General features: G+C 70.2%; 51 protein-coding genes, 1 pseudogene and 2 riboswitches (2 of these 54 only partly in view). Of the genes and pseudogenes, 30 read left to right on the top strand and 22 right to left on the bottom strand.

Going from position 1 to position 56,583, the window contains the following annotated elements; genetic code table 11:
- The 3 genes from A9977_RS19875 to A9977_RS19885 form a co-directional block, all read right to left on the bottom strand.
- On the bottom strand, positions 1–88 hold the start of the coding sequence (locus A9977_RS19875) for a 4-carboxy-4-hydroxy-2-oxoadipate aldolase/oxaloacetate decarboxylase (RefSeq protein ID WP_183026605.1). The gene continues 560 nt to the left of window position 1, outside the view; 88 of the gene's 648 nt are visible here — the first part of the coding sequence; it begins with the start codon at positions 86–88; its stop codon lies off the left edge, out of view.
- Positions 89–90: 2 nt separating this feature from the next.
- Positions 91–1,074 carry a tripartite tricarboxylate transporter substrate binding protein gene (locus tag A9977_RS19880; protein WP_183026606.1) on the bottom strand — a complete coding sequence of 328 codons (984 nt, stop codon included), beginning with the start codon at positions 1,072–1,074 and terminating at the stop codon, positions 91–93.
- A gap of 63 nt (positions 1,075–1,137) precedes the next feature.
- A complete protein-coding gene (locus A9977_RS19885) occupies positions 1,138–1,794 on the bottom strand; it encodes an RraA family protein (protein ID WP_183026607.1) in 657 nt (218 codons plus the stop codon).
- An 88-nt stretch (positions 1,795–1,882) separates the two neighbouring features.
- Between A9977_RS19885 and A9977_RS19890 the strand changes: the two genes are divergently transcribed.
- The 3 genes and pseudogenes from A9977_RS19890 to A9977_RS19900 all read left to right on the top strand — a co-directional run bounded on the left by A9977_RS19890 (position 1,883) and on the right by A9977_RS19900 (position 7,403).
- Entirely contained in the window at positions 1,883–2,860 is a 978-nt protein-coding gene (locus A9977_RS19890; protein WP_183026608.1) for a LysR family transcriptional regulator, read from the top strand.
- A gap of 239 nt (positions 2,861–3,099) precedes the next feature.
- Positions 3,100–4,320: pseudogene (locus A9977_RS19895) on the top strand (NAD(P)/FAD-dependent oxidoreductase); the annotation flags it as partial.
- Between the two features lie 269 nt (positions 4,321–4,589).
- Positions 4,590–7,403 (top strand): nitrate reductase, encoded by a 2,814-nt coding sequence (locus A9977_RS19900; RefSeq protein WP_183026610.1) that lies wholly within the window; start codon positions 4,590–4,592, stop codon positions 7,401–7,403.
- Here A9977_RS19900 and A9977_RS19905 read toward each other — a convergent pair.
- Positions 7,397–9,673 (bottom strand): DUF6351 family protein, encoded by a 2,277-nt coding sequence (locus A9977_RS19905; protein ID WP_183026611.1) that lies wholly within the window; start codon positions 9,671–9,673, stop codon positions 7,397–7,399. The two genes, A9977_RS19900 and A9977_RS19905, sit on opposite strands and share 7 nt — an antisense overlap.
- 205 nt (positions 9,674–9,878) lie before the next feature.
- Between A9977_RS19905 and A9977_RS19910 the strand changes: the two genes are divergently transcribed.
- From A9977_RS19910 to A9977_RS19960, 11 genes are all read left to right on the top strand, one after another.
- Positions 9,879–10,964, top strand: coding sequence for a PAS domain-containing sensor histidine kinase (locus A9977_RS19910; RefSeq protein WP_183026612.1), 1,086 nt, complete (start codon positions 9,879–9,881; stop codon positions 10,962–10,964).
- The gene (locus A9977_RS19915) at positions 10,961–11,596 is read left to right on the top strand and encodes a response regulator transcription factor (protein WP_183026613.1); all 636 of its coding nucleotides are present in this window, start codon (positions 10,961–10,963) and stop codon (positions 11,594–11,596) included. Before A9977_RS19910 ends, A9977_RS19915 begins: the two co-directional genes overlap by 4 nt.
- 142 nt (positions 11,597–11,738) lie before the next feature.
- Entirely contained in the window at positions 11,739–14,171 is a 2,433-nt protein-coding gene (locus A9977_RS19920; RefSeq protein WP_183026614.1) for a DUF6351 family protein, read from the top strand.
- 112 nt (positions 14,172–14,283) lie between these two features.
- Positions 14,284–15,189, top strand: a complete 906-nt coding sequence (ybiB, locus tag A9977_RS19925; protein WP_183026615.1) for a DNA-binding protein YbiB — start codon at positions 14,284–14,286, stop codon at positions 15,187–15,189.
- Positions 15,186–15,980, top strand: a complete 795-nt coding sequence (gene cobA / locus A9977_RS19930) for a uroporphyrinogen-III C-methyltransferase (RefSeq protein ID WP_183026616.1) — start codon at positions 15,186–15,188, stop codon at positions 15,978–15,980. The genes ybiB and cobA overlap by 4 nt, the downstream gene beginning before the upstream one ends.
- A gap of 69 nt (positions 15,981–16,049) precedes the next feature.
- Positions 16,050–17,180 carry a sterol desaturase family protein gene (locus tag A9977_RS19935; protein WP_183026617.1) on the top strand — a complete coding sequence of 377 codons (1,131 nt, stop codon included), beginning with the start codon at positions 16,050–16,052 and terminating at the stop codon, positions 17,178–17,180.
- Between the two features lie 4 nt (positions 17,181–17,184).
- Positions 17,185–17,967 carry a YaeF family permuted papain-like enzyme gene (locus A9977_RS19940; RefSeq protein WP_183026618.1) on the top strand — a complete coding sequence of 261 codons (783 nt, stop codon included), beginning with the start codon at positions 17,185–17,187 and terminating at the stop codon, positions 17,965–17,967.
- A complete protein-coding gene (locus A9977_RS19945; RefSeq protein WP_220811937.1) occupies positions 17,964–19,172 on the top strand; it encodes an NAD(P)/FAD-dependent oxidoreductase in 1,209 nt (402 codons plus the stop codon). Before A9977_RS19940 ends, A9977_RS19945 begins: the two co-directional genes overlap by 4 nt.
- 146 nt (positions 19,173–19,318) lie before the next feature.
- A complete protein-coding gene (gene rpsU / locus A9977_RS19950; protein ID WP_007833691.1) occupies positions 19,319–19,531 on the top strand; it encodes a 30S ribosomal protein S21 in 213 nt (70 codons plus the stop codon).
- Between the two features lie 108 nt (positions 19,532–19,639).
- Entirely contained in the window at positions 19,640–20,089 is a 450-nt protein-coding gene (locus A9977_RS19955) for a GatB/YqeY domain-containing protein (protein WP_183026619.1), read from the top strand.
- Between the two features lie 2 nt (positions 20,090–20,091).
- On the top strand, positions 20,092–20,559 hold the full coding sequence (locus A9977_RS19960) for an NUDIX domain-containing protein (RefSeq protein ID WP_183026620.1): 468 nt from the start codon (positions 20,092–20,094) through the stop codon (positions 20,557–20,559).
- A 6-nt stretch (positions 20,560–20,565) separates the two neighbouring features.
- Here A9977_RS19960 and A9977_RS19965 read toward each other — a convergent pair whose 3' ends face one another.
- A complete protein-coding gene (locus tag A9977_RS19965) occupies positions 20,566–21,324 on the bottom strand; it encodes a sulfite exporter TauE/SafE family protein (protein ID WP_183026621.1) in 759 nt (252 codons plus the stop codon).
- A 91-nt stretch (positions 21,325–21,415) separates the two neighbouring features.
- Between A9977_RS19965 and A9977_RS19970 the strand changes: the two genes are divergently transcribed.
- Positions 21,416–22,318, top strand: a complete 903-nt coding sequence (locus tag A9977_RS19970) for a LysR family transcriptional regulator (RefSeq protein ID WP_183026622.1) — start codon at positions 21,416–21,418, stop codon at positions 22,316–22,318.
- On the opposite strand, the gene A9977_RS19975 is transcribed toward A9977_RS19970, so the two are convergent.
- The 5 genes from A9977_RS19975 to pmbA all read right to left on the bottom strand — a co-directional run bounded on the left by A9977_RS19975 (position 22,308) and on the right by pmbA (position 27,947).
- Positions 22,308–23,303 carry an SDR family oxidoreductase gene (locus A9977_RS19975; RefSeq protein ID WP_183026623.1) on the bottom strand — a complete coding sequence of 332 codons (996 nt, stop codon included), beginning with the start codon at positions 23,301–23,303 and terminating at the stop codon, positions 22,308–22,310. The two genes, A9977_RS19970 and A9977_RS19975, sit on opposite strands and share 11 nt — an antisense overlap.
- Positions 23,300–24,202, bottom strand: coding sequence for a bile acid:sodium symporter family protein (locus tag A9977_RS19980; RefSeq protein WP_183026624.1), 903 nt, complete (start codon positions 24,200–24,202; stop codon positions 23,300–23,302). Before A9977_RS19980 ends, A9977_RS19975 begins: the two co-directional genes overlap by 4 nt.
- 7 nt (positions 24,203–24,209) lie before the next feature.
- Positions 24,210–25,538 (bottom strand): NAD(P)/FAD-dependent oxidoreductase, encoded by a 1,329-nt coding sequence (locus tag A9977_RS19985; RefSeq protein ID WP_183026625.1) that lies wholly within the window; start codon positions 25,536–25,538, stop codon positions 24,210–24,212.
- Positions 25,538–26,365, bottom strand: coding sequence for an SDR family oxidoreductase (locus A9977_RS19990; protein ID WP_183026626.1), 828 nt, complete (start codon positions 26,363–26,365; stop codon positions 25,538–25,540). Before A9977_RS19990 ends, A9977_RS19985 begins: the two co-directional genes overlap by 1 nt.
- Before the next feature lie 211 nt (positions 26,366–26,576).
- Positions 26,577–27,947 carry a metalloprotease PmbA gene (pmbA, locus tag A9977_RS19995; RefSeq protein WP_183026627.1) on the bottom strand — a complete coding sequence of 457 codons (1,371 nt, stop codon included), beginning with the start codon at positions 27,945–27,947 and terminating at the stop codon, positions 26,577–26,579.
- Positions 27,948–28,016: 69 nt separating this feature from the next.
- Here pmbA and yjgA point away from each other — a divergent pair, with 69 nt between their 5' ends.
- The 5 genes from yjgA to A9977_RS20020 all read left to right on the top strand — a co-directional run bounded on the left by yjgA (position 28,017) and on the right by A9977_RS20020 (position 32,316).
- Positions 28,017–28,673, top strand: a complete 657-nt coding sequence (gene yjgA / locus A9977_RS20000) for a ribosome biogenesis factor YjgA (protein WP_183026628.1) — start codon at positions 28,017–28,019, stop codon at positions 28,671–28,673.
- On the top strand, positions 28,670–29,275 hold the full coding sequence (mog, locus tag A9977_RS20005) for a molybdopterin adenylyltransferase (protein WP_183026629.1): 606 nt from the start codon (positions 28,670–28,672) through the stop codon (positions 29,273–29,275). Before yjgA ends, mog begins: the two co-directional genes overlap by 4 nt.
- Positions 29,276–29,417: 142 nt before the next feature.
- Positions 29,418–30,389: a TRAP transporter substrate-binding protein gene (locus A9977_RS20010; protein ID WP_183026630.1), complete on the top strand. Its 972-nt coding sequence runs from the start codon at positions 29,418–29,420 to the stop codon at positions 30,387–30,389.
- 87 nt (positions 30,390–30,476) lie between these two features.
- Positions 30,477–30,971, top strand: a complete 495-nt coding sequence (locus A9977_RS20015) for a TRAP transporter small permease (protein ID WP_183026631.1) — start codon at positions 30,477–30,479, stop codon at positions 30,969–30,971.
- Between the two features lie 67 nt (positions 30,972–31,038).
- A complete protein-coding gene (locus A9977_RS20020; RefSeq protein WP_183026632.1) occupies positions 31,039–32,316 on the top strand; it encodes a TRAP transporter large permease in 1,278 nt (425 codons plus the stop codon).
- On the opposite strand, the gene A9977_RS20025 is transcribed toward A9977_RS20020, so the two are convergent.
- The gene (locus A9977_RS20025) at positions 32,304–33,101 is read right to left on the bottom strand and encodes a helix-turn-helix domain-containing protein (RefSeq protein WP_183026633.1); all 798 of its coding nucleotides are present in this window, start codon (positions 33,099–33,101) and stop codon (positions 32,304–32,306) included. The two genes, A9977_RS20020 and A9977_RS20025, sit on opposite strands and share 13 nt — an antisense overlap.
- A gap of 95 nt (positions 33,102–33,196) precedes the next feature.
- On the opposite strand from A9977_RS20025, the gene A9977_RS20030 reads away from it, so the two are divergent.
- The 6 genes from A9977_RS20030 to A9977_RS20055 all read left to right on the top strand — a co-directional run bounded on the left by A9977_RS20030 (position 33,197) and on the right by A9977_RS20055 (position 40,764).
- Positions 33,197–34,381 carry an MFS transporter gene (locus A9977_RS20030; RefSeq protein ID WP_183026634.1) on the top strand — a complete coding sequence of 395 codons (1,185 nt, stop codon included), beginning with the start codon at positions 33,197–33,199 and terminating at the stop codon, positions 34,379–34,381.
- Positions 34,382–34,466: 85 nt separating this feature from the next.
- On the top strand, positions 34,467–34,970 hold the full coding sequence (locus A9977_RS20035) for a hypothetical protein (protein WP_183026635.1): 504 nt from the start codon (positions 34,467–34,469) through the stop codon (positions 34,968–34,970).
- Between the two features lie 38 nt (positions 34,971–35,008).
- Positions 35,009–35,085: riboswitch (glycine riboswitch) on the top strand.
- A 20-nt stretch (positions 35,086–35,105) separates the two neighbouring features.
- A riboswitch (glycine riboswitch) is annotated at positions 35,106–35,218 on the top strand.
- 118 nt (positions 35,219–35,336) lie between these two features.
- A complete protein-coding gene (gcvT, locus tag A9977_RS20040; RefSeq protein ID WP_405054694.1) occupies positions 35,337–36,431 on the top strand; it encodes a glycine cleavage system aminomethyltransferase GcvT in 1,095 nt (364 codons plus the stop codon).
- A gap of 63 nt (positions 36,432–36,494) precedes the next feature.
- The gene (gene gcvH / locus A9977_RS20045) at positions 36,495–36,866 is read left to right on the top strand and encodes a glycine cleavage system protein GcvH (protein WP_183026637.1); all 372 of its coding nucleotides are present in this window, start codon (positions 36,495–36,497) and stop codon (positions 36,864–36,866) included.
- Positions 36,867–37,033: 167 nt separating this feature from the next.
- Positions 37,034–39,934: an aminomethyl-transferring glycine dehydrogenase gene (gene gcvP / locus A9977_RS20050; RefSeq protein WP_183026638.1), complete on the top strand. Its 2,901-nt coding sequence runs from the start codon at positions 37,034–37,036 to the stop codon at positions 39,932–39,934.
- Positions 39,935–39,978: 44 nt separating this feature from the next.
- Complete coding sequence (locus tag A9977_RS20055) at positions 39,979–40,764, top strand: SDR family oxidoreductase (protein ID WP_183026639.1); 786 nt, start codon at positions 39,979–39,981, stop codon at positions 40,762–40,764.
- A 3-nt stretch (positions 40,765–40,767) separates the two neighbouring features.
- On the opposite strand, the gene A9977_RS20060 is transcribed toward A9977_RS20055, so the two are convergent.
- Together A9977_RS20060 and A9977_RS20065 are read right to left on the bottom strand one after the other, a co-directional pair.
- Positions 40,768–42,336 carry a TerC family protein gene (locus A9977_RS20060; RefSeq protein ID WP_183026773.1) on the bottom strand — a complete coding sequence of 523 codons (1,569 nt, stop codon included), beginning with the start codon at positions 42,334–42,336 and terminating at the stop codon, positions 40,768–40,770.
- Positions 42,337–42,629: 293 nt separating this feature from the next.
- Positions 42,630–43,520: a DUF3014 domain-containing protein gene (locus A9977_RS20065; RefSeq protein WP_183026640.1), complete on the bottom strand. Its 891-nt coding sequence runs from the start codon at positions 43,518–43,520 to the stop codon at positions 42,630–42,632.
- A 218-nt stretch (positions 43,521–43,738) separates the two neighbouring features.
- Between A9977_RS20065 and A9977_RS20070 the strand changes: the two genes are divergently transcribed.
- The 4 genes from A9977_RS20070 (at position 43,739) to A9977_RS20085 (ending at position 47,660) form a co-directional block, all read left to right on the top strand.
- Positions 43,739–45,157: a PLP-dependent aminotransferase family protein gene (locus A9977_RS20070; RefSeq protein WP_183026641.1), complete on the top strand. Its 1,419-nt coding sequence runs from the start codon at positions 43,739–43,741 to the stop codon at positions 45,155–45,157.
- 104 nt (positions 45,158–45,261) lie between these two features.
- On the top strand, positions 45,262–45,729 hold the full coding sequence (locus A9977_RS20075; protein WP_183026642.1) for a carboxymuconolactone decarboxylase family protein: 468 nt from the start codon (positions 45,262–45,264) through the stop codon (positions 45,727–45,729).
- 78 nt (positions 45,730–45,807) lie between these two features.
- The gene (locus tag A9977_RS20080) at positions 45,808–46,446 is read left to right on the top strand and encodes a flavin reductase family protein (protein ID WP_183026643.1); all 639 of its coding nucleotides are present in this window, start codon (positions 45,808–45,810) and stop codon (positions 46,444–46,446) included.
- A gap of 35 nt (positions 46,447–46,481) precedes the next feature.
- The gene (locus tag A9977_RS20085) at positions 46,482–47,660 is read left to right on the top strand and encodes a YgcG family protein (protein ID WP_183026644.1); all 1,179 of its coding nucleotides are present in this window, start codon (positions 46,482–46,484) and stop codon (positions 47,658–47,660) included.
- A gap of 15 nt (positions 47,661–47,675) precedes the next feature.
- On the opposite strand, the gene A9977_RS20090 is transcribed toward A9977_RS20085, so the two are convergent.
- The 9 genes from A9977_RS20090 to A9977_RS20130 form a co-directional block, all read right to left on the bottom strand.
- Positions 47,676–48,902, bottom strand: coding sequence for a DUF1501 domain-containing protein (locus tag A9977_RS20090; protein ID WP_183026645.1), 1,227 nt, complete (start codon positions 48,900–48,902; stop codon positions 47,676–47,678).
- Positions 48,903–48,913: 11 nt separating this feature from the next.
- Positions 48,914–50,467 carry a DUF1800 domain-containing protein gene (locus A9977_RS20095; protein ID WP_183026646.1) on the bottom strand — a complete coding sequence of 518 codons (1,554 nt, stop codon included), beginning with the start codon at positions 50,465–50,467 and terminating at the stop codon, positions 48,914–48,916.
- An 84-nt stretch (positions 50,468–50,551) separates the two neighbouring features.
- Positions 50,552–51,229, bottom strand: a complete 678-nt coding sequence (locus A9977_RS20100; RefSeq protein WP_183026647.1) for a DsbA family oxidoreductase — start codon at positions 51,227–51,229, stop codon at positions 50,552–50,554.
- Between the two features lie 96 nt (positions 51,230–51,325).
- On the bottom strand, positions 51,326–52,624 hold the full coding sequence (locus A9977_RS20105) for a UDP-N-acetylglucosamine 1-carboxyvinyltransferase (protein ID WP_183026648.1): 1,299 nt from the start codon (positions 52,622–52,624) through the stop codon (positions 51,326–51,328).
- 31 nt (positions 52,625–52,655) lie between these two features.
- Positions 52,656–53,420, bottom strand: a complete 765-nt coding sequence (locus A9977_RS20110) for an alpha/beta fold hydrolase (RefSeq protein ID WP_183026649.1) — start codon at positions 53,418–53,420, stop codon at positions 52,656–52,658.
- A complete protein-coding gene (locus tag A9977_RS20115; RefSeq protein ID WP_310936171.1) occupies positions 53,417–54,652 on the bottom strand; it encodes an MFS transporter in 1,236 nt (411 codons plus the stop codon). The genes A9977_RS20110 and A9977_RS20115 overlap by 4 nt, the downstream gene beginning before the upstream one ends.
- Complete coding sequence (locus A9977_RS20120) at positions 54,649–55,086, bottom strand: carboxymuconolactone decarboxylase family protein (RefSeq protein ID WP_183026650.1); 438 nt, start codon at positions 55,084–55,086, stop codon at positions 54,649–54,651. The genes A9977_RS20115 and A9977_RS20120 overlap by 4 nt, the downstream gene beginning before the upstream one ends.
- A complete protein-coding gene (gene pcaB, locus A9977_RS20125) occupies positions 55,083–56,312 on the bottom strand; it encodes a 3-carboxy-cis,cis-muconate cycloisomerase (protein WP_183026651.1) in 1,230 nt (409 codons plus the stop codon). Before pcaB ends, A9977_RS20120 begins: the two co-directional genes overlap by 4 nt.
- A gap of 53 nt (positions 56,313–56,365) precedes the next feature.
- Positions 56,366–56,583, bottom strand: the 3' end of a protein-coding gene (locus A9977_RS20130; RefSeq protein WP_183026652.1) for a rhomboid family intramembrane serine protease. It continues 376 nt past the right edge of the window; the window shows 218 of its 594 coding nt (coding positions 377–594); the start codon falls outside the window, past its right edge; it ends in the stop codon at positions 56,366–56,368.

Consider the following 56,583-nt stretch of genomic DNA (forward strand, 5'->3'; position numbering starts at 1 on the left):
CGCCCTTGGCGCCCTGCGCCTCGTACACCGTGGCGGCCCCCAGGCGGCGCAGTGCGTCGAGCTGGGCTTGCGTGCATGTCGTGTCCATCTTCAATCCACCTTTGCGCCGGAACGCTTGACCACCGTCGTCCAGTAAGGGACTTCCTTCTGGATGAATCCGTTGAATGCCTCGACGCTGCCGCTGACGTCGGTCGAGCCCATGTCCTTGAGCTTCTTCGCCACCGCGGGCGCGCGCAGGGCCTGGTTCAGCGCCTCGTTGAGTTGCTTGACCACCGGCGCGGGTGTCTTCGACGGCACCAGCACGCCATACCAGTTCTCGATCACGAAGTCGTCGAAACCCGCCTCCTTCATGGTCGGCACTTCGGGCAATCCGTCGACCCGTTTGGCCGCCGTGGTCGCCAGCACGTGCACCCGGCCGCCGGACAGGTGCGGCCCGAGGGCCGTGGTGGTCTCGAAGGCCATCGCGACCTGGCCCGACAGCACGTCCGTCATCGCCGGTCCCTGCCCCCGGTAGGGCACGTGCAGCAGGTCCAGCTGTCGATCGATCTTGAGCAGTTCACCCGCCAGATGCTGCGGGCTGCCCGCGCCGCCCGATGCATAGGCGTACTTGCCGGGCGCGGCCTTCACCAGCTTCACCAGCGCCCCCAGGTCCCGGGCCGGCACGCTCGCGCTGTTGACGTAGAGCAGCAGCGGCACCGAGGCCACCGCACCCACCCCCACCAGCGCCTTGACCGGGTCCAGGCGCAGCTCGTAGAGGTTGCGGTTGATGACCACGCCCGTGTTGTTGCCCAGCAGCGCGGTGCAGCCGTCGGGCTGCGCGCGGGCCACGAACTCGGTGCCGATGTTGCTGCTGGCCCCGCCCCGGTTGTCGACGATCACGGTCGCGCCCAGCGCCGCCGCCATGCCGGGCGCGACGAGGCGGGCCAGGATGTCGGTGGTGCCGCCGGGCGGGTAAGGCGACACGAGGGTGAGGGTCTTGCACGGGAAGGGCGCGCCGGCCGCGTGGGCGCTGGCGACCAGGGTGAGCGCCGCGGCGGCATGGGCGAGGCGGAAGGCGAACTTGCGAACGGTCATGGTGTTTTGTCTCTGGAATGGATGTCGATCGGCCCGCCCCGCGCCGCAGGGTCGGGCGCGCGCTCAGTGGCCGGGCCGCTGCAGCGTGTGGTAGCCGAACTGCTGGCGCGCCTCCCGCAGGGGCACGCCGTCCAGTGCCGCGTCCAGGATGCGTTGCTCCCGTTCCCGCGTGTGCAGCGCCTTGGCCAGCACCGCTTCCACACGCGAGGCCGGAACCACGACCACGCCGTCGGCATCGCCGCAGACCAGGTCGCCGGGCATCACACGCACGTCGCCCAGGGACACCGGACCGTTGACCGCCTCCACCTGCACCCGGTCCTTGCCGGTGCGCATGAAGGAGGCCGAGGCGTAGAGCGCATAGCCGGCCGCGTCGGCTTCGGCGATGTCGCGGCAGGCACCGTGGACGACGGTGCCGCCCACGCCGCGCCGGGCCGCCACCTGGCTCAGGATGCCGCCCCAGACCGTGCAGTCCGGGCGGCCGCCGTTGTCTACCACGACCACCGCGCCCGGCGGCACATCGTCGATGAAGTCGCCCACGGTGCCTGGGACGTCGCGCGAGATCGGCACCAGCCGGACCGTGAAGGCCGGCCCCATCAGTTTCTTGGCGCCGGCCACATGGCGGATGCCCAGGGCGCTGCCCGGGAGCCGCAGCGCATCGAGCGCATCGGAGATTTCGGCGGTGGTGAGCGAACGGGCCGCGTCGTCGAGGGACGCTGGCATGGAGAGGACGTGTTCTTGCATGCCGATGAGTCTAGAACGGCATAAATCCAGAACAAAGCAGCGAATTTTGGCTATATGCTCAATAAAAATGAACTTACGACAACTCCAGTATTTCTGCGAAATGGCCCAGGGCGGCTCCGCCGTCCAGGCGGCCCAGCGCCTCTTCGTGGCCCCGACCGCCATCAGCATGAGCGTGTCCCAGCTCGAGTCGGACCTGGGCGGCCAGCTGTTCGACCGCAGCACGCGCCCGATGCCGCTCACGCCGCTGGGCAAGTTCCTGCTGCCGCGCGCGCAGGAGCTGCTGGCCCAGACACGCCGCCTCGAAGGCGACGCCCGCCGCGTGGCCTCGGCCCGGCAGGGCTGGCTGGGCGTGGGCTTCACCCGTTCGGTGATGCTCTCGGTGTTGCCGGTGGCGGTGCGCCGCTTTCGCGAGGCCTATCCCGATGTGCGGCTGGAGATGGTCGAACTGCTGGCGGAACACCAGCCCGCCCAGATGGAAAGCGGCAAGGTGCACCTGGGCATCGCCCGCTTCATCGAGCCGGTCCCGCCGCCGCCGGGCTTCAGCACCTGCACGCTGTTCGAGGAGCCCCTGCTCGCGGCCCTGCCCCTCGGCATCCGGGCCGATGCGAGCGCCCCCCTGACCCTGGCCGAACTGGCGCGCTACCCCTTCATCAGCTATCCCCGGGACCCCAAGACCCGCTACGCGGCCCAGGTGCTGGCCGCGGCCGAACAGCGGGGCGCGCCGCTGACGGTGCAGCACGAGGCGATGGAGATCCATACCGCGCTGGGGCTGGTTGCGGCAGGGCTGGGCGTCACGCTGGTCGGTGCATCGGTGGCGCCGAACGCACGCAAGGACGTGGAATTCCACGCCGTCGAGGATCTGGACGCCACCACGACCGTGGTGACCGTCATGCCGGACGTGGGCAGGCATGCGTTCGTGGACCCCTTCGTCGCGCTGCTGCAGGAGGCCACGGTCCAATTGGGACTCGCACCGTCCCACGGCCTTGCGCCAGCGCCGACCGCCGTGCCCGCAGCACGGCCGCCCGCCAAGCGCCGCCGTCCCTGAGCTGGACGCACCAAGCACGCGCGCGAGCGCACCAGCGCAAGGCACTTCGACCGGCCGGGCGCGCGCTGCCGGAGGCGCTGGCTGGCACAGGCCTTGCGTGATATTCCGTGACGATCCGCCTGCGGCAATGACGCCGCGGGGATCCACAGGACAAAGGCGTCCGCATGACCCTCCAGCCGCAGGCTGCACGGGTGGTGCGGACGCTTTTTCGTTTCCAGGACAGGCCACGGAGATCCACCATGGACATGCGCGTGAAGCAGAAGAGACAGAAGCTGGTGCTGGTCGGCAACGGCATGGCCGGCGTGCGCACGCTCGAGGAGCTGATCGGGATCGATCCGTCGCTCTACGACATCACGGTCTTCGGCGCCGAGCCGCATCCCAACTACAACCGCATCATGCTGTCGCCGGTGCTCGCGGGCGAACAGACGCTGGACGAGATCGTGCTCAACCCCTGGTCGTGGTACGCGGCGAACGGCATCACCGTGCACCCGGGCCGCAAGGTGGTCGCGATCGACCGCGTGAAGCGCATCGTGCGCGCCGACGACGGCACCGAAGCCGAATACGACCGCCTGCTGCTGTGCACCGGCTCCCACCCCTTCATGCTGCCGGTGCCGGGCAAGGACCTGGCGGGCGTGATCGCCTACCGCGACATCGCCGACACGCAGGCCATGATCGACACCGCCAAGACCCACACGCACGCGGTCGTGATCGGCGGCGGCCTGCTGGGGCTCGAGGCTGCCAACGGCCTGATGCTGCGCGGCATGCGGGTGACGGTGGTGCATGTGCACGGCTGGCTCATGGACCGCCAGCTCGACGAGGCGGCGGCCGGCCTGCTGCGCCGCTCGCTGGAGGCGCGCGGACTGAACTTCAGGCTCAACGCCCACACGCAGGAACTGGTGGGCGACGCCGACGGCCGCGTGACGGCCGTGCGCTTCAAGGACGGCACCGAGGCCCCCGCCGACCTGGTGGTGATGGCCGTGGGCATCCGCCCCAACGTGCAGTTGGCCGAGTCGGCGCGCCTGCATTGCGAGCGCGGCATCGTCGTGACCGACACGCTGCAGACCGTGACCGATGCGCGCATCTATGCGGTGGGCGAATGCGCGGCCCACCGCGGTGTCGCCTACGGCCTGGTCGCGCCGCTGTTCGAGCAGGCACGCGTGGCCGCCAACCACCTGGCCCGGATGGGCTACGGCCGCTACCTGGGCTCGCTCGTCTCGACCAAACTCAAGGTGACCGGCATCGAACTGTTCAGCGCGGGCGACTTCATGGGCGGCGAAGGCACTGAGGCGATCGTGCTGAGCGACCCCCTTGGCGGCGTCTACAAGAAGCTGGTGATCAAGGACGACAGACTGGTCGGCGCCTGCCTCTACGGCGACACGGCGGACGGCGGCTGGTACCTGCGGCTGCTGCGCGAAGCGAGCGATGTGCAGGGCATCCGGGACCGGTTGATGTTTGGGGAAGTGCATGGCTGAAGCTGCCGCGTCTTTTCCCTCGGGATACGGGAGCCACACATCGCCCGAGCCCGGCAGGGGGTGCGGGTCGGGCGATCCCCTCTGCGCCGCTGAGGCGCGCAGCCTTTCGCGGATCAGGGCTCGCGATTGTCTGAGCGCAGCGAGTTCGAGCGAGACCCCGCGAAAGGCGAGCACCGCAAGGAAGCCCGAAGGGCCGGCGCAGTGGGGTCGAACGGCCCGTGCTCCCTGCCGGGCGGACGTCGCAGGGAGCGCCAGCCATGGCTGAAACCCGATCCACCTGCCCCTACTGCGGCGTCGGCTGCGGCGTGGTCATCGAATCCGAGGGCGCCCAGATCACCGGCGTGCGCGGCGACCCGGACCATCCGGCCAACTTCGGGCGGCTCTGCACCAAGGGTGCGACGCTGCATCTCACCGCGACCGCCGAGGTCACGATGCAGACGCGGCTGCTGCACCCCATGCGGCGCGCCGGACGCGGTGCCACACCCGCGAAGATCACGTGGCACGACGCGCTGACGCAGGCCGTCGACACCTTCGCGCAGGTGATCCGCGACCACGGCCCCGACGCGGTCGGTTTCTACCTCTCGGGCCAGCTGCTGACCGAGGACTACTACGTCTTCAACAAGCTGGCCAAGGGCCTGATCGGCACCAACAACATCGACACCAACTCGCGCCTGTGCATGAGCAGCGCGGTCGCGGGCTACAAGAAGACGCTGGGCGCCGACGCGCCGCCCGCCTGCTACGAGGACTTCGACGCGGCGCAATGCCTGTTCATCGTGGGCAGCAACACGGCCTGGGCCCACCCGATCGCGTTCCGCCGCATCGAGGACGCGAAGCGCGCCAACCCGGCGCTGAAGATCGTGGTGGTCGACCCGCGCCGCACCGACACCTGCGAGATCGCCGACCTGCACCTCGCGATCCGGCCCGGCACCGACGTGATGCTGTTCCACGGCCTGCTGCACCTGATGCTGCGTGAGGGCTGGACGCAGCCCGGCTACATCGCCGCCCACACCAGCGGCTTCGAGGCCCTGGCACAGACCGTGCGCGACTGCACGCCCGAGCGCGTCGCGCAGACCTGCGGCATCGACCCCAGCGACCTGCTGGAAACCGCGCGCCTGTTCGCCACCTCGGCCGCGACGCTGAGCCTCTACTGCCAGGGCCTCAACCAGTCGTCCGCGGGCACGGCCAAGAACGCGGCGCTGATCAACCTGCACCTGGCCACGGCGCAGATCGGCCGGCCCGGTGCCGGCCCCTTCTCGCTCACGGGTCAACCCAACGCGATGGGCGGCCGCGAGGTGGGCGGCATGGCCAACCTGCTGGGGGCGCACCGCGACCTGGCGAACCCGGCGCACCGCGCGGAGGTCGCCGCACTGTGGGGCGTGCCGGACATCCCGTCGGTGCCGGGCAAAACCGCGGTCGAGATGTTCCAGGCCGCGGCCGACGGCGAGATCCGCGCGCTGTGGATCGCCTGCACCAACCCCGCGCAATCGATGCCCGACCAAGCCACCGTGCGCCGCGCGCTCGAGCGCTGCGAGTTCGTCATCGTGCAGGAAACCTTCGCCACCACCGCGACCTGCGCCTTCGCCGACCTGCTGCTGCCGGCCACCACCTGGGGCGAGAAGCTCGGCACCGTGACCAACAGCGAGCGCCGGATCTCGCGCGTGCGCCCGGCCGTGTCGGCCCCCGGCGCGACGCGGCACGACTGGTCGGCCGCGGCCGACTTCGCGCAGCGGCTCGAGGCGCGGCTGCCGGTGCGCGGCCGCCGCACCCTGTTCCCCTATGCGCTCGACAGCGCTACGGGCGCGGAGGCGATCTGGAACGAGCATCGCGAGAGCACACGCGGCCGCGACCTCGACATCACGGGCCTGAGCTGGGCGATGCTCGATGCCAACGGCCCGCAGCAATGGCCGCTGCCGCAAGGCCGTTCGACGGGCCGCGCGCGCCTCTACGAAGACGGCGTGTTCGCCACGCCCGATGGCCGCGCCCGCTTCTTCGACGCGGCCTACCGACCTGTCGCCGAAGCCCCCGATGCGGCTTTCCCCTTCTCGCTCAACACCGGGCGGCTGCGCGACCAGTGGCACGGCATGAGCCGCACCGGCACCCTGGGGCGGCTGTACGGCCATGCGCCCGAGCCCGCGGTGCAGATGCATCCCCAGGACATGGCGCGCCGCCACATCGGCGACGGCGAGCTGGTGCGGGTCGCGTCCCGGCGCGGGGCCATCGTGCTGCCCGCACAGGCCAGCACCGACATCGGCCCCGGCCAGAGCTTCATCGCGATGCACTGGGGCGAGGAGGCGCTGAGCGGGCACGACGACCAGGGCCGCCGCCTGGCCGGCGTGAATGCGCTCAGCAACCCGGCCTTCTGCCCCGATTCGAAGCAGCCGGAGCTCAAGCACGCGGCCGTGCGCATCGACCGGGCCGAGCTGCCGTGGTCGCTGCTGGCCATGGCCTGGCTGCCGAACGACACCGCCCTGTCGACGCGCCGTGCGCTCATGCCCCTGATGGCGAAGTTCGGCTTCGCGAGCTGCGTGCCCTTCGGCGCGGGCACGGCGCGCAGCGGCCTGCTGTTCCGCGCGGCGGCCGCGCACGCGCCGGACGATGCGCTGCTCGACCGGATCGAAACGCTGATGGGCCTGCAGGACCCGCGCACGCTGCGCTACCTCGACCGCCAGCGCGGCCAGCGCCGTGCCGCACGGCTCGTGCTGCGGGCCGATGGCACGGCCGGCCTCGAAGCCTTCCTGCTGGGCGGCGACACGCGCGCCGGCGCCTGGCTCGGCACGCTGCTGCGCGAGGAACTGGCCGCGCAGCACTACGGCCGCGCGCTGCTGTCGCCCGGCGCCACGCCGCCGACGGCGCTGGCCTCGCGCGGCAAGCCGGTGTGCAACTGCCTGGACGTGAGCGACCTGGCGATCCGCGCCGAGCTCTCACGCTGCGAGGGCCACGCCGACGCACGGCTGGCCCATCTGCAGGCTACGCTGAAGTGCGGCACGCAGTGCGGCTCCTGCGTGCCCGAGCTGCGCCGCATGGTGCGGCTCCACCTGCCGACCGCGGCGCCCGCCGAAGCCGCTCAGTAGCGCAGCCAGGTTCCCTTCAATGCCGCCTGGCCGACGCCGGGCTTGGAGAAATCGCAGACCCCGTCGGGGAAGATCGCTTCCAGCCGCAGCTTCTCGGCCGGGCTGAACACCGCCGGCGCCGCGAGGAAGTCCTCGTCGCGCAGCGGCTTGCGCTGGCACTTGACCACGTTGTCCGCCAGCGGCCCGCCCGCCACCATGCGCGGCGCCGGGGTCTTGGGGTAGAGCGTGTTGCAGGTCCCGGCGCCGTCGTAGCTCGCGGTCTCGTTGATGCGCGCGCTGTTGCGCACGTCCCAGCAGGCGTCGACCGCATCGGCGGGCCTGAGGCGCGCCACCTTGTCGGCGGTGAGCGGCGCGGCGTCGCCGGTGATGGCATCGAGCCACTGGGCCATCAGGTCCAGCCGCGCGAACAGCGTGTCGCGCAGCAGCGCGGTCAGCGGCGCGACCTGGCCCGGCAGGCTGATCAGCGCCGCGAGTGCCGGATTCGGGAACAGCCAGATCACCTGGTTGTCCGAACGGCCGTTGGCCTGCTGCAGCTGCGCGCGGATCTTGAGGTCGTTGTAGATGGTGTGGATGTCGGCGCCCGGCTCGGCATAGGGGTGCAGCCCCAGCATCGGCACGGTGGCCAGCCCGCCGCCGCCGCTGCCGATGCGGCCCAGCGTGTAGGCCCGCGCCAGTCCTTCGGCATCGGCCACGGTGCGCTGCGCCGAGAGGTTGCCGTCGGCATCGAAGCCGCCGACCTTCTCGTTGAGGTCCAGGAACTCGGTGACCGAGAGCTGGCCCTTCCGGAGCGCCTCCAGCCCGTAGGCCACGCCCACGTTGTCGAGCGGCCGGCGCGCGATGCCGGTGGCCGGATCGACGCCCAGCGACTTGGCGTTGATGTCGTACACGGTGCAGCGCGCGCCGTTGCGGTGGGTCACGGGGTGGTAGACCTGGGTCGAATCGATCAGGCCGCAGGCCGGCGTGACCGAGCCGCTGGTGGCCAGCACCGCGTCGCCATTGCCCGCGCTCCAGTTCGCGCAGGTGTTCTTGAGGTGCCCTTCGACGGCCTTGCGCTTGGCGTCGCTGAAGGGATAGCCCGGACTCGCCGTGTTGGTGAAGTAGGTGTGGAGCAGCCGGCAGTCCGAGACCGCGAGCGCGGTGCTGAAGACATCGGGGAAGGCCGCATCGGGCATCAGGCCGTCGAGGATGCCCGGGTAGTTCTGCGCGATCAGCAGCTGCTGGATCGCGCCGCCCGAACCGCCCATTCCCACCATCCAGCGCGGCAGGCCGTAGCGCTTGGCGATGTGTTCACGCAGCATCATCGCGGTCTCGGCCGCCAGCACATCGTTGACATTGACCTTGTTGATGTTGAGCGTGGACAGCACGTAGGCATAGCCCTTCCCCAGCGCATAGAGGCTCTGCCGGTCGGTCGTGTCGGCCTTGAACACCTCGCTCAGGCTGTTCGAGCCCTGGTTGTACTGCGCCGCGGTCGATTCGCCGAAGCGGAACACGATGCGCCCGTTCCAGCCGGCCGGGTTCCAGCGATCGACCTCGACGGGATCGTCGAGCACGCCGATGCGGTAGATCGAGCGGTTGATCGTGCCCGACTCGACGCGCACGATGAAGGGCACGGTCCTGCCGTCCTGCGTGGTGGTGGTGGCGAGGTCGACGGGGCGCGGACCGAGCGGATCGGCCAGCGGCTTGCGGTTGCCGGCCGCATCGAAGTAGAACCAGTCGTAGCGCGTGGCGACCGAGCAGTCCGCGTCCTGCGGCGCGCCCAGCGACGACTCAACGGTCCGGCACTCGAAGGGCTGGAGGTGCGCGCCCGAGAACACCGGCCCGGTGATCGGGTGGTTGGTCAGCACCAGCTTGCCGGCGGCCTTGTCGCCCGCGCTCGCCGCGAGCGTGTTCTCGCCCTGCGCCAGGCCCGCCACCAGGCCGCGCAGCGAGCGCCCGTCGGCCTGCGCGCTGAAGGCCGCGCTGACGTCCTCGCCGTTGCGCGTCACGCGCACGTCGGCCGCGGCCACGCCCGCGGGCAGCGCGACCTGCACCAGCGCGTCGCCGCCGGTCACCATGTCGGCGCGGCTCGACAGGCTGCTCAGCGTCAAGGTCGCCACCACGGGCGGCGTCCCGGGGTCGCCGCCATTGCCGTTGCCGCCGGGCGCCACCACGTCGGGCCCGGCGCTGTTGCCGTTGCCGCTGCCGCCGCCGCAGCTCACGAGCAGCAGCGCCGCCAGGCTCAGGGCCAGCGGCCGCAGCAGGCGTCTGGAGGGTGGCGAACAGGGTGTCATGGGAGGTCTCCGGCCAATGGACAAAGGCGCGACTCTAGGCAAAAGTCGCGCGCTTTTCTGTCAGATAAGCGGGTGGCGCGCCTCGGGGAAACACGGATGCCGGGGCGCCGTTTCAGGCCCCGCCGCTGTCATCGGATCGTCATAATTCCCACGTTGGCAGCAGCCCGTGCGCGCAGACGCATCCCAGACGGGCCGAAGAAGAGAGATGAGACAAGACACCAACACCCCGCCCTTCGACGTGCAGTCCGTCCCGTTCCGCGGCATCGTGGAACAGTCGGTCGCAGGCATCTACATCCTGCAGGACGAGCACTTCCAGTACACCAACGCCACCTTCTCGGGCATGGCCGGCTACTCCACCGACGAGGTAGTGGGCAAGCCGCTGCGCGACTGCGTGCCCGTCTACTACGTGGGCGAGGTGATGGACCGCTACCGGCGCCGCATCTCGGGCGAGGTGCGCAGCATGCACTTCGTCACCCACGGCCTGCACCGCGACGGCAGCGTGGTCCACATCGACGTGCACGGCCAGTCGATGCAGTTCCGCGGCCGGCCGGCGGTGGTGGGCGTGGGCGTCAACGTGACCGAGCAGATCAAGCGCGACGCCGAACTGCTCGAATCGCGCTACGAATACCGCGAGCTGGCCTCGCGCCTCAACACCATGCGCGAGCAGCAGCGCGCGGAGTACGCGCGCGAGGTGCACGACGTGCTGGGCGGCCTGCTGACCTCGATGAAGCTCGACGTGGGCCGGATCGCGCGCCGCTCGCGCTCGACCGCGATCCGCGGCATCGCGGCCGACCTCAACGCGCTGCTGGTCGAGGCCATCGACAACGTGCGCGAGCTGTCGGAATCGATGCGGCCGCAGGCGCTCGACCACCTGGGCCTGGGCGCGGCCATCGCCAGCCATGTGAAGCGCTTTCGCGAGCGCTCCGAACTGCGCGTGAGCCTGCAGCCGCCCGAGTTCGACATCGACCTGCCGCGCTGGCGCTCGATCGGGGTGTTCCGCATCTTCCAGGAGGCACTGACCAACGTGGCGCGGCATGCGCACGCGAGCGGCGTGGTCATCCGCTTCCGGCGCGACAACCGCGACTTCTGGCTGGAGATCGAGGACGACGGCGCGGGCTTCGACGTCGACGCGCCCGACCTCGCGTCGATGCGCCAGTCGCTGGGCCTGATCTCGATGCGCGAGCGCGCCTACGAACTCGGCGGCACGCTGACCATCGATTCGGCGCCCAACGCCGGCACCCGCGTGACGCTGCACGCGCCCATCGTCTCGAACCCGCTGGTGCGCGCATGACCCGGCTGCTGATCATCGACGACCACGCGATGTTCCGAGCGGGCCTGCGCAAGGTGCTGCAGGACGCGCCCGAGATCAGCGCCATCGCGGAAGCGGGCGACTGGCATGGCGGCATGGCCTGCCTCGAGGCCCAGCCCATCGACGTGCTGCTGCTGGACATCAACATGCCCGGCTGCAGCGGGCTGGACCTGATCGGGCCGATCCTCGAGCGCTTCAAGTCGCTGCGCATCATCATGCTCAGCATGTACTCCGAGCCGCAGTACGCGGTGCGCGCGCTGCGCAACGGCGCGCACGGCTACGTCGCCAAGGACATGGAGGCGGTCGACCTGATCGCGGCCATCCGCATCGTGAGCCGCGGCCGGCAGTTCGTCGCGCCCTCGATCACGCGCGCGCTGATGGACACCGCGCAGGGCCTGGCGCCCGATCCGCGCCCGCACGAGCGGCTCTCGGCGCGCGAGTCGGAGATCCTGCGCATGATCGTGGGCGGCGAGTCGCTGACCGCCATCGCCGAGCGGCTCGCGATCAACGTCAAGACGGTCAGCACCTACCGCCGGCGCCTGCTCGAGAAGATGGCGCTGGGCTCGAACGCGCAACTGGTGCAGTACGCGGTGCACCACCGGCTGGTCGACTGACCCGACTTCCTGCGCGTCATCGATATCTGACAGCCGATGCCCGGGTGTCTGACTTGTGGCGTGGCCCCCTCCTCCCTAGCATGACTGCGGGCCGCGGGCCTGAAGGCCGCGCCCTGTCAGCACAACAATCGAGGAGACATACATGAGTCCATGGAAGCAGATCGCGGTCTGCGCGGCCGGCGCGATCGTGATCGCCGCCTGCGGCGGCGGCAGCGGCAGCAGCAACAACAACAACAACGGCGGCGGTTCGTCCGTGACGCCACCGACGACCACGCCCCCGGTCACCACGCCCCCGACCGAAGCCACGATCTCGCTGCAGCTGCTGTCGAGCCAGCCCGAGCAGGTGTCGGGCGGCGACGCGCGCATCGCGGTGCTGGCACCGAAGGCCGACCAGGGCCAGATCGAGCTGTGGCTCAACGACAAGCAGATCAGCCCCACGCTGGCCGCGAGCGACGACCGGCTCGAGGGGGTGGTCAGCGGCCTCAAGCTCGGCGCCAACACGCTGTCGCTGCGCCACAAGACGCGCGGCAAGCTCGACACGCTGACGCTCACCAATCACCCGATCACCGGCCCGATGTTCGCCGGCCCCAAGCAGGAGCCCTTCGTCTGCACGGTGAGCACCGAGCTCGGCAAGGAGCCGCTGGTCGACACCACCGATCCCAAGTACTACGCGGTCAAGGACGCGGGCGGCGCCACCATCGGCTACAGCCAGCACTGCTCGATCGATTCCTATGTGCAGTACTACTACATGCCGGTGGGCGGCACCACCCACAGCCACTACCTGCCGCTGCCGACCGACGGGTCGCGCCCGGCCAACATCGCCAAGACCACGCTGACCGACGGCCGCACGGTCGACTTCATCGTGCGCTGGGAACGCGGCACCATCAACCGCTTCATCTACCAGTACGTGATGCTCGCGCCCTTCGGCGAGGACCCCACGAAGCCCGACACCGGGCTGTGGAACAGGAAGCTGGTCTACCACTTCCAGGGCGGCGTGGGCTTCGGCCACTACCAGGGCGGACCGGACAAGCGCGCCGGCCTGGTCGACGCCATCGGCAAGGGCTACGCCATCGCCTACTCCACCGGCAACCGCACCGGCGAGCACTACGACATGATCCTCGGCGGCGAGACCGCGCTGATGACCAAGGAGGGCTTCGTCAAGCGCTACGGCGTGCCCAGCTACACCGTGGGCCTGGGCGCCTCGGGCGGCGGCATCCAGCAGTACCTGTATCCGCAGAACCACCCGGGCCTGCTCGATGCGGCCATCGCGGTGCAGCCCTATCCCGACATGGTGGGCCAGATCCCGCACGTGGGCGACTGCGAGCTGCTCGAGTACTACATGGACGTGACCGACCGCGCCAACGGCAAGTGGACCGCGAGCATCAAGAACCGCAGCTGGCTGGTGGGCATGAACGCCGAGGAGAGCGTGGCCAACCCCTTCCTCGGACTGCAGCCCTACCTGCCCCACGTGAAGATGGCCACCGGTTCCACCGAATGCCGCAAGGCCTGGATGGGCCTGACGGCCGGCGCGATGAACCCGCAGTTCGATGCCGACGGCATCCTGGCCAAGGGCGCCGCGCGCATGAACATGGCGGCCTTCGGCACCATCCCGTTCAGCCACTACGACGACGTGCGCAACGTCTACGGCATAGGCGCCGACGGCTACCCGCGCTCGACCTGGGACAACGTGGGCGTGCAGTATGGCCTGCAGTCGATGAAGGACGGCAGGATCACGCCAGCCGAGTTCCTCGACCTCAACCTCAAGGTCGGCGGCTGGAAGCGCATGAGCGAGATGGTGGCCGAAGGCTTCCCCTACAACGGCACCGGCGCGGCCGAGCAGCAGAAGGCGGCCACCGTGCCCGGCTACTTCGACCCCTGGGGCAGCCGCAACATGAACAGCTGGAACCCGGCCGCCCCCAACGTGCCGGCGCAGCGCACGCACGGCGACCTGGAAGCGATCCGGGCGGTGCAGCGCTCGGGCCTGGTGTTCACCGGCAAGACCGACATCCCGACCATCGACTGGCATCCCTACCTGGAGCACAAGCTCGACATGCACAACGTGCACCAGTCCTTCGCCATCCGCCAGCGCATCCGCCACAAGATGGGCAACGCGGACCATCAGGCGATCTGGTTCACCGAGACGCGCGGCGCGAGTTCGGCCTTCGACCAGACGCCGATGGCGCTGCAGGTGATGGACGAATGGATGGCCCGCATCCGCGCCACGCCGACCCTGAGCGTGGCCGCCAACCGGCCCGAGCGCGCGGTCGACAGCTGCTTCGACAAGGACGGCGCGCTGATGGCCAAGGGCGCGGGCGTGTGGGCCGGCGTGCTCGACACCCAGCCGCGCGGCGCCTGCACCCAGGCCTTCCCGATGTACGGCACCTCGCGCACCGTCGCGGGCGGTCCGATCGAGGGCGGCATCTTCAAGTGCGCGCTCAAGCCGGTGGACGCGGCGCTGACCGACGGCACCTACGGCAGCTGGACGCCGAACGCCACGGAAATCCAGAAGCTCCAGGCCATCTTCCCCGAGGGCGTCTGCGACTTCAGCAAGCCGGGCCAGGGCGCGCCGACCTGAGCGCGCGCTGAATCCTTCCCAAGCCACCGTTCGCGGTGGCTTTTTTTATGGGCACCAGGGCATAAGCAACTGCGCCCGACGGCATAAGTCTTGCTGGACAATCCCCACACCCATGGGAATCAGTCAATACATCAAGGAAATCGGCCGCGGCGCGCGAGGCGCCAAGCCGCTCACGCGCGCGCAATCGGCCGATCTGTTCGGCCAGGTGCTCGACGGCACGGTCAGCGACCTCGAGCTCGGCGGGTTCTGCCTGGCCATGCGCATCAAGGGCGAGACGCCCGAGGAGATGGCCGGCTTCCTCGATGCCACCCATGCGCGGCTGCACCATTTTCCGGTGCCGGGCCGCGCCCTGGTCGTGCTGCCCAGCTACAACGGCGCGCGCAAGCTGCCGGTGCTCACGCCCCTGCTGGCGCTGCTGCTGGCGCGCGAGGGCCTGCCGGTGCTGGTGCACGGCAGCGCCAGCGAATCGAGCCGGGTGCTGGCCTCGAACGTGCTGGCCGGGCTCGGCGTGCATGCGCTCGACACGGTGCGGCCCATCGCCGACGGCGAAATCGGCTTCGCGCCGACCGCGCTGCTCAACCCCGCACTCAAGAAGTTGCTCGACGTGCGCCGCGTGGTCGGCCTGCGCAACCCGGGCCACAGCGTGGTCAAGCTGATGCGGCCCACGACCGGCCCCTGCGTGGTGGTGGCCAGCTACACCCATCCGGCCTACGCCACGGTGATGGGCGAGACCTTCACGCTCACCGGCACCACCGCCCTGCTCTCGCGCGGACTCGAGGGCGAGGTGGTCTCGGACCCGCGCCGCACCGCGCAGATCGACGGCTACCTGCGCGGCGAACGCCAGGAACTGCAGGCCCAGCAGCCCGGCACGCTCAGCGAGGTGCCGGGCCTGCCGGCCGAGATCGACATCGAGACGACCGTGCGCTACACGCAGCGCGTGCTGGCGGGCGAACTGCCGCTGCCCGAAGCGATCGCGGTACAGGTCGAACACATCAAGACACTGGCAGCCCACGCATGAACTCCCTTCTCACCGGCCGCTGCACCCTGGTCGGCGCCGGCCCCGGCGACCCCGAACTGCTGACGCTCAAGGCCGTCAAGGCCATCCAGGCCGCGACCGTGCTGTTCGTCGACGACCTGGTGAACGACGCGATCCTGACCCATGCGCGGCCGAGCGCGCGCATCGTGCACGTGGGCAAGCGCGGCGGCTGCAAGAGCACGCCGCAGGCCTTCATCGAGAAGCTCATGATCACCGCGGTGCGCGAAGGCGAGACCGTGGTGCGGCTCAAGGGCGGCGACCCCTTCATCTTCGGCCGCGGCGGCGAGGAGGTGGAGCACCTGCGCGAAGCCGGCATCGAATGCACGGTGGTCAACGGCATCACGGCCGGCCTGGCCGCCGTGACCGCGCTGGGCGTGCCGCTGACGCACCGCGACCACGCCCAGGGCGTGGTCTTCGTGACCGGCCATGCCAAGACCGGTGTCGACGCCCACGACCCGACCGACTGGCGCGGCCTGGCCGCCACCGCGCACAACGCCCGGCTCACGCTGGTGATCTACATGGGCGTGGCGGGCGCGGCCCACATCGAGCGCGAGCTGCTGCAGGGACTGCCCGCGACCACGCCGGTGGCCGTGATCCAGCATGCAAGCCTGCCCCAGCAGCGCCACATCGCGACCACGCTCGAGCGGCTGTCGCGCGACATGGCCGATGCGGGCCTGGGCAGCCCGGCGGTGATCGTGGTGGGGGACGTGCTGCAGGGGCTGCAGGCCGCGGGCATGTCCGCCGACGCGGGACCGCATCGCGGCGTCGGCTGAGCATCCGCCCGGCCAGGCCGGCCATCCTAGAATCCGCCCTCTTCCCACAACAACAATCCCGGGGGCGAGATGCTGAAACTCGACAAACTCAACGAATTCACCGAAAGCCACGGCCAGCTGCAGCGCGGCCGCGGCCTGGTCACGGGCACCATCGCGCTGAGCCTGGGCATCCTGTGCTTCCTGGGCGTGCTGGCCTTCCACTTCCCGCAGTACCTGACCACGCCCGAACTGCGGCGCAGCTACAACGTCGACATCATGCGCACCATCCTTTTGGTGGCGATGGTGGTGGCGGGCGGGCTGTCGCTGGTCAACATCGTGTTCAACCGCTCGCGCTGGCTGTCGTCGGCGGCCTTCCTGCTGATCGTGGCGGCGGCGCTGCTGGGCGGCCACAAGGTGCCGGTCAACGACTTCGCCGACAACACGCCCTACATCGGCCTCGACTGGTTCATCCTCGACCTGCTGGGCTCGGCGCTGATCTTCATCTTCATCGAGAAGCTGTTCGCGCTGCGCAAGGACCAGCCGGTGTTCCGCGAGGAGTGGCAGACCGACTTCCACCACTTCGTGGTCAACCACATGATCGTGGGTTTCGTGCTGCTCGCGACCAACCTGCTGGTGCACAAGCTGTTCGGCTGGGCCGCCAACGACGGCATCCGCGGCTGGGTCGGCAACCTGCCCTTCTGGGCCGGCATCCTGCTGATCATCCTCGTGGCCGACCTGGTGCAGTACTGGACCCACCGCGCCTACCACGAGGTGCCGGTGCTCTGGCGCCTGCACGCGGTGCACCACAGCGTGAAGAGCATGGACTGGATGGCCGGCTCGCGCCAGCACATCCTCGAGCTGCTGATCACGCGCACGCTGGTGCTGGCGCCGATCTACGTGCTGGGCTTCAGCAAGGAAGTGATCGACGCCTACATCGTGGTGGTGGGCTTCCAGGCGGTGTTCAACCACTGCAACGTGAGCGTGCGACTGGGCCCGCTGCGCTACGTGATCGTCACGCCCAACTTCCACCACTGGCACCACAGCCAGGACGTCGAAGCGCTGGACAAGAACTACGCGGCGCACTACGCCTTCCTCGACTACCTGTTCGGCACCGCGGTGAAGAGCACCCGGCTCTGGCCCGAGAAGTACGGCGTGCTGGGCGACTACGTGCCCAACGGCTTCTTCAAGCAGCTCAAGTTCCCTTTCGTGTGGAAGGGCTGAGCCGGTGATCGCCGCTCGCCTGCTCGCCCTTGGGGTCGCGCTGCTGTTGGCCGGCTGCGCCTCGCGCTTCGAGGCCTCGCCCGACGGCGGCCTGCCGCGGCTCAACGTGCAGAGTTCGGCCATCGCACCGGGCAACGGCGGCGAGCTCGTCACGCCTGCCGCGCTCGAGCCGGGCGACATCCTGCTGACCTCGGTCGCCACGCTGGGCTCCTTCGGCATCCGCCTGGGCACCTTCTCGCCGGTGAGCCATGCGGTGGTCTACCTGGGCGACGGCCGGATCGCCGAAGCGGTGGGCGACGGCGTGCGTTCGCGCTCCATCGCGGAAGTGGTGGACGAAGAGCAGATGGTGGTCGCCTTCCGCCATCCGGGCATGGACGCCGCGCATGCCGAGCGGCTGCGCGCCTGGGCGATGGCCCAGGTCGGCACCCAGTACAACACCGTCGGCGTGATGCTCAACGCGCCCTTCGTGCTGAACCGCCGGATCTGCGAGCTGCCGCTGATCCCGGGCCCGGCGCGCGAGTTCTGCCTGCGCGGCTTCGCGATGGTGCAGCTCGGCGGCAGCCGCAACGACCAGTTCTTCTGCTCGCAGTTCGTGCTCGAGGCCTACAACCAGGCCGGCCTGCCCGTGACCACGGCCGACCCGCGCTGGGTCAGCCCGGCCGACCTGCTGCACATGCGCGAGGGCGACGTGCCCTCGATTCCCTCCACCCAACCTTTGCGCTACGTGGGCCACCTCAAATACAACCCGCCGCCGGTGATCACCGCCGACGGCGCCACCTCCCGTTGAACTTCTTCGACGCCATCATCATCGGCGCCGGCGCCGCGGGGCTCTTCTGCGCCGCGCAGGCCGGCCAGCGCGGGCGCCGCGTGCTGCTCATCGACCACAGCGAACGCATCGCCGAGAAGATCCGCATCTCCGGCGGCGGCCGCTGCAACTTCACCAACCGCGACCTCGACCCGCGCGCGCCGCAGAAGCATTTCGTGGGCGAGAACCCCAACTTCTGCCGCTCGGCGCTGTCGCGCTACACGCCGCAGCAGTTCGTCGCGCTGATCGAGCGCCACGGCATCGCCTACCACGAGAAGCACAAGGGCCAGCTGTTCTGCGACGGGCCCTCGCAGCAGATCATCGACATGCTGCTGGCCGAGTGCGCTGCCGGCGGCGTCACGCGCTGGCAGCCCTGCGCGGTGCGCGGCGTGACCCACACGCCCGACGACGGCGGACGCTACCGGCTCGAGACCGACCGCGGCCCGGCCGAGGCGCCGCGCCTGGTCATCGCGACCGGCGGGCTGTCGATCCCGCAGCTGGGCGCGAGCGACTTCGGCTACCGCATCGCGCGCCAGTTCGGCCTGCGCGTGGTCGATCCGCGGCCGGCGCTGGTGCCGCTGACCTTCGCCGGCGACGGCTGGGCGCCCTACGCCTCGCTGGCCGGCCTGGCGCTGCCGGTGCAGATCGAGACCGGCGCGAAGAAGGAACGCATGGTCTTCCTCGAGGACCTGCTGTTCACCCACCGCGGCCTGTCGGGCCCGGCGGTGCTGCAGATCTCCAGCTATTGGCGCGAAGGCGCGCCGCTGCGCATCGACTTCGCGCCCGGCACCGACATCGCCGCCGCGCTGGGCGAGGCCAAGGCGCGCTCGCGCAAGCGCATCGCCAACGAACTGGCCACGCTGGTGCCCTCGCGCCTGGCCGATGCCTGGGTCGGCGACGATCCCGCGCTGCAGCGCCCGGTCAACGAGGCGGCCGACCGCTCGCTGGCCCAGCTGGCCGAACGCATCGCGCGCTGGCAGATCACGCCCAACGGCACCGAAGGCTACAAGAAGGCCGAGGTCACGGCCGGCGGCGTCGACACGCGCGCGCTGTCGTCCCAGACCCTGGAATCGAAGCAGCCCGGCCTGCACTTCATCGGCGAGACCGTCGACGTCACCGGCTGGCTGGGCGGTTACAACTTCCAGTGGGCCTGGGCCAGCGCCAACGCCTGCGCCGAGGCACTCTGAGCGACACGAGGTGCGCCGAGCCTGGGCAGTGCTATAATTTCCGGCTAACTTTGGCCCTCCCTCAACGGCCGCAAAAACCTTCAGTTGAGGAACCCCGGCCTGGGGCCTCGATCTCCCCCGGCCAATTTCAGTTCAACGATTCATTCATGACCACCATTCGCGTTAAAGAAAACGAGCCCTTCGACGTCGCCCTGCGTCGCTTCAAGCGCACCATCGAAAAGCTCGGTCTGCTGACCGACCTGCGCGCTCGCGAGTTCTACGAGAAGCCGACGGCCGAGCGCAAGCGCAAGAAGGCTGCTGCGGTCAAGCGCCACTACAAGCGCGTGCGCAGCATGCAGCTCCCCAAGAAGCTGTACTAAGCAGCGCTGGCTGGCCACGCCAGCAGCACGAGCCGCGCCGGGGAGACCTGCCGCGGCTTTTTGTTTTGCCGAACGACGACAACGTCCACGAAAAGAAGGAAGAACGCCATGAGCCTCAAGGAACAGATCACCGAAGACATGAAGACCGCGATGCGGGCCAAGGACTCCGAACGCCTGGCCACCATCCGCCTGCTGCTGGCCGCCCTCAAGCAGAAGGAAGTCGACGAGCGCGTGGAACTCGACGACGCCATGGTGGTGGCCATCGTCGACAAGATGGTCAAGCAGCGCAAGGACTCGATCGCCGCCTTCACCACCGGCGGCCGCACCGACCTGGCCGACAAGGAAGCCGCCGAGATCAAGGTGCTCGAGGTCTACCTGCCACAGCGCATGAGCGCCGAGGAAGTCACGGCCGCCGTGAAGGCCATCGTCGACCAGCTGGGTGCCAAGGGCCCTGGCGACATGGGCAAGGTGATGGGCGCCGTGAAGACCCAGCTCGCCGGCAAGGCCGACATGGGCCAGGTCAGCGCCGCGGTCAAGGCCGCACTGGCCGGCGCCTGAACATGCCCAGCCGCCGCGCCCCGATTCCCAAGGCCTGCGCCTGCCTGGTCGACGCACGGGGCCGGCTGCTGGTGTTCCGCCATCCCGAGGACGGCAACATGCAGTTGCCCAAGGGCACGATCGAGCCCGGCGAATCGCCCGAGCTGGCGGTGCGGCGCGAACTGCTCGAGGAATCGGGCATCGATTTCAGCGGCGCGCTGGAATCGCTGGGCACGCTGGCGCGCCGCTGCGAAGCCGGCGTCGAAGGCAACACCCACCGCCACGCGCAGCTCTGGCACCTGTTCCTGATGCGCGCCGAGCAGCCGCTGCCCGAGACCTTCGAACACACGGCCAGCGGCAGCCCCGAGGAAGACGGCCTGGTGTTCGCCTTCCGCTGGCTCGCGGCCGAGGACACGCTCGAGCGCTTCGCCCTGCCCTACCGCCAGACCATCGAGCGCGTGCGCGCCGCGCTGCTGCAGCCCGCCGCCTGAAGCCCATCAGGCCATGGCGCGCAGCGCCATGTAGAGCCCCAGCAGCGCCAGCCCGATCAGGAAGCAGCGCTTGAACAGCGTCACCGACAGGCGCTTGCGCAGCCAGGTGCCCAGCACCATGCCGACGATGGCCGGCACCAGCATCGCGAAGGAGCCGCCCAGCGCGGCCACCGGCAGCCCGCCATTGCCCGCCAGCCCGATGGCCAGCACCACGGTCGAGGTGCTGAAGGAAATGCCCATCGCCTGGATCAGCGAATCGCGCTCGAAGCCCAGCGCCTGCAGATAGGGCACGGCCGGCACCGCGAACACGCCGGTCAGCGAGGTCACGACGCCCGTGACCACCCCCACCAGCGGCCCCAGCCAGCGCGCCTGTGCCGGGCTCACATGCAGCTGGCGCCCCGTGAGGCCCCAGAGCGCATAGACCATCAGCGCCACGCCCAGCGCCAGCGAAGCCCAGGCGCCGGCCGGCACGCCGAAGTACAGCGAGCCGCCCAGGGTGCCTACCACCACGCCCGCCTGCATGCCGGCGATGCGGCGCCACACCGCCCTGAAGCTCTCGCGCGGCCTGGTCTGCCAGAGGTTGGTGAGCAGCGAGGGCACCACCAGCAGCGCGGCCGCGCGCACCGGCGCCATCCACAGCGCGAGCAGCGCCATCGACACGGTCGGCAACCCGAGCCCGACCACGCCCTTGATCGCACCGGCCGCCAGGAACACGGCCGCGGTGGCCGCCCAATGGCCCAAGGCCAGTTCGTTTGGAATCGTCATGCCGCGCAGTCTGCCGGCTGGCGCGGCGGTTGAAAATGCGGCTCTTGCGCACCCGGCCTCAGGCACAGACTGAGGCCCCTCCGGAGTTTTCATGCGATTCGACCTGACCGACCTGCAGCTCTTCCTCCACGTGGTCGAGGCCGGCAGCCTGACGGCCGGCGCCGAGCGCTCGCACATGACGCTGGCCTCGGCCAGCCAGCGCGTGCGCGGCATGGAAGCGGTGCTGGGCACGCCGCTGCTGACACGCCATGCGCAGGGCGTGCGCCCCACCGAGGCCGGCCGCACGCTGCTGCACCATGCGCGCGTCGTGTTGCAGCAGATGGCCCGGCTGCGCGGCGAACTGGGCGAGTACGGCCAGGGCCTCAAGGGCCATGTGCGCCTGATGTGCGGCACCTCGGCACTCAGCGAACACCTGCCCGAGGTGCTGAGCCGCTTCCTCGCACAGCATCCGCGCATCTCGGTGGACCTCGAGGAACGGCCCAGCCCCGAGGCCGTCGACGGGCTGCGCGCGGGGCTGTGCGACATCGGCATCGTCTCGGACGCGATCGACACCGAGGGCCTCGAATGCCACCCCTTCCGCCGCGACGACCTGGTGCTGGTGATGCCACCCGGCCACGCGCTGGCCCGGCGCAAGCGGGTGCAGCTGGCCGAGGTGGTCGACAGCGAATTCGTGGGCCTGCCCGCCGACAGCGCGCTCACGCAACTGGTCACGCTGCATGCGCGCGCGCTCGGCAAGCACCTGGCCTACCGGGTGCGCGCGGGCCACTTCGAGGCGGTGTGCCGCATGGTGGCCTACGGCATCGGCGTGGGCATCGTGCCGCAGGCCGCGGCCGAGCGCTGCGCGCGCACGATAAAGATCGCCCATGCCGCGCTGGCCGAGCCCTGGGCCGAGCGCACGCTGATGGCCTGCGTGCGCTCGTCGCAGGACCTGCCGCTCAACGCGCGGCGCATGCTCGAGCACCTGATCGCGCCGCCGCCGGCCGCTACGCCCTGATGACCGGCCACCCCTGGCGCGCGCGCGCCGCCACGAAGGCGTCGAAGGCCTCGGCGCTGGTCTTGCGCGGCACATAGCCGAAGCGCTGCTTGAGCGCGCTGTTGCGCAGCACCGGCCGGTAGCGCAGGAAGTCGAGCTGCTCGGGCCCGTAGCGGCTGACGCCGAGCGCCGAGCCCACGGCCAGCGCGGCCTGGAGCACACCGGCTGGCCAGTCGATCGCGCGCTTGCCCAGCCGGGCCGCGATCTCGTGGATCGTGAGCGCGCCGTCGCCCGCGAGGTTGTAGCAACCGGGCGGCGCCCCTCGCAGTGCATGCGTGATGGCGCCGGTCACGTCCTCGTCCCAGACGAAGACGAAGGGGCTGGCGCTGCCGCGGATCGCGATCAGCCGCTTCTTCTCGAACAGCGCGGTGATCTGGTTGTCGACCCGCTCGCCCAGGATGGTGCCGATGCGCAGCACGGTCTGCGCGAGCGCGGGATGCTGCACGCGCGCCTCGGCCAGCAGTTCCTCGACCTGCCGCTTGTGGTCGGCATAGGCGAACACCGGGTTGCCGCGCAGCGGCTGCGACTCGTCGATCCAGTCCGGGTTGTCGGCGTGGTAGCCATAGGCCGCGCCGCTCGACGACACCACCAGGTGCCGCACGCCCTGCGCCACGCAGGCCGCGAGCACGTTGCGCGTGCCGCCCACGTCCACCGAATGCTCGAAGGCCCGGTTCGAGCCCTGCCCCGGCGTGACGATGGAGGCCAGATGCACGACCGTGTCGATGGCATGCGCGGCCAGCGTATCGGCGATCCCCAGGTCGCGCACGTCCTGCTGCAGGTAGCGCACGCCCGTCCGTCGGCGCTCGGCCGGCACCTCGCGCACGTCCAGCGCGACCAGGCATTCGAGCGAAGCCCCGGCGAGCGCGGCCAGCACACCGCGGCCGAGGAAACCGTCGCCGCCCGTCACGAGCACGCGCCGGGCGATCCAGCCTTCTGCGTCGCTCATGGCTGCACCGGCTTGCGCCCCCACCAGCTCGCGAGCGCCAGGCCCGCGATGATGTCCCAGAAGCCCCAGACGCCGGCCACCACCGCCATGCCGCCCAGGCCGCCGAAGAAGCTGAAGATCAGCACCAGCCCGAGCCCCGCGTTGCGGATGCCGACCTCGATCGCCACCGCGCGCCGGTCGTAGTCGCCCAGGCCCGAGAGCCGGGCGCAAAGGTAGCCGGTGCCGAAGGCCAGGGCGTCGTGGATCACCACCGCCAGCAGCACCAGCCCCACGTAGTCGAGGAAGTAGCGCCAGTTGCCCGCGATCGCGCCCACGATGAAGGCGATCAGCGCCAGGAAGCTCAGGAGGCGCGCCGGCTTCTTGATCCGCGCGGTGAGCGCGGGAAAGCGGTGCGCGCAGGCCACGCCCAGCACGAAGGGGATGCCGATGATCATCACGATGTGGCCCAGCATGTCCAGGGGATCGAGCGCGATGGTCCTGAGCAGCGCCGAGGCCGTGGGATGCAGGCCGCCCCAGAACGCGAAGTTGAGCGGCATCAGCACGATCGACAGCGCGTTCGAGATCGCGGTCATCGACACCGACAGCGCCACGTTGCCGCCCGCGCGGTGGGTGAGGATCTGCGAGATGTTGCCCGGCGGGCAGCAGGCCACCAGGATCATGCCCAGCGCGATGCTGGGCCCGGGCTGCAGCAGCAGCGTGAGCGCGAAGGTCACGGCCGGCAGCACGAGGAACTGCGCGCCGATGCCCACCGCCATCGCGCCGGGCATGCGCGCCACGCGTTTGAAATCCTCGATGCGGGTGTCCAGTGCGATGCCGAACATCAGGAAGCCCAGCACCGCGTTGAGCAGCACCAGCGAGGCGGGGTTGAAGTTCAGGCGGATCTCGTCGACGGGCAGCATGGCGTCCTCACTCCGGCAGGGCGAGCATCGCCGAGGCATTGCGCACGGCCGCGCGGTAGGTGTCCTTGTGCACGTAGTACGCCATGCGCTCGAGCTGCAGGTACTTGAAGCCGCCCGACAGGTCGGGTGGCGGCCCCTGCACCGCCGCGCGCAGGGTGCAGGCCTTGGGCGAGTCCGCGGCGCGGGCGCGGAACCAGCGCGCCACCAGCTCGGCCTGCTCGTAGCGCCCCTGCCAGCCGATGCCGCTGGCCTCGATCATGCCGAGCACCGCGATGTTCTCGAAGCGCGGCGAGAAGATGTTGAGGTACAGCCGGGGCGCCATGCCCTGCCACTCGAGCAGCTCGCGCTTGATGAAGGGATAGTGCAGCGCATAGCCGGTGGCTGCGAGGATCAGGTCGTAGTCGCGCGCGCTGCCGTCCTTGAAATGCACCGTGCGGCCGGCCAGCCGCGCGACGTCGGCGCGCACGCCGATGTCGCCATGGCCCACGTGGTGCAGCACCAGCGAGTTCACCACCGGATGCGACTCGTACATCCGGTAGTCGGGCTTGGGAAAGCCGAAGCGCACCGGGTCGCCAGTGAACCACTTGAGCACGGTGGCGTCGACCTTCTGCTTGAGCCACGCGGGCAGCGGGCGCTTGCCGCCCAGCGTGTCGGCCGGCTTGCCGAACACGTACTTGGGCACGAAGTAGTAGCCGCGCCGTACCGACAGGTCGACGCTGTGGGCGTAGTGCACCGCATCGACCGCGATGTCGCAGCCCGAGTTGCCGGCGCCCACGATCAGCACGCGCTTGCCCTTGAACAGCTCGGGATGCTTGTAGTCGCTGGTGTGCAGCAGTTCGCCGTCGAAGCGGCCCTCGAACTTCGGCCGCTTGGGTTCGGCCAGTGTGCCATTGGCGATCACCACGCCCTTGTACTCGGCGGTCTCGACCCGGCCGTCGCCCGCGTCCACGCTCACGCGCCAGCGGGTGTCGGGCGCCTCGCTCACGGGTTCGACGTTGAGCACGCGGGTGTTGAAGCGGAAACGCTCGCGCAGCTCGAAGCGGTCGGCGAAGTCGCTGAAGTAGCGCCGCAGCTCGCGGTGGCTGGGGTAGTCGGCCACGCCGTCGGCCATCGGGAACTCGGCGAACTCGGTGGTGCGCTTGCTCGAGATCAGGTGGGCCGAGTGGTAGACCGTGGAGCGCGGATTGTCGATGTCCCAGAGGCCGCCGACGTCGCTGTGGGCTTCGAAGCCCTGGAAGGGCACGCCGTGTTTCTGGAGGTTGCGTGCCCCGGCCAGGCCCGAGGGGCCGGCGCCGATCAGCGCGATCTGTTCATGGGTCGGTTCGGTGGCGGACATCAGGGCGGAGTTTCCTTCGAGAGACCCGGGATGGCGGTGGCGCCGGCCTCGCCCACGCGGGGCTTGCGCGGCTGGGCCCGCAGCAGGCGGTCGTGCAGGGTGTCGGGCAGCAGGTCCAGCGCGCGTGACAGCCAGCCGATGCGGCGCGGCAGCACGATCTGCTCGCGGCCCGCGCGCAGGCCGGCCAGCAGTTGCCGCGCGGCCGTGTCGGCTTCGAGCAAGCCGGGCATTGCGAAGCGGTTGCCGGCCGTGAGCGCGGTGCGGATGTAGCCGGGGCTGACGGTGTGCACCGAGACGCCCGTGCCCCGCAGTTCGGCGCGCAGGCTCTCGAGGTAGCGGATCAGGCCGGCCTTGCTCGCGCAGTAGGCGCCGTTGCCCGGCATGCCGCGCCAGCCCGCGATGCTGGCCACGCCGACCAGCGCGCCGCGCCGCTGCGCGCGCATCGCGGACAAGAAAGGCTGGAAGGTGGCGGCCGCGCCCAGCAGGTTGATCTCCAGCATGCGGCGCAGCACGGCCAGGTCCTCGGCCTGCGCGGTGTCGTAGCCGCCCGCCACTCCGGCATTGGCGATCACCAGCTCGGGCACGCCATGGCGCCCCATCCAGTCGGCGGCCATGGCCTGCATGGCCTCGCCCTGCGACACGTCGGGTGTGTAGGCCGCGCAGCGTTCGGGCGCCAGCGCGGCCAGCGCCGCCAGCCGGCCCGCATCGAGACCGACCAGCGCGACCTGCGCGCCGCTGGCGATCAGCTCACGCGCCAGGGCCTGGCCCAGGCCTCCGCAGGCCCCCGTGAGAACAACGTTGCGAAACGGCGGCGGTGGCGAAGTCACAGGCGGGCGGCGCGGGCGCCGAGTGGCGAAGACCGAATCACTTTAGCCGCGGCGATGCAGTGCAACCCCTGGCATTTCCCCTTGCTGGCGCGTCCCGTCGAAACGAGCGGATCGCGCGGCGCCCGCATGGGACCACGGATGCGCGCATGCGCAAACAAGGCCAGCGTGTTTGCTTATGCTGTGTGGCGCGTGCCGGCGCGCCCGGGCCCGTTCAGGCGCCGGCGATCTTCATCCGGTTGATCAGCAGCGAGCCCGTGGTCTTGGCACCGTAGTTGTAGGTGTCGGCGCCCACGGCCTGGATGCCCATCAGCATGTCCTTGAGGTTGCCGGCGATGGTGATCTCCTGCACCGGGAACGCGATGCGGCCCTTCTCGACCCAGAAGCCGCTGGCGCCGCGCGAGTAGTCGCCGGTCACGTAGTTCACGCCCTGGCCCATGAGTTCGATCACGAACAGGCCGGTGCCCAGCTTGCGCAGCATCTCGTCGAGGTCGTCGCCGGCCTTGGTCAGGCGCGAGCTCAACACCAGGTTGTGCGAGCCGCCGGCGTTGCCGGTGGTCTTCATGCCCAGCTTGCGCGCCGAGTAGGTGCTGAGGAAGTAGCCTTCGAGCCGGCCGGCGTCGACCACCTTGCGCGCCCGGGTGGTCACGCCCTCGTCGTCGAAGGGGGCGCTGCCCTTGCCGCGCAGCAGGTGCGGGTCTTCGGACACGTCGATGTGATCGGGCAGCACCGGCTTGCCCAGCGAATCGACCAGGAAGGTGCTCTTGCGGTAGAGCGCGCCGCCGCTGGTGGCCTGCACCAGGCCGCCCAGCAGGCCGGCCGCGAGTGGCGATTCGAACAGCACCGGGCACTCGGTGGTCTTGATCTTGCGCGACTTCAGGCGCGACAGCGCGCGTTCGGCCGCATAGCGGCCCACGGCCTGCGGGCTGGCCAGTTCGTCGGCCGAGCGCATCGAGCTGTACCAGGCGTCGCGCTGCATGTCGTTGCCCTTGCCAGCGATGGGCGCCACCGAGATCGAGTGGCGCGAGCTGGCATAGCCGCCCCGGAAGCCGTGGGTGTGGGCGCTGAAGAAGTGGCTCTGCTGGGCCGAGACGCCCGCGCCTTCGCTGTTGGTGATGCGCTTGTCGGTCGACAGGGCGGCGGCCTCGCACTCGAGCGCCAGCCTGGCGGCCCCTTCGCTGTCGATGTCCCAGGGGTGGAACAGGTCGAGGTCGGGCTGTTCGCGCACGATGTCGGCCTCGTCGGGCAGGCCGGCGACCGGGTCTTCGGCGGTGAAGCGCGCGATGTCGTAGGCCGCCTGCACCGTCTGCTCGATGGCGGCGCCGGAAAAGTCGGAGGTGCTGGCGTTGCCGCGGCGGTTGCCGACGTAGACGGTGATGCCCAGGGATTTGTCGCGGTTGCGCTCGACGTTCTCGAGTTCGCCCTTGCGCACCGAGACGCTCAGGCCGCAGCCTTCGGAGGCTTCCGCCCCGGCGTTGGTGGCGCCGAGCTTCTTGGCATGGGCCAAGGCCGAGTCGACCAGGTCTTCGAAGAAGGAGCGGCTGTAGGCAAAGCCGGACGCGGGGCGCGTGGAGGATGTCGTCATGTGTTGGCTATGATACTTGTCGCCCCCAGTTTTCTTATCGCGCGGTCCTTTGCGGCCCAGGATTCACGCATGTCCCGCAAACCCAAAAAAGGCTATTTCGTCCGTGGAGAGTTCGTTGCAGAAGGCAGCGAGCTCGATCTTCAGCTCAAACGCGAGCTCAAGGGCACCGACGACGCCAGCAAGACCGACCTCAAGCGTGAAAGCGCCGAGCTGCAGAAGCTCGGCGAAGACCTGCTCGACCTGCGCGCCGGCCTGTTCGACAAGCTCCCGATCGGCGAAAAGCTGCGCGACGCCGTCATCGAGGCCCGCCGTATCACCAATTTCGAAGGCAAGCGCCGCCAGATGCAGTTCATCGGCAAGCTGATGCGCCTGCAGGACGCCGGCGTGCTCGACGCCGTGCGCGCCGCGCTCGACGAGCAGCACCGCGGCCCGGCCGAGGACATCGCCGTGCTGCACGAGGCCGAGCGCTGGCGCGACCAGCTGATCGCAGACGACGACTCCTTGGGCGGCTGGATCGAGACCCACCCCGACACCGACAGCCAGCAGCTGCGCGCCCTGGTGCGCCAGGCCCGCAAGGACCTCAAGGCCGGCAAGCCCGGCGAGGCGCCGCGCCAGGGCAAGGCCTACCGCGAGATCTTCCAGCTGGTGCGCGCCCAGCTGTCCGTCCATGGCGGCGACGACCGCGCCACCGAAGCCGGCGAGGAATCGCAGGCGCGCGACGCATGACCGACAGCACGGCCCTGGCGCCGGTGCGCATCGGCATCGTCTCGGTCAGCGACCGCGCCTCGGGCGGCGTCTACGAGGACAAGGGCCTGCCGGCGCTGAAAGACTGGCTGAGCCGCGCGCTGCGCAACCCGATCGACTTCGAGGCCCGGCTGATCCCCGACGAGCAGGCCGGCATCAGCGCCACGCTGATCGAGCTGGTCGACGCCGGCTGTTCGCTGGTGCTGACCACCGGCGGCACCGGCCCCGCGCTGCGCGACGTCACGCCCGAGGCCACGCTGGCGGTGGCGCACAAGGAAATGCCCGGCTTCGGCGAGCAGATGCGCCAGATCAGCCTGCGCTTCGTGCCGACCGCGATCCTCTCGCGCCAGGTTGCCGTGATCCGTGAGCGCAGCCTGATCCTCAACCTGCCCGGCCAGCCCAAGGCCATCGCCGAGACCCTCGAGGGCCTGAAGAACGCCGACGGCTCGCAGGCCGTGCCCGGCATCTTCGCGGCCGTGCCCTACTGCATCGACCTGATCGGCGGCCCGTACCTGGAAACCGACGACACGGTGTGCAAGGCCTTCCGGCCCAAATCGGCGATCCGGCCCGCGCGCGCGGCCTGAACTGTCTCCAAGGCGCCTGCAAAGGTGTCTTCTCCCCGTACAAATCCCGACGCTGCAGTGCAGCAGCGTGCGGCATAGTCGTTGCTTGTCTGCACACCGGGAGCGCCCCGTCCTGCAGTCTTTCAATCACAGGAGACACCGCATGAAGTTGACCCGACTGGCCGCCGGCCTGGTCCTGGGAATGGGCATGGCCTGCGCCGCGTTCGCACAGTCCACGATGAAGATCAGCATCTCGACGGCACAGAACTCGCACCAGGGCGTGGCGATCGACACCTTCGCCAAGGAAGTCGCGGCCCGCACCAACGGCCGCTACAAGGTCGAGACCTTCTACAACGGCTCGCTGGGCGGCGAGCGCGAGTCGATCGAGGCGGTGCAGCTCGGCACGCAGGAACTGGCCTTCTCGTCGACCGGTCCGGTGCCCAACTTCGTGCCCGAGACCAAGATCCTCGATGTGCCCTTCCTGTTCCGCGACAAGGCGCATGCGCGCGCCGTGCTCGACGGCCCGATCGGCCAGGACCTGCTCGGCAAGTTCGACGCCAAGGGCTTCAAGGCGCTGGCATGGGCCGAGAACGGCTTCCGCCACATGACCAACAGCAAGCGTGACGTGAAGGCGCCCGAGGACCTCAAGGGCCTGAAGATGCGCACCATGGAGAACCCGGTGCACATCGCCGCGTACAAGGGCCTGGGCATCATCACCACGCCGATGGCCTTCCCCGAGGTCTTCACCGCGCTGCAGCAGGGCACGGTCGACGGCCAGGAGAACCCGCTGCCGGTGATCATGTCGGCCAAGTTCTCGCAGGTGCAGAAGCACCTGACGCTGACCGGCCATGTCTACTCGCCCTGCATCTTTGTGATGAACAAGGCCGCCTTCGACAAGCTCGGCGCCGCCGACAAGACCGCCTTCCTCGAAGCCGCCAAGGTGGCCGTCAAGGCCAACCGCGACCGCGTCGACCAGGACGACGCCAACGGCGTGAAGGAACTCCGCGCCCAGGGCATGACCGTGATCGACAACATCGACAAGGCGAAGTTCGTCGCGATGCTGGCACCGGTCAATGCCGACTTCGAGAAGCAGTTCGGCAAGGCCAACCTCGACAAGATTCGCAACGTGCAGTGACGCTCGGGCAGCCGTCCCCTGCGGGGATGGTCGGGGGCCCGCCGCTCGATCGGCGGGCTTTTTTTTGGTTTCTCGAACGGCTTTGAGATGAAAGAAAAATTCCTTGGATTGGAGCGCTGGACGACGACGGCGTCGATGGTGCTCGCCTGCCTGATGCTGGTGGTCGCCTCGGCACTGGGCGTGTTCCAGATCGTCACGCGCTTCGTGCTCGAACAACCCGCCGAATGGAGCGAGATCCTGATCCGGGTGAGCCTGATCTGGATGGTCTTCCTCGGCATTCCCATGGCCTTCCGCCAGGGTGCGATGGTGAGCGTGGACGTGCTCTACCGCTGGAGCCCGCCGCGCTTTCGCCGCGTGCTCGATGCGGTCGTGAGCATCGCCGCCCTGACGCTGATGCTGGTGATCCTCTGGTATGGCTGGGACTACGCGATGCGCGGTCGCGTACAGACCATGGCCGGGCTGGAGAGCCTGTCGATGGTCTGGGCCTACCTCGCGCTGCCGGTCGGCGCCGTCTTTTCCCTGTTCGGCATCGCCGGCAATTTCCTCGACCCGAAGCGGCTCGAGCTGGAGACCGCGCAATGAGCACAGCGACGAACCGGTCCCTCGCAGCGCGGCACGCGCACCCGGCGCCACGCCTGGGGGTGAAATCATGACGCCAGTGATGGTGATGACGATGGTGCTTTGCTTCGCACTGTCGGTTTCGGTGGCGGTGTCCATCGGCCTGGCTTCGGTGGTGGGCATCCAGGTGTCGGGCGCCAACATGCTGATCTCCGCCAAGGAGATCTTCAGCTCGATCAACAAGTTTCCGCTGGCGGCGATCCCCTTCTTCATCCTCGCGGGCAACCTGATGGAGACCGGCGGCATCTCGCGCCGGCTGGTGGAGTTCGCCAAGAGCATCGTGGGCGGCGTGCAGGGCGGCCTGCCGATGACCTGCGTGCTGACCTGCATGATCTTCGCGGCGGTCTCGGGCTCGTCGGTGGCGACCACCTTCGCGATCGGCGCGATCCTGATTCCGGCGCTCATCAAGCACGGCTACCCGACTTCGTATGCGGCGGCCTTGCAGGCCACCAGCGCGGAGCTGGGCGTGATCATTCCGCCGTCGATCCCGATGATCCTCTACGGCGTGAGCGCCGAGGTCTCGATCGGCGAACTGTTCATCGCGGGCTTCGGCCCGGGCATCCTGATCAGCCTCGCACTGATGCTCTTCGTCTGGATCTACTGCAAGTGGAAGGGCTGGGGCAAGAACGACGGCGAAGGCCGCATGCCCTTCGGCCGCGCGCTGTGGCAGGCCGGCTGGGCCCTGCTGATGCCGGTGATCATCCTGGGCGGCATCTACGGCGGCATCTTCACGCCGACCGAAGCCTCGGCCGTGGCGGTGTTCTATGCGCTGGTCGTGGGCGTGGTGATCTACCGCGAAATCAAGCTCACCGACCTCTACGTGATCCTGCGCAAGTCGGTGCTGTCGTCGGCGGTGATCATGTTCATCATCGCCAACGCGGGGCTGTTCGCCTTCCTGATCACGCGCGCCGGCGTGCCCGACGCCATCGGCCACTGGCTGCAGGAAGTGCTCAAGTCGCCGGCCATGTTCCTGCTGGGCGTGAACGCGGCGCTGTTCATCATCGGCATGTTCATCGAGACCAGCGCGGCCATCATCGTGCTGGCGCCGATCCTCGCGCCGGTGGCGGTGCACTTCGGCATCGACCCGGTGCACTTCGGGCTGATCATGGTGGTCAACCTCGCGCTCGGCATGATCACGCCGCCCTTCGGCGTGAACCTGTTCGCGGCCTGCACGGTGGCGCGCATCTCGCTCGACCGCATCGTGAGGCACCTGATCCCCTTCGTGCTGGTGATCCTGGCCTGCCTGATGGTGATCACCTACGTGCCCTGGGTCTCGCTGGCCCTGCGCGACCTGGTCTACGCCAGGTAGTCGCGGCGCAGGTACGCGCTCGGCGGCACGCCGAGCGTGCGCCGAAACATCGCCGTGAAGGCGCTCGGGCTCTCGTAGCCGTGGGCCAGCGCCACCGCCAGGATCGACGCCCCGCCCGCCAGCTTCGGCAGGCTCAGCAGCAGCCGCGCCTGGCGGCACCAGGCGCCGAAGTTCATGCCGGTCTCGCGCTGGAACAGCCGCGCCAGCGTGCGGGGGTTCATGTGCAGCCGCAGCGCCCAGTCGTCGAGCGTGGCGGGCAGCGAAGGATCGCGCACCAGTTCTTCGCACAGCCCGGCCAGGCGCGCATGGCGTGGCATGGGCACGTGCAGCGACAGGGCGGGCGCGGCCTCGATCTCGTCGAGCATCAGTTCCATCACGCGCTCGTCGCGGCCGCCCGGCGCGTAGTCCAGCGGCAGCGCGGCGGCCGTGACGATCAGCGTGCGCAGCAGTTCGCCGACCTCGATCACGCGGCAGTGGCGGCCCAGGTCCGCGCGCATGCCGGGCTCGACGAAGACGGTGCGCATGCGCACCTGGCCCGCCATCCGGATCTGGTGTTCCATGCCGCCCGGCACCCACACGCCGCGCCCCGTGGGCACCACCCAGCTGCCGGCCGCGGCGCTCACCAGCATCACGCCCGAGATGGCATGGATCAGCTGTCCGCGCCGGTGCGTGTGCGGCGGGATGAAGGCGTCGCCGTCGGGATCGGTGGCCAGCACCGCGACGGCACGCGGGGTCGACTCGCCCTCTTCGGGGCGCAGGTTGAGCGGCGGGATCGCTTTGTCCATTTCGCGACGATTCTTGCCGATTCGTAGCGAGATCATCTTTCCATCGCTTTCTACGATGCCTTTTTCCCTCAGGCACACATGAAAGAAGCGATCGAATGAACAAGCGCCGACTCGGGCTGCTCACCGGCACCCATGCCGTCAATGACCTCTACCAGGGCCTGGTGCCCGCGCTGCTGCCCTTCATGGTGCTGGAGCGCGGCTACAGCTACACGGCCGTGAGCGGCCTGATGCTCGCGGCCACCGGCCTGTCGAGCGTGGTGCAGCCGCTGTTCGGCCTCTATGCCGACCGCCATCCGCGCAGCTGGCTGGTGCCCACCGGCTTCCTGGTGGCCGCGCTGGGCCTGGTGTTGGCGGGCCTGAGCCAGAGCTACCTGCTGACCTGGATCGCCATGGTGCTGTGCGGACTGGGCATCGCGGCCTACCATCCGCCGGCCACCGTGGCCGCGCGCGCGGCCGGCGGCGCCTCGCAGAAGGCGATGAGCGTGTTCTCGGTCGGCGGCACCATCGGCGCTTCCTTCGCGCCGGTGCTGGCCGCCACGGTGGTCGGCGGCGGCGGCCTGTCGCGCAGCTACCTGCTGGGCCTGCCCGCGCTGGCGATGGGCATCGTGTGGATGGTCGCCAATGCCGGCCGCGGTGCCGCGTCCGCGGCCAAGGCCGCCGCAGCGCGCCAGGCCGGCAGCCATCTGCTGAAGCCGCACAACGACTGGCGCGCCTTCAGCCTGCTGGTGGCCACCATCGTGGGCTGGTCGATCCCCTATGTCACGGTGCTGTCGATGCTGTCGCTGCGCATCACGCGCGACCTGCACGGCACCAGCTTCCAGGGCGCGGCCGCCCTGACCGGCTTCACGGCCGCGGGCGCGGCGGGCGTGCTGCTGGGCGGCTGGCTCGGCGACCGCATCGGCCGCATGGGCACCATCCGCACCGGCTACCTGCTCGCGCTGCCTTCGCTTGCCGGCCTGGTGCTGGCACCGACGGCCGGCTGGGCCCTGGCCTGCACCGGGCTGCTGGGCATGAGCATGTTCCTGCCCTTCGCGGCGCAGGTCACGCTGGCGCAGGACTACCTGCCGCGCAATCCGGCCACGGCCAGCGGCATCACGCTGGGGCTGGCGCTGTCGGTGGGCGGGCTGGTGTCGCCGCTGTTCGGCATGCTGTCGGATGCGCGCGGCCTCGGCGTCACGCTGACCGCGGTGCTGGGCGTGCTCTGCGTCGCGACCGTGCTGGCGCTGCGCATGCGCAACCGGACGCCGCAAACGATCGCGCCCGAAGCCGCCGCGGCCTGAGGCGACGGGTGCCGCGGGACATTCACGAGGATGTCACCGCGGCGGGCGATGCTGCGCTCCCTGCTCTCCCGAGGCCGTGGCTGCCATGTTCCCCACCAAGACCGACAAGGCGCGCGACGAACTGCATGGCGGGCGGCGCACCCTGAGCCAGCGCGAGCGCGCACTCCTGCTGATGGCCGACGGCCGGCGCACGCTGAGCGACTTCAGCTCGCTGTTCAGCAACCGGGACGAGGCCGCGCAGGCGATCGAGGCGCTGGTGCAGAGGGGCTACCTGCAGGCGCCGGAGGCGCCACCCGTGGCGGTGCCGCTGCCGCCGGCCAACGCGGCCGACACCTTCGACGGCAAGCGCTCGCTGGCCACCACGCGCATGTTCCTGTTCGACATCTGCGAACGCATGTTCGTGCGCCGCGACCCGGCGCTCGCGCAGCAGATCCGCGACGCGCTGCGCGAGGCGCGCGACCGCGAGTCGATGCTGGAGATCGCCGCGCTGATGCTGGCCGAGGTCGAGAAGAGCGCGGGCGCGGAACGCGCCGACTCGCTGCGCGAGCGCATCGACCGGCTGCTGCCGCTCACCGACATCGTTCACTGACCCGCCGCCGGGCCCCGGCGATCCACTACACTCGCGGGGTCAGGAGAGAGCCCCGCGCGACGGGGCCGCCGAAGGCGCAGGGGGTTTCCCCGAACGCTCAGGCAAAAGGACTGACGAGGCGCCGGTGACCACCGGCGTTTCCTTGCTGGAGAGAGGCCGCCGTACCGGAAACGATGCAGCGGCCCACCGAAGGAGCAAACCCCGATCGTGGGGCGAATCTCTCAGGTAAAGCGGACAGCAGGGGTGGCCCGTGGCATTGCGCCATGGATTTCGACTGCCCCTTTGGAGTGCCCCGTGGCTGCTTCCTCCGACATCCAGCTTCTCAAGACGCCCCTGTACGACCTCCACGTCGAACTCGGCGCTCGCATGGTGCCCTTCGCCGGCTATTCGATGCCGGTGCAGTACCCGGCCGGCCTGATGGCCGAACACAAACACACGCGCACCGCCGCCGGCCTGTTCGACATCTCGCACATGGGCCAGCTGCGCCTGGTCGGCCCCGACGCCGCGGCCGCCTTCGAGACCCTGATGCCGGTCGACGTGGTCGACCTGGCGCCGGGCAAGCAGCGCTACGGCCTGCTGCTCGACGACGAGGGCGGCATCCTCGACGACCTGATGTTCTTCAACGAAGGCCACGATTCGCTCTTCGTGATCGTCAACGGCGCCTGCAAGGTGGCCGACATCGCCCACATCCGGCAGCGGATCGGTGCGCGCTGCGCGGTGCAGCCCCTGCCCGAGCACGCGCTGCTCGCCCTGCAGGGCCCGCAGGCCGCGGCCACGCTGGCGCGGCTGTCGCCGGGCATCGAGCGATTCGTGTTCATGACCGGCGGCGCGGTGCAGATCGGCGGCATCGCGGCCTTCGTCACGCGCAGCGGCTACACCGGCGAGGACGGCTTCGAGATCTCGGTGGCCGCCCAGGACGCCGAAGCCCTGGCCCGCCTGCTGCTGGCCCAGCCCGAGGTCCAGCCCATCGGCCTGGGCGCGCGCAACTCGCTGCGGCTCGAGGCCGGCCTGTGCCTCTACGGCAACGACATCGACACCACGACCACACCGGTCGAGGCCTCGCTCAACTGGGCGATCCAGAAGGTGCGCCGCGCGGGCGGTGCGCGTGCCGGCGGCTTCCCGGGTGCCGACCGGATCCTGGCCCAGCTCGCCGCCGCCACGACCGGCGCCGCAGGCCACACCGACCACCACACCTTGAAGCGCAAGCGCGTGGGCCTGGTCGCGCTGGAACGCATTCCGGTGCGCGACGGCACGCTGCTGCAGTCCTTCGAGGGCCACGACATCGGCAGCGTCACCAGCGGCCTGCTCGGCCCCACGGCCGACCGCTGCATCGCCATGGGCTACGTCGCCACCGCCTTTGCCGAGCCCGGCACGCGCGTGCAGGCCATCGTGCGCGGCAAGCCGGTGCCGATGGAAGTCTCGACGCTGCCTTTCGTTCCGACCCGCTACTTCCGCGGCTGAAGCCCGCGGAGCCGGCTAGGCTCTGCACCCCTGAACATTTTTTCCACGAGGAGTCTTTTCACCATGAGCATCAAGTACACCAAGGACCACGAATGGGTCGCGGCCGAAGGCGATGCCGCCACCGTCGGCATCACCGTGCACGCACAGGACGCGCTGGGCGACGTGGTCTTCGTCGACCTGCCCGAGGTCGGCAAGACCTTTGCGCAGGGCGAAGTCGCCGGCGTCGTCGAGTCGGTCAAGGCCGCGGCCGACGTGTTCATGCCCGTGTCGGGCGAGATCACCGAAGTCAACGAAGCGCTGCGCGCCGACCCCTCGCTGGCCAACAGCGACCCGCTGGCCAGCGGCTGGTTCTTCAAGGTCAAGCTCAGCGAACCGGCGCAGCTCGATGCGCTGCTGGAAGCGGCCGACTACGACAAGTTCGCCGCCGAATCCTGATGCGCCGCTGAAAGCGGACATCCGGACGCAGAGGACGCAAAGATTGCGCAGAGGACGCAGAAAAATCCGAAGAGGAATTTGGTATTTCTTTTGCGCCTTCTGCGAAACCTCCGCGTCCTCTGCGTCCTGTACCCGTACCCGTCCCCTCCCGTCTTCCTCCCACCGCCATGCCCTCCACCGCCTTCCCCACCCTGCGCGAACTCGATACCGCCGACGAGTTCATCGCCCGCCACATCGGCATCGAGCCCGCGGACGAGGCGCGCATGCTGCCGGTCATCGGCTCGGCCACGCGGCAGGAGCTGATCGACGGCATCGTGCCCGCGGCCATCCGCCGCTCGAAGCCGATGCGGCTGCCGCCCGCGGCGAGCGAGGCCGATGCGCTGGCGGAGCTGCGCAAGATGGCGGCGAAGAACAAGGTAGCGCGCAACTTCATCGGCCAGGGCTACTACGGCACGCACACGCCCGGCGTGATCCTGCGCAACATCCTCGAGAACCCGGCCTGGTACACGGCCTACACGCCCTACCAGGCCGAGATCTCGCAGGGCCGCATGGAGGCGCTGGTCAACTTCCAGACCCTGGTCTGCGACCTGACCGGCATGGCGATCGCCAACGCCTCGATGCTCGACGAGGCCACCGCGGCGGCCGAGGCCATGACGCTGGCCAAACGCAGCGTCAAGAGCAAGAGCAACATCTTCCTGGTGGCGGGCGACTGCCATCCGCAGACCATCGAGGTGCTGCGCACGCGCGCCGCGCCGCTGGGCATCGAGATCAAGGTCAGCACCGCCTCGGAAACCCTGCCGCACCTGATGGCGAGCTGCGCCTTCTTTGGCGTGCTCGCGCAATACCCGGCCACCACCGGCCAGGTCCACGACCTGCGCCCGCTGGCCGGCCACGCGCATGCCTGCGGCGCGGCGCTGTGCGTCGCGGCCGACCTGCTGGCGCTGACGCTGCTCACGCCCCCAGGCGAATGGGACGCCGACATCGTCTGCGGCACCACCCAGCGCTTCGGCATGCCGATGTGCAACGGCGGCCCGCACGCCGCCTACCTGGCCTGCCGCGACGCCTTCAAGCGCTCGCTGCCGGGCCGGCTGGTGGGCGTGAGCGTCGACGTGCACGGCGCCCCCGCCTACCGGCTCGCGCTGCAGACGCGCGAGCAGCACATCCGGCGCGAGAAGGCCACCTCGAACATCTGCACGGCGCAGGTGCTGCCGGCGGTGGTGGCCAGCATGTACGCGGTCTACCACGGCCCGGCGGGCCTCCTGCGCATCGCGCAGCGCGTGGCCGCGCTCACCGCCGTGCTGGCCGCGGGCCTGGAGCAGATGGGCTTCGAACTGGCCCACGCCACGGCCTTCGACTCGCTCACGGTGAAGAGCGGCGACGACACCTCGGCGATCCTCGAGCGCGCACGCAGCGCGGGCGTGAACCTGCGCCACCGGCTGCAGCAGCACCTGGGCATCTCGCTCGACGAGACCCACACGCGCGCCGACGTCGAGACGCTCTGGGCGCTGTTCGTGCGCACCGGCACGCCGATGCCGCGCTTCGACACGCTGGCCGACACCGCCGAGGTGCGCATTCCGCCCGACCTGCGCCGCACCAGCGCCTTTCTCACGCACCCGGTGTTCAACACCCACAAGAGCGAGACCGCAATGCTGCGCTACATCCGCAGCCTTTCGGACAAGGACCTCGCGCTCGACCGCAGCATGATCCCGCTGGGCAGCTGCACCATGAAGCTCAACGCGACCAGCGAGATGATCCCCATCACCTGGCCCGAGTTCGCCAACATCCATCCCTTCGCGCCCGCCGAGCAGCTGCAGGGCTATGCCGAGCTCGACGAACAGCTGCGCGCCTGGCTCTGCGAGGCCACGGGCTATGCGGGCATCAGCCTGCAGCCCAACGCGGGCTCGCAGGGCGAGTACGCGGGCCTGCTGGCGATCAAGGCCTTCCATGCCTCCAAAGGCCAGGGCGGCCGCAACATCTGCCTGATCCCCTCGTCGGCGCACGGCACCAACCCGGCCAGCGCGCAGATGGTGGGCATGCAGGTGGTGGTGACCGCCTGCGACGCGCAGGGCAACGTCGACCTCGACGACCTCAAGCGCGCCTGCGAGAAGCACAGCGAACACCTGGCGGCGGTGATGATCACCTACCCCAGCACCCACGGCGTGTTCGAGACCCGCGTGAAGGAGCTCTGCGCGCTGGTGCATTCGCACGGCGGGCGGGTCTACGTCGACGGCGCCAACATGAACGCACTGGTAGGCGTGGCCGCGCCGGGCGAGTTCGGCGGCGACGTGAGCCACCTGAACCTGCACAAGACCTTCTGCATCCCGCACGGCGGCGGCGGGCCGGGCGTGGGCCCGGTGTGCGTGGTCGAGGACCTGGTGCCCTTCCTGCCCGGCCATGCGACCGCGGGCATCGGTTCCGAGGGCCCGGGCGCCGTGTCGGCCGCGCCGCTGGGCAATGCCGCGGTGCTGCCGATCAGCTGGATGTACTGCCGCATGATGGGCGCCGAGGGCCTGCAGGCCGCGACCGAGACCGCGATCCTTTCGGCCAACTACATCAGCGCGCGCCTGAAGGACCACTACCCCACGCTCTACGCCAGCCCCAACGGCCATGTGGCGCACGAGTGCATCCTCGACCTGCGCCCGCTCAAGGACAGCAGCGGCGTGACCGCCGAGGACGTGGCCAAGCGCCTGATCGACTACGGCTTCCACGCGCCCACGCTGAGCTTCCCGGTGCCCGGCACGCTGATGGTCGAGCCGACCGAGAGCGAACCGCTGGCCGAGCTCGACCGCTTCGTCGACGCGATGATCGCCATCCGCGGCGAGATCCGCCGCATCGAGGAAGGCGTCTGGCCGCAGGACGACAACCCGCTCAAGCACGCGCCGCACACGGCCGCCAGCCTGATGACGACCGAGTGGGCCCGCCCCTACTCGCGCGAGCTCGGCGCCTACCCGCTGGCCGCGCTGCGCCAGGCCAAGTACTGGTCGCCGATCGGCCGGGTCGACAACGTCTACGGCGACCGCAACCTGTTCTGCAGCTGCCTGCCCGTCGGAGACTACGCCACCACCTGAGCGCCGGCACAATCGATGTTTCCTGCAATCACACGGAGACATCGATGAGTCAAAGCAAGCAGCCACTCGACGGACAGATCGCCTGGGTCACGGGGGGCGGCAGCGGCATCGGCCTGGCCGGCGCCATCGACCTCGCGAAGGCGGGTTGCCGCGTCGTGATCTCCGGGCGCGATGCCGCCAAGCTCGAGGCCGCGGTGGCCGAGGCCGAAGCCAAGGGCGCGCCGCAGGGCCGCATCAGCGCCATGCCGCTCGATGTGGGCGACCGGCCCGCCGTCGACAAGGTCGCGGCCGCCATCGAGGCCGAACACGGCGGCGTCGACATCCTGGTCAACAGCGCGGGCGTCAATTTCCCCAAGCGCTTCTGGAGCGAGACCGACGGCGACACCTTCGCCAAGGTGGTGAACATCAACCTCAACGGCGTCACCTTCTGCACGCTGGCGGTGCTCAAGGGCATGCAGGCGCGGCGCCGCGGCACGGTGATCAACATCGCGTCCTTCGCAGGCTGGCACCAGAGCTTCCTCACCGGCCCGGCCTACGTGGCGAGCAAGGCCGGCCTGATCGCGATGACGCACAACTTCAACATCGAGCAGTGCGTGCACGGCCTGCGCGCCACCTCGGTGTGCCCGGGCGAGGTCGCCACGCCGATCCTCAAGAACCGGCCGGTGGAGCCGAGCGCGGAGGACAAGGCGCTGATGCTGCAGGAAGAAGACCTGGGCCGCACCATCCGCTTCATCGCCGAGATGCCGCCGCACGTGTGCATCAACGAACTCGTGATCGCGCCGGTCCACAACCGGATCTTCATGGGCGGCAGCGAACTGCAGCGGCGCTGAGCCTTAGGCCGGCGCGGCCTCGCCCGCGTCGCCGCGCCCGATGCGCCGGACCTCCAGCTGGCGGATGCGCTGCGCATCGGCGTCGGTCACGGCGAACTCGAACACGCCGTGGCGCAGCGTTTCGCCCACCACCGGCACCCGCCCCAGCTGCGCCAGCAGGAAGCCCGCGGCCGAGCTGTAGCTGTCGTCCTCGCTCACCAGCCCCTCGGTCCCGAGCATGCGTTCGAGCTGGTGCAGGTCGGCCGCGCCGGCCACGCGCCAGAGGTCCGGGCCCATGGCCTGGATCTCCAGCGCCTCGTCCTCGTCGGGGAACTCGCCCGCGATCGCCTCCAGCACGTCGATGGGCGTGACGATGCCCTGCAGGGTGCCGTACTCGTCGTGCACCAGCGCGACCTGGCCGCGCGCATTGCGAAGGGTGTCGATCAGGCCCATCACCGGCCCGCTCTCGGGCACGTAGATCGGCTGGCGCAGGTCGGTCAGCGGGTCGATGCGGCCGTGCGCGAGCAGCGCGCCCAGCAGGTCCTTGGCGCGCGCGATGCCCAGCACCTCGTCGAGCGAGCCGCGGCAGACCGGGAACATGCCGTGCGGCGTGTCGAGCAGCTGCTGGCGGATCGCCTCGGAGGGATCGTCGAGGTCGACCCAGGAGATGTCCGAGCGCAGCGTCATGATGGAGCTGACCTTGCGCTGCGCGAGCTTGAGCACGCCGCTGACCATGTCGCGCTCTTCGGGGGCGAACACCGCTTCGTCGCTGGCGACGGCCGTGTTCGACTCGGCACCCTCCGCCGCCCCCCGCCGCTGGCCGCCCAGCAGCCGTAGCACCGATTCGGCCGTGCGTTCGCGCAGCGGCCGGCGCGCCTGCTGCTTGGCGTAGTTGCGGCGCGCGAGCTGGTTGAAGAACTCGATCACGATCGAGAAGCCGATGGCCGCGTAGAGGTAGCCCTTGGGCAGGTGGAAGCCCAGGCCCTCGGCGACCAGGCTCAGGCCGATCATCAGGAGGAAGCTCAGGCACAGCACCACCACGGTCGGGTGCGCGTTGACGAAGCGCGTGAGCGGCTTGGACGCCAGCAGCATGATGCCGATCGAGATCACCACCGCCGCCATCATCACCGGCAGGTCGTTGACCATGCCCACCGCGGTGATCACCGCGTCGAGCGAGAACACCGCGTCGAGCACCACGATCTGCGCCACCACCAGCGAGAAGCCCGCATAGACCGGCGAGGCGGTGGCCGCGTGCGTCACGCCCTCGAGCCGCTCGTGCAGTTCGGTGGTGGCCTTGAACAGCAGGAACAGGCCGCCGCCCAGCAGGATCAGGTCGCGCCCCGAGAAGCCGTGGCCCCAGACCGAGAACAGCGGCGCGGTCAGCGTGACCAGCCACGAGATCACCGACAGCAGCGCCAGCCGCATCAGCAGCGCCAGGCTCAGGCCGATCACGCGCGCCCGGTCTCGCTGGTGCGGCGGCAGCTTCTCCGCCAGGATGGCGATGAAGATCAGGTTGTCGATGCCGAGCACGATCTCGAGCACGACCAGCGTGAGAAGACCGACCCAGGTGGCCGGGTTGGAAAGAAGTTCGATCATGGAAGAAGAGAAGACAGCGCGGCGCAGGAGGCGACGCACGAACGGCGGCGGCCCGGGATGGAGGATTCCATGCCGGGCGCGGGGAAGAACGGGGGAAAGGACGCGGGGGAAGGCGCTTGCAGGAGGCGATGCGGCGATCGCATCGCGTCAGGAGAAAGACGGGGGTCGCTGGCTCGGGCCAGCGCCGTACTGGGCGGCTCTGAAAGAGATGTCACCCGGAAAGTCTAGGGGCATTCCCCCCGCGACCAGAAAAGGCCCCGCATCACCCAAGGCCAAGGGCCGCCGGCCGCTCAGCGCTTGGTCGCGATCTCGCCGGTCGCGACCTGCGCCCGGAAGCGCTTGAGCACGGCCTTGAGCCGCCGCTCGTGGGCCACGCCCATGCGCACCATCATCTTCTGCCCGCTCGACAGCGATTCGAGCGCGGGATCGGCGAACTCGTAGCGCGTCCAGGGCCGGGTCGCGGTGAACTCGCCGCGCACCTCGGTCAGCTGGACGGGGACCGGGCCGCTGGGCTCGGGCGCGGCCAGCAGATGGTCGATGGTCGCCACCAGCCGGTCGTTGAAGTAGCGCCCCGGATAGCCCAGCTCCTCGTAGGCCTGCTGGAACAGGGGGTACAGGCGCGCGTAGAGCGCGGCCACGCGCTCCGCGTCGAGGGCCTCGGCCAGGGCCACGATGGCGTCGTAGCGCGCCGCATTGGCGGCGTCGATGTGCTGCGTCGGCCCGGCCGCACCCGTCACGCTGAAGTGCTCGGGCGTGGGCTGCACCGGCCACAGGCGCGACGGCGTCTGGGCCCGTGGCAGGTTGTCGACCGTGGCCACCACGCGGCGCACGAAGCCGTCGACGTTGAGCATCGCGGCCACGCGCTTGGCGCCCAGCCAGCCGTTGAGCGCCGAGGTGATCTGCGCGTCGGAGCCGGCCAGCGTGGGCAGCACCGCATCGGGCTCGGCCAGCGCGTCGATCGGGTTCTGGGGCTCGGTGGCGGCCGGCGGCGGCGGGGGCGCTGGCACATCGGCGGGTGCCGCGGCCGCGACCGGCGGTGGCGCGGGCGGCGGCTCGGCACGCTGCTGCCACCAGTACCAGCCACCACCCGCGGCGGCGATGGCGAGCAGCACCAGGATGACGATCTTCGAGGCCGAGCTCTCGCGCGCGGGCCGGAAGTCGGAAGGTTCGCGTTCGGGCATGAGGCAGTTCCTTGGTTCCATCGCCGCAGGCGCGGCAATGCAGTTCATTGGAAACCCTGCCTCGCCGCGGTGGCGTAACGCCGTGTGTAAGCCGCGGGCAACGCAGGGCATGGGCCTCGCCCTCCCATGGCCTACATGCTAGCGCCGTGAAGCGAGGGTCGGGCAAGACCATGACAAGGGTACGATGGCGGCCGGAAAGTTCCCTCCCCCCTGCTGCCATGAACCCTGCGAAGACCGGTCCGCTGTCCGCATGGGACCCCGCGGCGGACATCCCCCTGTACCGCCAGATCTACGAGCGCTTTCGCGGCGCGATCGCGAGCGGCCTGCTCAAGCCCGGCGACCGCATCCCCTCCGCGCGCGCGCTGACCCAGGAACTGGGCCTGGCACGCGGCACGATCGAAGCCGCCTACGCGCTGCTGGCGGCCGAGGGCTACACCCAGGCCCGCGGCCAGGCCGGGACCGTCGTCACGCCAGGGCTGAAGCCGCGCACCCCGCCTTCGCCCGAGGTGGCCGCCGCGCGCCATACGCCCGCGCTCGGTTTCCGTCCCGATACCGTGCTGCCCTTCCAGATGGGCCTGCCCGCGCTGGATGCCTTTCCGCGCAAGATCTGGGCGCGCCTGGGCGCGCGCTGCGTGCGCGCGATGCAGCCGATCGACATGGCGCATCCCAGCGTCTACGGCCTGCCCGCGCTGCGCGCCGAGATCGCGTCCTACCTGCAGGTGTCGCGGGGCATCCAGTGCGCGCCCTCGCAGGTCTTCCTGACCTCGGGCTACCGCCACAGCATCGAACTGATCGGGCTGGCCCTGCTCAAGGCCGGCGACCGCGTCTGGCTCGAAGACCCCGGCTACCCGCCGACCAAGGCCTTGCTGCAGCACCTGCGCATGGCCTGCGTGCCGGTGCCGGTCGATGCCGACGGCCTGGTCGTGTCCGAAGGCCTGCGCCTCGCGCCGCGGGCGCGCGCGGCGGTGGTCACGCCCGCGCACCAGAGCCCGCTGTGCGTGTCGCTGTCGCTGCCCCGGCGCATGGCGCTGCTGGACTGGGCCGCGCGCAACGAGGCCTGGATCATCGAAGACGACTACGACGGCGAGTACCGCTACGCGAGCCGCCCGCTGCCCGCGCTCAAGAGCCTGGACCGCGAGGGGCGCGTGCTCTATGCGGGCACCTTCAGCAAGGTGCTGTTCCCGAGCATCCGGCTGGCCTACCTGGTGGTGCCGCAGCCCCAGGTCGAGCGCTTCGAGCAGCTGCTCCAGACCTTCGCCGGCGGCAGCCCCGCGCTGACGCAGGCCATCGTCACGGCCTTCATCACCGAAGGCCACTTCGCCCGCCACATCCAGCGCATGCGCAAGCTCTACGCGGAGCGCCGCGACGCGGCCCGCGCGGGGCTGGAAAGCGTGCTCGGGTCGCGCATGCGCATCGATTCGCCGCCCGGCGGCATGCACCTGATCCTGCGTCTGCAGGGCCGGCGCTCGGACCGCAAGCTGGCGGCGCGCATGCGCGAGGCCGGCCTCTATGCGGAAGCGCTGACCCACTGGACCCAGGACCACCAGGGCAGCCCGGCCCTGCTGCTGGGCTTCACCAACATCGAATCGCGGCAGGCCGCGGAAGCGCTCGGGCGACGCATCCTGGACCTGATGTGAGGGCCCTCATGGCCCAACTGCAAACATCGATCATGGCTCTTTTGGCCTAGGCCAAGATTACGCACCATGGAGTCCTTTCCAACCGTCAAACACAAGGACTTTCCATGACGACCTCTCGCATCGACTACACCACTGTCTCGCCCGACATCTACAGGGCCTTCGGCGCCGTGCACACCGCCGTCCACAAGGGCAGCCTGCCCAAGGCGCTGATCGACCTGGTCTACCTGCGCGTGTCGCAGATCAACGGCTGCGCCTTCTGCATCGACATGCACTCCCGCGACCTGCTCAAGGCCGGCCTCGCGGTCGACAAGCTGGTGCTGGTGCCGGTGTGGCAGGAAGCCGGCGCGGTCTTCAGCGCCCGCGAACGTGCTGCGCTGGCCTGGGCCGAAAGCGTGACGCGCGTGGCCGACACCGGCGTGCCCGATGCGGACTACGCGGCGGCCGCGGCCGCCTTCGACAACAAGGAGCTGGCCGACCTGAGCTATGCGATCGCCTTGATGAACGCCTTCAACCGCTTCGGCGTTTCCTTCCGCATGGCGCCCGCTGCGGCCGTCGCAGCCGCCAGCGCCTGAGGCCGGAAGGCCACGGCGGCACCGAAAGTGCTTGGGGCTTGGCGGCACAATGCCCGCAACCCCTTCGCACCCGCCGCCATGGACATCGACTTCTCCCAGCTCACCGAGTACCAGCGCTACAAGCTCATGGCCAGCCTGATCGTGCCGCGGCCGATCGCGCTGGTCACCACGCTCGGGCCCGACGGCACCGTCAATGCCGCCCCCTTCAGCATGTTCAACATGGTCGGCGAGGAGCCGCCGATCGTGATGATCAGCCTCAACCGGCGCGACGACGCCTCGCTCAAGGACACGGCGCTCAACATCGTGCGCACCGGCGAGTTCGTGGTGCACATGGCCGACGAAGCCATCGCCGCGCAGATGCACCGCTGTGGCGAGCACCACCCGCCCCATGTGAGCGAGCTCGACGTGGTCGGCTTCACCGCGCTGCCCAGCAAGGTGGTCGCGCCGCCGCGCATCGCCGAGGCGCCGGTGGCCTTCGAGTGCACGCTGTTCGAGACCATGGAGACCGCGAGCCGTCAGGTCTTCATCGGCCAGGTGCGCTGGATGCATGCGCGCGACGAACTGATCGACACCGACACCTGGCGCGTGCGGCTCGAGCACTACCTGCCGGTGGCGCGCTTCGGTGCGAGTTTCTACACGCGCACGCGCGAGCGTTTTGCGATCGAGGACATCGCCAGCGCCCCCGGCACCGCGGTGGCGCCGATGGACCCCGTCTGACAAGGCGCCCGGGCCGCTGCCGCTAGCATCGGGCCATGCATTCCTCTTCCGCCTGCCGTGCGCCCGCGCACCGTCCGTGGGGCACGCCAGCCGGCATGGCCTTGTCCTTGCTGCTCGCCCTGTGCGTGTGGGTGCTGCCCTTGCCGGCTGCGGCCAAGCGCATCGCGGTGCCGGCGCGGCAGTCGCTGGTGACCGACCTCACGGGCACGCTGAACCCGAACCAGGTCGCCGCGCTGCGAGAGAAGCTCGATGACTTCCAACGTGACCACCAGGCCCAGCTCGCGGTGCTGGTGGTGCCGACCACCGGCGAGGACAGCATCGAGTCCTTCGCCACCCGCGTGTTCGACAGCTGGAAGCTGGGCAGCGCCAAGGACAACGACGGCCTGCTGCTGCTGGTCGCCTTGAAGGACCGGCGCATGCGCATCGAGGTCGGCCAGGGGCTCGAGGGCCAGGTGCCCGACGTGCTGGCGGGCCGCATCGTCGACCAGCAGATGATGCCGCGCTTCAAGCAGCAGGATTACTACGGCGGCATCGACGGCGCCGTCGATGCACTCATCGAGCGTCTGGGCGGCGGCTTCGTGGTGCCGCCCTCGGCCATGGGCCAGGACCCGCAGCTCGGCGAGGTGATCGACACACCGGGCGAGCCCTACGAGGTCGAGGTCGAGACCCGCTCGGGCGTCACGCCCTTCGGCTGGGCCTTCATCGCGGTGCTGCTCACCGCCATCGGCGCGGCCAGTTGGCGCTGGCGTTTCGCGCGGCGCCTCTTCGCGGGCCTCGGCCTGCTCGCCGGCGTGATCACCGCATCGGTGATGCACTTCGGCGGCAGCGAGACGCTGACCGGCATCGGCGTGGTGCTGGGCAGCGCCGTCGCGCTGTTCCTGCTGACCCTGGTCGCCGTGGGCATGCGCATGGCTTGGCGCCAGGGCTTCGCTTCCTTCGCCATCCGCTGGGCGATCGTGCTGGGCCTGACCGCCTACGTCGCCTGGGAGAACCCCGGCGAGTGGATTCCGGCGGCGATGGCCTTCGGCATCTCGATGCTGTTCGCCTTCTTTCCGGGCAGCGTCGGCGGCAGCAGCGACGGCGACGACGATTCCGACAGCGGCTGGAGCAGCTCCAGTTCGTCCAGCTCCTCCTCGTCCAGCAGCAGCTCGTCGAGCAGCAGCAGCAGCAGTGGCGGCTCGAGCAGCGGCGGCGGCGCGTCGGGCAGCTGGTAGACCGCGGCCGCCGGATCAGACCAGCCGCAGGTCCTTCGCGCTCACGCCGCCGAACACATGGTCGAGCTGCGCGGGCGACAGCCCGTACATGCGCGCGAACAGGCCGGCGAAGACCGCGCGGTACTCGTTGAGCACCGGGTGGTCGCGGTTCTGGAACAGCGCCGCGGGCTGCGTGAGCGCGAGCTGTTCGCCCACCACGCGGCCGCCCGCCTGTGCATCCAGCCCGCCGCCCAGCACCCAGTAGACCGTGCCGTGCCCGTGGTCGGTGCCCTTGTTGCCGTTCTCGCGGAAGGTGCGGCCGAACTCGCTGATCACCACCACCACGGTGTCGCGCCAGGCGCTCTCGCCCATCGCATCGGCAAAACCGGCCAGGCCGCGGCCCAGTTCCTCGAAGCGGTTGGCGAGGTAGCCGGTGCCCGCGCCCTGCCCCACGTGCGTGTCCCAGCCGCCGACGTCGACGAAGCCGAGGTCGAAGCGCTCCTGCATCAAGCGCGCCATGCGCTGGGCCACGAGTTCGAAGCCCTTGGCCGTCATCGCATTGCGGCTGGCCGCGTCCATCTCGGCCTTGACCGCGCGCAGCACCTCGTCGCGCACCGCGAAGCCCTCGGCCACGGGCTGGGCAAGCGCGGTGCCGCGGTACATCGATTCGATCACCTGGCTCTGGCGCGCGTCGATGCCCTGGCGGCCGACGTTGCCCAGCGCCATGTTGGCGGCCTGCGCATCGCCGCGCAGCGAGATCGGCAACTGGTCGGTGAAGGCGATGGGCGACACCGCCGTGAGCGGGCCCGCGCCCAGCACGCCGGCCAGCCGGTTGAGGAAGCCCGAGCGGTAGTCGCGACGGCGGTCGAGCGCCTGGCCGAGCTCGATCGAATCCTGCGTCTCGAAGTGGCTGCGCGTGAGGTCGTCGGTGCCGGCAAAGGGAATGAAGGCCGCCTGCTTCTTCTGGAACAGCGGCATCACGCTGGACGCCAGCGCGGGGTGCAGGCCCCAGTCGGCGTCGAGCGCCAGCGCGCCGTTGGCCTCGCCCGGCCGCGGCACCGCAATGCCGGGGCGCGAAGCGCGGTAGAAGTCGCCGGCCGCGCCCGAGATCGGCACCAGCAGGTTGGCGCAGTCGTAGGCGCCGCGCAGGAACACCACCAGCAGCTTGGCGCCCTCCGCCGCGGGCGCGGCCATCAGGCGGCCCGCGCCACCGGCCAGCGGTGCGGCGGCGGCCAGCATCTTCAACAGATCACGGCGTTGCATGGCGAGTCCTTTCAACGATGGTTGAACTCGGGGGACGCGAGAAAGAAGGTGTTCCAGTCGGGCGGCGAGCCCGCCTGCGCCAGTGCCGCGCGCGTGGCCTGGCTCAGCGCCGCCATCTCCGTGCGCACCACCGGCGAGGCGGCCAGCGCCGGGTACGGCGGCTTCTCCAGCGGCGCCTTGTCGCCGGCGCGGAACAGCACCGCGCCGCTGGCGCCGATGGCCCGTGCGATCTCGAAGCGCGTGGCCATCTGGCCGGCGCTGGCCCAGGCGTCCTGCGTGAGCGCATAGCCGTCGGGCGTCTCGTGGCCGTAGAGCGGCTGCCCCATGCGGTTGAGCCAGCCCAGCATCGGCGCCACGTCGGACACCACCCGGTCGCCATAGGCCAGGCGCACGCCGCCGACCACGTAATGCACCGGGTCGCGGAACTTGCGGCCCAGCGAGGCCGCGAACTCGGGCGATTCGAACAGCGTGGTCAGCACCGCGGCGATGTCGCCGTCGCTGCGCAGGAAGGTCGCGCTCATGCGCTCGACCAGCGCGGGCGGCGGTGCATCGGCCACGAAGTAGATCGCCAGCTTGCGCGAGACGAAGCGCGCGGTGGCCGGGGCCCGCGCCAGGCGGTCGAGCGCTTCGTCGGCTTCGGCCAGCCCGCGCTGCGTGATCGGCGCACCCAGCAGGGTCTTGGCGCCCTCGTCGTGCCGCGCGGGGTTGAACTCGAACAGACCCTGGCGCACATAGGCGGCCTGCTGGGCAACAGGCAGACGCGGCGGCGGGCCGTCGTCGCGCAGGGTCACGCCCAGGCCGCTGAGCACGCGTGCCAGCGACTGCACGTCGGCCTGCGAATAGCCGCTGCCCACGCCCAGCGTGTGCAGTTCCATCAGCTCGCGCGCGTAGTTCTCGTTGAGCCGCCCGCCCGCGTTCTGCGCGTTGTCGAGGTAGCGCAGCATCGCGGGATGCCGCACCGTGGCGCCCAGCAGGTCGCGAAAGCGGCCCAGTGCGTGCGGGCGGATGGCCGCCTCCTCGTAGTCGCCGACCAGTTCGCGCAAGCCGCCCTTGCGCGTGCTCACGTTGAAGTGGTTCGTCCAGAACCAGGTCATCTGCTCCTGCAGCTGGTTGGGCGAATAGAGCGCGCGCAGCAAAAAGCGCTGCTGCGCCTCGCGGCTCAATTGGTTGAGCGCCTGCTGGTAGGCCTGGCGCGCCGCGGTCTTGGCGTCGTCGTCGCTCAGCGCCTCGGCGGCCTTGCGCTGGGCCTCGAGTTCGCGCGCCAGGCGGTCGATCGGCGTGGTGCTGATGCGCATCGCATCGATCTGGGCCTGCGCGGCGGCCGGCAGCACGGCCGGGCCCGGGTGCAGTTGCGCGCCGAGCCAGCGCGGCACGCCCATGGCTTCGACCGTCTGCGCATCGGCCGGGTTCGCGCCCCAGCTCACGCGGTCCAGCCATTGCAGCCGGGCTGCCGCATCGACGGGGTCGGCGGCCAGCCGGGGCACGGGCACCGTGCCGCAGGCGGCGAGCAGCACGGCCGCGAGCGCGACGCCCGGACGGAAAATCGACAGACGGATCGATGGCATGCCGTACTCAACCTTTCGCACATCGCTCAGGTTGACACGGCCATGTCAACGCCCGGTGAAGCCCGGTGACAAGCCGTCGCCGGCTCAGGCCTGCAGGGTCTTGTGCGCCGTCGCCTCGCCGGCGATCTGCCGCAGCGCGCGCTCGAACACCTCGACCGGCTGGCCGCCCGAGATCAGGTGCTGGTCATTGATGATGATCGCGGGCACCGAGCGGATGCCGGCCTCGGTGTAGAGCTGCTCGCGCTGGCGGGTTTCCTCGGCGTATTCGTCGCTCTCGAGGATCGCGCGGGCGCGCACCGGGTCGAGGCCGACCTCGGTCACGGCGCGCAGCAGCACCTCGATGTCGGAAGGGTTCTCGCCATCGGTGAAGTAGGCCTGCAGCAGCCGCTTCTTGAGCGCCTTCTGCTGCGCTTCGCCCTCGAGCTCGGCCCAGTGCAGCAGCCGGTGCGCGTCGAAGGTGTTCCAGATGCGCTTGCGCTTGCCCTGGCCGAAGGTGAAGCCGACCGCGGCGCCGCGTTGGCGGATCGCCTCGGCGTTGGTCTGCGCCTGCTCGGCCGAGATGCCGTACTTGCGCGTCAGGTGCTCGATGGTGTCCTCACCCTCGCGCGCCATCTGCGGGTTGAGCTCGAAAGGCTGGAAATGCAGTTCGGCCGTGACCTCGGGCGCGACCCGCGCCAGCGCGCTTTCCAGCGCGGTCAGGCCGATGGCGCACCAGGGGCAGGACACATCGGAAACGAAATCGATCTTGAGGCGGGCGGTCATCGGCGGGCTCTTCCAGGCAGGGACAAGCCGCCATGATGGCGCGAGGTACGCCGCCGCTGCCGGGGGCCCGGGCGATCACCCCACCGCCGCAGCGGGTCATTCCTCGCTGGTCCACTCCACCTGCACGCCCAGGCTGCGCAGGTTCTCGACGAAATGCGGGTGGGCGCGGCGGATCGGCGTGGCGTTGCGGATCTCGGAGCGGCCCTCGATGCTGGCGGCCACCATGAACAGCGCGATCGCCACCCGGATGATGTAGGGGCTCTCGACCACCGCCGGCGTCAGCGGTCCGCCGCCGAAGGTGATGAGCCGGTGCGGGTCGGACGAGAACACATGGGCACCGAACTTCGACAGCTCGCCGGTCCAGCCCAGCGCGCCGTCGTAGACCTTGTTCCAGAACATCGCGTTGCCCTGCGCCCGCACGCCCAGCGCGATGAAGATCGGCAGCAGGTCGACCGGGAAGTAGGGCCAGGGCGCGGCCTCGACCTTGGTCAGCACGTTGCTGGTGAAGGGCGTCTGCACGCGCAGCGCGCCCGGCGTGCTGGCGCGCGACCAGCCGTCTTCATGGGTGATCTTGACGCCGAACTTGGCGAAGGTGCGGTCGATCAGCGGGAAGTTGCCGGGCGCGGTATTGCGCACCACCACATCGCCGCCGGTGATTGCGCCCAGCGCGAGGAAGGTGGTGATCTCGTGGAAGTCCTCGTCGAAGCGGAACTCGCCGCCGCCCAGCCGGACCCCTCCATGCACGGTGAGCCGCGAGGTGCCGATGCCCTCGATGCGCGCGCCGAGCGCGACCATGAAGCGGCAGAACTCCTGCACATGCGGCTCGGACGCGGCGTTGGTCAGCGTCGAGGTGCCCTCGGCCGCCGAGGCGCAGAGCACGAAGTTCTCGGTGGTGGTGACCGAGGCGTAGTCGAGCCAGTGGTCCACCGGCCGCAGCGGCCCCGCGCGCACGATCAGCGAACCGTCGGCGCGCTCGACCTCGGCACCGAAGTGCCGGAACACCTCGACGTGCGGATCGATCTCGCGCACGCCCAGCGTGCAGCCCTTGACGTTGTCCTCGAGCCGCGCCACGCCGAAGCGTGCCAGCAACGGCGGCACCAGCATGATCGACGAGCGCATCTCCTCGGGCAGCCGGTGGCGCACCGCATCGAAGGTGGTCTCGCGATGGTGCAGCTGCAGCGTGCCGCTCGCATGGTCCATCTCGACCTGGCTGCCCAGCGTGCGGAAGATGTCGAGGATCTTGCGCACGTCGGTGATGTCGGGCACGCCCAGCAGCCGCAGCGGCTCGGTGCTGAGCAAGGTGGCGCAGAGCACCGGCAGCACGGCGTTCTTGTTGGCCGAGGGCGTGATGCGGCCGCTGAGCGGGCGGCCGCCGTGGACGATGAGGTTGGACATGGGACTAAGGGAAAAGTGAAGGCGCGCCGGCTCAGAGGCTGCGCCAGAAATCGGTCAGAAGGGTCACGAACTCGACGGGCTTTTCGACCGCGCTCACATGCGCCGCATCGATGCTCGCGCGCTTCGCGTGCGGGATGGCTTCGGCGATCTGCGCCGACATCGCGGGCGGCGTGGCCAGGTCCTGCGCGCCGTCGATCACCAGCGTCGGCACCGTGATGCGGCGGTTGCTGGCACGGAAGTCGATGCCGGCCACGGCCTTGCAGCTCTCGACGTAGCCGGCCGCATCGGTGGCCACCAGCATGCTGCGCAGCGCGGCGGCCGCGGCCGTGCCTTCGGGCGTGGCGCGCCAGGCGGGCGTGAGCCAGCGCTCGACCGCGCCGTCGGCGATGTCCTGCACGCCGTGGGCCTGCACGCGCGCCACGCGGGCCTGCCAGGTCGAGACGTCGGGATAGTGCGCGCTCGAGTTCGCGATGACCACGTCGCGCAGCAGCTCGGGCCGCTGCAGGGCCAGCGCCTGCGCGGTCATGCCGCCCATCGACAGGCCGACGAAATGCACCGGCTCGCCGCCGGCCTCGCGCTCGATCAGCGCGGCCGCGTCGTCGGCCAGGGCCTCGACGGAGAACGGCGCCGCCGGTGAGGCCGAGCCGCCGTGGTGGCGGTGGTCGTAGCGGATCACGGTGTGGGCACGCGCCAGCAGCGCGGCCACGCCGTCCCACATGTGCAGGTTGCAGCCGAGCGCATGGCTCAGCACGACGATCGGGCCTTCGCCTTCGCGCAGGACATTCAATGGAATCATGGTGCGATCTCTTTACGGACGGAGGTGACAGGCAGCCGGGGCAGCCAGAAGAAGGCGATGAGCATCAGCGAGGCGCCGGCCAGCGCCATCGGCACCACCATCGGCCAGGCGCCGTTGGACGAGGCCGGGTCGATGAAGGTGGCGGCGGTCTGCCCGACCACGAAACCCGCCACCATCATGCCGAAGCCCGACCACGACACCGCGCGCCCGGCCAGGTGCGGCAGGTCGCCCACCGCGCCGGCCTGGCCGCAGGGTTGATGGATGCCGTGGCCCAGGCAATAGACGCCGTGGCCCAGCAGCAGCGGCCAGACCGACAGCGGCAGCAGCCAGCAGCCCAGCGCCGCCAGCAGCGGGCCGGCCAGGCTCAGCGTGGCGCCCAGTTGCACGGTGCGCACCGCGCCGCGCCGGCGCAGCAGGCGTCGGCACATCGTGGTGCTGAAGATGTAGACCAGCGAGCCGCCCGCGGGGATCCAGCCGTACTGGATCGGCGTGAGCCCGAGGTAGCCGATGTAGACCATGGGCGACAGCAGCAGGAAGGAGAAGATGCCCGCGTAGGTGCTGGCCGCGACCGAGGCCCAGGCGCGAAAGCTTGCGCTGGCGAACACCTCGCGCAGGCTTCCCTTGGGCGCGGCGGCCGCCCCGGCCACCGGGGGCCGCAGCGTCTCGCCGAACCAGCGGTGGCACATCGCCCACAGCACCAGCGCATAGACGGCCATGCCGCCCAGCACCCAGCGCCAGCCCAGTTCCTCGACCGCGAAGGCGCCCATCACCGGCGCGAACAGCGCGACGATGCCCAGGCCCGTGAGGCCGCGCGCCATGATGTGCGGGCCCTCGTGCGCCGGGTACAGGTCGCGCACCGCGGCGCGCGCGCAGACCAGGATCGCGGCCATCGCGAAGCCGTGCAGCACGCGCAGCGCCACCAGCCAGGCCATGCTGGGCGCGAACACGCCGCCGGCCGAGGCCAGCGCGTAGAGGGCAAGGCCGCCCAGCAGCACCGGCCGGCGACCGATGCGGTCGGCCAGCGGGCCGCAGGCCAGCTGCGCGAAGCCGAAGGCCAGCACGAAGGCGGTCAGGCTGGCGCTGGCCGAGCCCAGGTCGCGCGCGATCTCGGGCAGGGCCGGCAGGTAGCTGTCGGTGGCCACGGGCTGGGCCGCGAGCAGCAGCGGCAGCAGCAGCGCGAAGGAGATCGCCGGCGATGGCGCCGAAGGGGGGGCGCCCGCGGCCGCACTCACTTCGGCAGGTCCGAGAGCAGGCCTTTTTCGCGCAGGATCGCGGTCGCGATGCCGAAGCCATGGTTGGCCACCGGCACGCCGCAGTAGATGGCCGCCATCATCAGCACTTCCTTGATGTCGTCGGGCGTGAGCCGCGACTCGGGCGGGCCGTCGAGCGCGGAGCGCACGTGCATCGCGAACTCCTCGTAGGCATGGGTGCCCAGCATCATCGACAGCACCATGTAGCGGCGCGTCTTGTCGCCCAGCGCGGGCCGGCCCCAGATGTCGTTCCAGGCATGGCGCGTGATGAGTTCCTGGAACTCGGCGTTGAAGTCGGTGCGCTTGGCCAGCGACTGGTCGACCCAGGCATCGCCCAGCACGCGGCGGCGCTGCAGCAGGCCGCGCTCGTAGTCGCTCGGCGCGGAAGAAGGGGAAGAGATGCTGTCGTCGCTCATGGCGAAACGTCCTTGGAAGTGGGTGCGCGAAGGGTGTCGAGGCGGCCCCGCAGGTCCTGCAGCTGCGCGCGGGCGATCTCGGCGGCGCCCTCGGCCAGCGCCGGGTCGAACCATTCGTCGGCGGCCTCGGGCGGGAGTTCGGCGCGCAGCCGGTCGATCTGGGCGCGCATCCGCGCGGCATCGACCTGCAGCCGCGGCAGCGCGCCGGCCAGGGCGCGAGTTGCGCCCTGCACCGTGGTCCAGAGCTGCGGCCAGGCCGCCAGTTCGGCCTGCCAGGGGCCCAGCGCGCGCTGGTGCTGCTGCGACATCGCGGCCAGCAGCGCCGCGACCTGCTGCGGCGCGCGTTGCGCGGCGGCCAGCGCGACCATCGAGGCCACGGGATTGCGCTTGTGCGGCATGGCCGAGGAGCCGCCACGGCCTGGCTCGCTGCCTTCGGTGACCTCGCCGACCTCGTACTGGCCCAGCAGCGACAGGTCGAGCGCGATCTTGCCCAGGCTGCCGGCCAGCAGGCCCAGTTCGCAGCCCAATGCCACCGCCTCGTCGCGCTGGGTGTGCCAGGTGGCGCCGGGGTCGCGCAGCTGCAGCGCGGCGGCGAGGCGGGCCCGCACCGCGGCGCCCTGCCCTTTCATCTGTGCCAGCGTGCCGACCGCGCCGCCCAGCTGCAGCTGCAGCGCGCGCGCCGCGATCTCCTGCAAGCGCTCGCGGCTGCGCAGCAGCGGCGCCGCCCACTGCGCGCACACCAGGCCGAAGCTGGTGACCGAGGCCGGCTGCATCAGCGTGCGCGCCAGCATGGGTGTGGCGGCATGGGTGTGCGCGTGATCGAGCAAGGCCGCGATCGCGGCATCGAGATCGGTTTCCAGCAGCGCCAGCGCCTCGCGCATCGTCAGCGCCAGCGCGGTGTCGATCACGTCCTGGCTGGTGCCGCCCAGGTGCACGAAGGGCAAGGCCTCGGGATGGCGCTCGGCCACCCGGGCCTTGAGCGCCAGCACCAGCGGGATCGCGAGGCTGCCGGCGCGGCCGCTGTCGCGCGCGATCTGCGCGGGGTCGAACAGCGCGGGGTCGCAGCAGGCGGCGATGGCTTCGGCCGCGGCCGCGGGGACCAGGCCCACGCCCGCTTGCGCGCGCGCCAGTTCGGCCTCGAAGCGCAGCATCGCGCCGACGACCGAAGGGCCCTCGAAGACCGCCTGGATCTCGGGGTTGGACAGAAGGGCGTCGAAGATGCTCATGGAAGAAGGCGTTTCGGGTGCCCGCATTGTGAACGCGGGCCGCCGCCCCCTGCTCAGCGTCGGGTACCGAAAGGAATCTGGCCGCGCCAGTAGCGCAGCGTGAGCCAGCCGCCCAGGATGCCGCCCAGGTGCGCGAAATGCGCCACGCCGCTCATGCTGCCGGTCACGCCCAGGAACAGTTCGATCAGGCCGTAGAGCAGCACGAACAGCCAGGCCGGCATCGGGATCGGCGGGATCAGCGGCACGATGCGGCGGTGGGGGAACAGCATCG

The organism is Variovorax sp. UMC13, from assembly GCF_014170375.1.
Taxonomy (GTDB): Bacteria; Pseudomonadota; Gammaproteobacteria; order Burkholderiales; family Burkholderiaceae_C; genus Variovorax.

Bases quoted from the DNA above. Each gene is read 5' to 3' on its own strand.
- A9977_RS19880 (WP_183026606.1), bottom strand. From the start codon at position 1,074: ATGACCGTTCGCAAGTTCGCCTTCCGCCTCGCCCATGCCGCCGCGGCG.
- A9977_RS19885 (WP_183026607.1), bottom strand. From the start codon at position 1,794: ATGCCAGCGTCCCTCGACGACGCGGCCCGTTCGCTCACCACCGCCGAA.
- A9977_RS19890 (WP_183026608.1), top strand. From the start codon at position 1,883: ATGAACTTACGACAACTCCAGTATTTCTGCGAAATGGCCCAGGGCGGC.
- A9977_RS19900 (WP_183026610.1), top strand. From the start codon at position 4,590: ATGGCTGAAACCCGATCCACCTGCCCCTACTGCGGCGTCGGCTGCGGC.
- A9977_RS19905 (WP_183026611.1), bottom strand. From the start codon at position 9,673: ATGACACCCTGTTCGCCACCCTCCAGACGCCTGCTGCGGCCGCTGGCC.
- A9977_RS19910 (WP_183026612.1), top strand. From the start codon at position 9,879: ATGAGACAAGACACCAACACCCCGCCCTTCGACGTGCAGTCCGTCCCG.
- A9977_RS19915 (WP_183026613.1), top strand. From the start codon at position 10,961: ATGACCCGGCTGCTGATCATCGACGACCACGCGATGTTCCGAGCGGGC.
- A9977_RS19920 (WP_183026614.1), top strand. From the start codon at position 11,739: ATGAGTCCATGGAAGCAGATCGCGGTCTGCGCGGCCGGCGCGATCGTG.
- ybiB (WP_183026615.1), top strand. From the start codon at position 14,284: ATGGGAATCAGTCAATACATCAAGGAAATCGGCCGCGGCGCGCGAGGC.
- cobA (WP_183026616.1), top strand. From the start codon at position 15,186: ATGAACTCCCTTCTCACCGGCCGCTGCACCCTGGTCGGCGCCGGCCCC.
- A9977_RS19935 (WP_183026617.1), top strand. From the start codon at position 16,050: ATGCTGAAACTCGACAAACTCAACGAATTCACCGAAAGCCACGGCCAG.
- rpsU (WP_007833691.1), top strand. From the start codon at position 19,319: ATGACCACCATTCGCGTTAAAGAAAACGAGCCCTTCGACGTCGCCCTG.
- A9977_RS19955 (WP_183026619.1), top strand. From the start codon at position 19,640: ATGAGCCTCAAGGAACAGATCACCGAAGACATGAAGACCGCGATGCGG.
- A9977_RS19960 (WP_183026620.1), top strand. From the start codon at position 20,092: ATGCCCAGCCGCCGCGCCCCGATTCCCAAGGCCTGCGCCTGCCTGGTC.
- A9977_RS19965 (WP_183026621.1), bottom strand. From the start codon at position 21,324: ATGACGATTCCAAACGAACTGGCCTTGGGCCATTGGGCGGCCACCGCG.
- A9977_RS19970 (WP_183026622.1), top strand. From the start codon at position 21,416: ATGCGATTCGACCTGACCGACCTGCAGCTCTTCCTCCACGTGGTCGAG.
- A9977_RS19975 (WP_183026623.1), bottom strand. From the start codon at position 23,303: ATGAGCGACGCAGAAGGCTGGATCGCCCGGCGCGTGCTCGTGACGGGC.
- A9977_RS19980 (WP_183026624.1), bottom strand. From the start codon at position 24,202: ATGCTGCCCGTCGACGAGATCCGCCTGAACTTCAACCCCGCCTCGCTG.
- A9977_RS19985 (WP_183026625.1), bottom strand. From the start codon at position 25,538: ATGTCCGCCACCGAACCGACCCATGAACAGATCGCGCTGATCGGCGCC.
- pmbA (WP_183026627.1), bottom strand. From the start codon at position 27,947: ATGACGACATCCTCCACGCGCCCCGCGTCCGGCTTTGCCTACAGCCGC.
- yjgA (WP_183026628.1), top strand. From the start codon at position 28,017: ATGTCCCGCAAACCCAAAAAAGGCTATTTCGTCCGTGGAGAGTTCGTT.
- mog (WP_183026629.1), top strand. From the start codon at position 28,670: ATGACCGACAGCACGGCCCTGGCGCCGGTGCGCATCGGCATCGTCTCG.
- A9977_RS20010 (WP_183026630.1), top strand. From the start codon at position 29,418: ATGAAGTTGACCCGACTGGCCGCCGGCCTGGTCCTGGGAATGGGCATG.
- A9977_RS20015 (WP_183026631.1), top strand. From the start codon at position 30,477: ATGAAAGAAAAATTCCTTGGATTGGAGCGCTGGACGACGACGGCGTCG.
- A9977_RS20020 (WP_183026632.1), top strand. From the start codon at position 31,039: ATGACGCCAGTGATGGTGATGACGATGGTGCTTTGCTTCGCACTGTCG.
- A9977_RS20025 (WP_183026633.1), bottom strand. From the start codon at position 33,101: ATGGACAAAGCGATCCCGCCGCTCAACCTGCGCCCCGAAGAGGGCGAG.
- A9977_RS20030 (WP_183026634.1), top strand. From the start codon at position 33,197: ATGAACAAGCGCCGACTCGGGCTGCTCACCGGCACCCATGCCGTCAAT.
- A9977_RS20035 (WP_183026635.1), top strand. From the start codon at position 34,467: ATGTTCCCCACCAAGACCGACAAGGCGCGCGACGAACTGCATGGCGGG.
- gcvT (WP_405054694.1), top strand. From the start codon at position 35,337: ATGGTGCCCTTCGCCGGCTATTCGATGCCGGTGCAGTACCCGGCCGGC.
- gcvH (WP_183026637.1), top strand. From the start codon at position 36,495: ATGAGCATCAAGTACACCAAGGACCACGAATGGGTCGCGGCCGAAGGC.
- gcvP (WP_183026638.1), top strand. From the start codon at position 37,034: ATGCCCTCCACCGCCTTCCCCACCCTGCGCGAACTCGATACCGCCGAC.
- A9977_RS20055 (WP_183026639.1), top strand. From the start codon at position 39,979: ATGAGTCAAAGCAAGCAGCCACTCGACGGACAGATCGCCTGGGTCACG.
- A9977_RS20065 (WP_183026640.1), bottom strand. From the start codon at position 43,520: ATGCCCGAACGCGAACCTTCCGACTTCCGGCCCGCGCGCGAGAGCTCG.
- A9977_RS20070 (WP_183026641.1), top strand. From the start codon at position 43,739: ATGAACCCTGCGAAGACCGGTCCGCTGTCCGCATGGGACCCCGCGGCG.
- A9977_RS20075 (WP_183026642.1), top strand. From the start codon at position 45,262: ATGACGACCTCTCGCATCGACTACACCACTGTCTCGCCCGACATCTAC.
- A9977_RS20080 (WP_183026643.1), top strand. From the start codon at position 45,808: ATGGACATCGACTTCTCCCAGCTCACCGAGTACCAGCGCTACAAGCTC.
- A9977_RS20085 (WP_183026644.1), top strand. From the start codon at position 46,482: ATGCATTCCTCTTCCGCCTGCCGTGCGCCCGCGCACCGTCCGTGGGGC.
- A9977_RS20090 (WP_183026645.1), bottom strand. From the start codon at position 48,902: ATGCAACGCCGTGATCTGTTGAAGATGCTGGCCGCCGCCGCACCGCTG.
- A9977_RS20095 (WP_183026646.1), bottom strand. From the start codon at position 50,467: ATGCCATCGATCCGTCTGTCGATTTTCCGTCCGGGCGTCGCGCTCGCG.
- A9977_RS20100 (WP_183026647.1), bottom strand. From the start codon at position 51,229: ATGACCGCCCGCCTCAAGATCGATTTCGTTTCCGATGTGTCCTGCCCC.
- A9977_RS20105 (WP_183026648.1), bottom strand. From the start codon at position 52,624: ATGTCCAACCTCATCGTCCACGGCGGCCGCCCGCTCAGCGGCCGCATC.
- A9977_RS20110 (WP_183026649.1), bottom strand. From the start codon at position 53,420: ATGATTCCATTGAATGTCCTGCGCGAAGGCGAAGGCCCGATCGTCGTG.
- A9977_RS20120 (WP_183026650.1), bottom strand. From the start codon at position 55,086: ATGAGCGACGACAGCATCTCTTCCCCTTCTTCCGCGCCGAGCGACTAC.
- pcaB (WP_183026651.1), bottom strand. From the start codon at position 56,312: ATGAGCATCTTCGACGCCCTTCTGTCCAACCCCGAGATCCAGGCGGTC.